General features: G+C 45.0%; 55 protein-coding genes (1 of these 55 only partly in view). 17 read left to right on the forward strand and 38 right to left on the reverse strand.

The genetic code is table 11. From position 1 onward, the window contains the following. Positions 1–1,152: 1,152 nt before the first annotated feature. From BTJ40_RS05030 to BTJ40_RS22150, 3 genes are all read right to left on the reverse strand, one after another. A complete protein-coding gene (locus BTJ40_RS05030; protein WP_108732060.1) occupies positions 1,153–1,566 on the reverse strand; it encodes a hypothetical protein in 414 nt (137 codons plus the stop codon). Positions 1,567–1,583: 17 nt separating this feature from the next. After that, positions 1,584–1,958, reverse strand: coding sequence for a hypothetical protein (locus BTJ40_RS05035; protein WP_108732061.1), 375 nt, complete (start codon positions 1,956–1,958; stop codon positions 1,584–1,586). A gap of 667 nt (positions 1,959–2,625) precedes the next feature. Beyond that, positions 2,626–2,802 (reverse strand): hypothetical protein, encoded by a 177-nt coding sequence (locus tag BTJ40_RS22150; RefSeq protein ID WP_157953894.1) that lies wholly within the window; start codon positions 2,800–2,802, stop codon positions 2,626–2,628. A gap of 325 nt (positions 2,803–3,127) precedes the next feature. Between BTJ40_RS22150 and BTJ40_RS22155 the strand changes: the two genes are divergently transcribed. Then, a complete protein-coding gene (locus tag BTJ40_RS22155; RefSeq protein ID WP_157953895.1) occupies positions 3,128–3,307 on the forward strand; it encodes a hypothetical protein in 180 nt (59 codons plus the stop codon). A 73-nt stretch (positions 3,308–3,380) separates the two neighbouring features. On the opposite strand, the gene BTJ40_RS05045 is transcribed toward BTJ40_RS22155, so the two are convergent. The 10 genes from BTJ40_RS05045 to BTJ40_RS05090 form a co-directional block, all read right to left on the reverse strand. Further along, the gene (locus BTJ40_RS05045) at positions 3,381–3,872 is read right to left on the reverse strand and encodes a hypothetical protein (RefSeq protein WP_108732063.1); all 492 of its coding nucleotides are present in this window, start codon (positions 3,870–3,872) and stop codon (positions 3,381–3,383) included. A gap of 957 nt (positions 3,873–4,829) precedes the next feature. Then, positions 4,830–5,066 carry a hypothetical protein gene (locus BTJ40_RS05050; protein ID WP_108732064.1) on the reverse strand — a complete coding sequence of 79 codons (237 nt, stop codon included), beginning with the start codon at positions 5,064–5,066 and terminating at the stop codon, positions 4,830–4,832. Beyond that, positions 5,063–5,572 carry a hypothetical protein gene (locus BTJ40_RS05055; RefSeq protein ID WP_108732065.1) on the reverse strand — a complete coding sequence of 170 codons (510 nt, stop codon included), beginning with the start codon at positions 5,570–5,572 and terminating at the stop codon, positions 5,063–5,065. Before BTJ40_RS05055 ends, BTJ40_RS05050 begins: the two co-directional genes overlap by 4 nt. Before the next feature lie 798 nt (positions 5,573–6,370). Further along, positions 6,371–6,757 (reverse strand): type II toxin-antitoxin system YafO family toxin, encoded by a 387-nt coding sequence (locus BTJ40_RS05060; RefSeq protein ID WP_108732066.1) that lies wholly within the window; start codon positions 6,755–6,757, stop codon positions 6,371–6,373. Positions 6,758–6,922: 165 nt separating this feature from the next. Next, positions 6,923–7,285, reverse strand: coding sequence for a hypothetical protein (locus BTJ40_RS05065; protein WP_108732067.1), 363 nt, complete (start codon positions 7,283–7,285; stop codon positions 6,923–6,925). An 858-nt stretch (positions 7,286–8,143) separates the two neighbouring features. Beyond that, entirely contained in the window at positions 8,144–10,000 is a 1,857-nt protein-coding gene (locus BTJ40_RS05070) for a DUF3732 domain-containing protein (protein ID WP_108732068.1), read from the reverse strand. Then, positions 9,997–10,440, reverse strand: a complete 444-nt coding sequence (locus BTJ40_RS05075) for a three component ABC system middle component (RefSeq protein ID WP_108732069.1) — start codon at positions 10,438–10,440, stop codon at positions 9,997–9,999. The genes BTJ40_RS05070 and BTJ40_RS05075 overlap by 4 nt, the downstream gene beginning before the upstream one ends. After that, positions 10,437–11,651 (reverse strand): ABC-three component system protein, encoded by a 1,215-nt coding sequence (locus BTJ40_RS05080; RefSeq protein WP_108732070.1) that lies wholly within the window; start codon positions 11,649–11,651, stop codon positions 10,437–10,439. Before BTJ40_RS05080 ends, BTJ40_RS05075 begins: the two co-directional genes overlap by 4 nt. Before the next feature lie 929 nt (positions 11,652–12,580). Further along, positions 12,581–14,347 carry a hypothetical protein gene (locus tag BTJ40_RS05085; RefSeq protein ID WP_108732071.1) on the reverse strand — a complete coding sequence of 589 codons (1,767 nt, stop codon included), beginning with the start codon at positions 14,345–14,347 and terminating at the stop codon, positions 12,581–12,583. 89 nt (positions 14,348–14,436) lie between these two features. Next, the gene (locus tag BTJ40_RS05090) at positions 14,437–14,838 is read right to left on the reverse strand and encodes a hypothetical protein (protein WP_202862859.1); all 402 of its coding nucleotides are present in this window, start codon (positions 14,836–14,838) and stop codon (positions 14,437–14,439) included. A 1,256-nt stretch (positions 14,839–16,094) separates the two neighbouring features. Here BTJ40_RS05090 and csrA point away from each other — a divergent pair. Next, a complete protein-coding gene (gene csrA, locus BTJ40_RS05100; protein ID WP_108732074.1) occupies positions 16,095–16,283 on the forward strand; it encodes a carbon storage regulator CsrA in 189 nt (62 codons plus the stop codon). 148 nt (positions 16,284–16,431) lie between these two features. Here csrA and BTJ40_RS22160 read toward each other — a convergent pair whose 3' ends face one another. The 5 genes from BTJ40_RS22160 to BTJ40_RS05125 form a co-directional block, all read right to left on the reverse strand. Further along, positions 16,432–16,683 carry a hypothetical protein gene (locus BTJ40_RS22160; protein ID WP_157953896.1) on the reverse strand — a complete coding sequence of 84 codons (252 nt, stop codon included), beginning with the start codon at positions 16,681–16,683 and terminating at the stop codon, positions 16,432–16,434. Positions 16,684–17,672: 989 nt separating this feature from the next. Further along, positions 17,673–20,447: a valine--tRNA ligase gene (locus tag BTJ40_RS05110; RefSeq protein ID WP_108735177.1), complete on the reverse strand. Its 2,775-nt coding sequence runs from the start codon at positions 20,445–20,447 to the stop codon at positions 17,673–17,675. Positions 20,448–20,608: 161 nt separating this feature from the next. Beyond that, positions 20,609–21,499 (reverse strand): hypothetical protein, encoded by an 891-nt coding sequence (locus BTJ40_RS05115; protein WP_108732076.1) that lies wholly within the window; start codon positions 21,497–21,499, stop codon positions 20,609–20,611. A 24-nt stretch (positions 21,500–21,523) separates the two neighbouring features. Next, complete coding sequence (locus BTJ40_RS05120) at positions 21,524–21,946, reverse strand: DNA polymerase III subunit chi (RefSeq protein WP_108732077.1); 423 nt, start codon at positions 21,944–21,946, stop codon at positions 21,524–21,526. Between the two features lie 129 nt (positions 21,947–22,075). Continuing rightward, entirely contained in the window at positions 22,076–23,542 is a 1,467-nt protein-coding gene (locus BTJ40_RS05125) for a leucyl aminopeptidase (RefSeq protein ID WP_108732078.1), read from the reverse strand. 189 nt (positions 23,543–23,731) lie between these two features. On the opposite strand from BTJ40_RS05125, the gene lptF reads away from it, so the two are divergent. Further along, positions 23,732–24,865, forward strand: coding sequence for an LPS export ABC transporter permease LptF (gene lptF / locus BTJ40_RS05130; RefSeq protein WP_108732079.1), 1,134 nt, complete (start codon positions 23,732–23,734; stop codon positions 24,863–24,865). Beyond that, positions 24,858–25,919 carry an LPS export ABC transporter permease LptG gene (gene lptG / locus BTJ40_RS05135; RefSeq protein WP_108732080.1) on the forward strand — a complete coding sequence of 354 codons (1,062 nt, stop codon included), beginning with the start codon at positions 24,858–24,860 and terminating at the stop codon, positions 25,917–25,919. Before lptF ends, lptG begins: the two co-directional genes overlap by 8 nt. 13 nt (positions 25,920–25,932) lie before the next feature. On the opposite strand, the gene BTJ40_RS05140 is transcribed toward lptG, so the two are convergent. The 3 genes from BTJ40_RS05140 to BTJ40_RS05150 form a co-directional block, all read right to left on the reverse strand. After that, entirely contained in the window at positions 25,933–26,424 is a 492-nt protein-coding gene (locus BTJ40_RS05140; protein ID WP_108732081.1) for an RDD family protein, read from the reverse strand. A gap of 99 nt (positions 26,425–26,523) precedes the next feature. Further along, entirely contained in the window at positions 26,524–27,012 is a 489-nt protein-coding gene (locus BTJ40_RS05145) for a hypothetical protein (RefSeq protein ID WP_108732082.1), read from the reverse strand. A 344-nt stretch (positions 27,013–27,356) separates the two neighbouring features. After that, complete coding sequence (locus BTJ40_RS05150) at positions 27,357–28,046, reverse strand: class I SAM-dependent methyltransferase (protein ID WP_108732083.1); 690 nt, start codon at positions 28,044–28,046, stop codon at positions 27,357–27,359. Positions 28,047–28,130: 84 nt separating this feature from the next. On the opposite strand from BTJ40_RS05150, the gene BTJ40_RS05155 reads away from it, so the two are divergent. The 4 genes from BTJ40_RS05155 to BTJ40_RS05170 all read left to right on the forward strand — a co-directional run bounded on the left by BTJ40_RS05155 (position 28,131) and on the right by BTJ40_RS05170 (position 31,526). Continuing rightward, positions 28,131–29,768, forward strand: coding sequence for a GMC family oxidoreductase (locus BTJ40_RS05155; protein ID WP_108732084.1), 1,638 nt, complete (start codon positions 28,131–28,133; stop codon positions 29,766–29,768). Next, positions 29,765–30,568: a putative RNA methyltransferase gene (locus BTJ40_RS05160; protein ID WP_108732085.1), complete on the forward strand. Its 804-nt coding sequence runs from the start codon at positions 29,765–29,767 to the stop codon at positions 30,566–30,568. The genes BTJ40_RS05155 and BTJ40_RS05160 overlap by 4 nt, the downstream gene beginning before the upstream one ends. Positions 30,569–30,646: 78 nt before the next feature. Continuing rightward, the gene (gene tadA, locus BTJ40_RS05165; RefSeq protein ID WP_108732086.1) at positions 30,647–31,102 is read left to right on the forward strand and encodes a tRNA adenosine(34) deaminase TadA; all 456 of its coding nucleotides are present in this window, start codon (positions 30,647–30,649) and stop codon (positions 31,100–31,102) included. After that, entirely contained in the window at positions 31,089–31,526 is a 438-nt protein-coding gene (locus tag BTJ40_RS05170) for an ion channel (RefSeq protein ID WP_192879377.1), read from the forward strand. Before tadA ends, BTJ40_RS05170 begins: the two co-directional genes overlap by 14 nt. 11 nt (positions 31,527–31,537) lie before the next feature. Here BTJ40_RS05170 and BTJ40_RS05175 read toward each other — a convergent pair whose 3' ends face one another. After that, positions 31,538–32,482 carry a glycosyltransferase family 25 protein gene (locus tag BTJ40_RS05175; RefSeq protein WP_108732087.1) on the reverse strand — a complete coding sequence of 315 codons (945 nt, stop codon included), beginning with the start codon at positions 32,480–32,482 and terminating at the stop codon, positions 31,538–31,540. Continuing rightward, entirely contained in the window at positions 32,483–32,635 is a 153-nt protein-coding gene (locus tag BTJ40_RS22165) for a hypothetical protein (RefSeq protein WP_157953897.1), read from the reverse strand. It abuts the gene before it with no gap. Positions 32,636–32,773: 138 nt separating this feature from the next. Between BTJ40_RS22165 and BTJ40_RS05180 the strand changes: the two genes are divergently transcribed. Then, complete coding sequence (locus BTJ40_RS05180) at positions 32,774–33,970, forward strand: multidrug effflux MFS transporter (protein ID WP_108732088.1); 1,197 nt, start codon at positions 32,774–32,776, stop codon at positions 33,968–33,970. Between the two features lie 137 nt (positions 33,971–34,107). Here the strand turns inward: BTJ40_RS05180 and BTJ40_RS05185 are convergent, their stop codons facing one another. Next, complete coding sequence (locus BTJ40_RS05185; protein WP_108732089.1) at positions 34,108–34,608, reverse strand: lactoylglutathione lyase family protein; 501 nt, start codon at positions 34,606–34,608, stop codon at positions 34,108–34,110. 91 nt (positions 34,609–34,699) lie between these two features. Between BTJ40_RS05185 and BTJ40_RS05190 the strand changes: the two genes are divergently transcribed. Next, positions 34,700–35,569, forward strand: coding sequence for a LysR family transcriptional regulator (locus BTJ40_RS05190; protein WP_108732090.1), 870 nt, complete (start codon positions 34,700–34,702; stop codon positions 35,567–35,569). Further along, positions 35,560–36,450 (forward strand): nucleoside deaminase, encoded by an 891-nt coding sequence (locus BTJ40_RS05195; protein WP_108732091.1) that lies wholly within the window; start codon positions 35,560–35,562, stop codon positions 36,448–36,450. The genes BTJ40_RS05190 and BTJ40_RS05195 overlap by 10 nt, the downstream gene beginning before the upstream one ends. 21 nt (positions 36,451–36,471) lie before the next feature. Here BTJ40_RS05195 and BTJ40_RS05200 read toward each other — a convergent pair whose 3' ends face one another. Next, a complete protein-coding gene (locus BTJ40_RS05200) occupies positions 36,472–37,377 on the reverse strand; it encodes a LysR family transcriptional regulator ArgP (RefSeq protein WP_108732092.1) in 906 nt (301 codons plus the stop codon). 130 nt (positions 37,378–37,507) lie between these two features. On the opposite strand from BTJ40_RS05200, the gene BTJ40_RS05205 reads away from it, so the two are divergent. After that, on the forward strand, positions 37,508–38,128 hold the full coding sequence (locus BTJ40_RS05205) for a LysE/ArgO family amino acid transporter (protein ID WP_108732093.1): 621 nt from the start codon (positions 37,508–37,510) through the stop codon (positions 38,126–38,128). A gap of 95 nt (positions 38,129–38,223) precedes the next feature. Here the strand turns inward: BTJ40_RS05205 and BTJ40_RS05210 are convergent, their stop codons facing one another. From BTJ40_RS05210 to BTJ40_RS05235, 6 genes are all read right to left on the reverse strand, one after another. Next, positions 38,224–39,330: an acyltransferase gene (locus BTJ40_RS05210; protein ID WP_108732094.1), complete on the reverse strand. Its 1,107-nt coding sequence runs from the start codon at positions 39,328–39,330 to the stop codon at positions 38,224–38,226. Between the two features lie 243 nt (positions 39,331–39,573). Further along, positions 39,574–39,981: a DUF4259 domain-containing protein gene (locus BTJ40_RS05215; protein ID WP_108732095.1), complete on the reverse strand. Its 408-nt coding sequence runs from the start codon at positions 39,979–39,981 to the stop codon at positions 39,574–39,576. Positions 39,982–40,275: 294 nt separating this feature from the next. Beyond that, entirely contained in the window at positions 40,276–40,644 is a 369-nt protein-coding gene (locus BTJ40_RS23040) for a serine hydrolase domain-containing protein (protein ID WP_202862896.1), read from the reverse strand. A 257-nt stretch (positions 40,645–40,901) separates the two neighbouring features. Continuing rightward, entirely contained in the window at positions 40,902–42,068 is a 1,167-nt protein-coding gene (locus tag BTJ40_RS05225; protein ID WP_108732096.1) for a patatin-like phospholipase family protein, read from the reverse strand. A 552-nt stretch (positions 42,069–42,620) separates the two neighbouring features. Beyond that, a complete protein-coding gene (locus BTJ40_RS05230) occupies positions 42,621–43,640 on the reverse strand; it encodes a cytochrome-c peroxidase (protein WP_108732097.1) in 1,020 nt (339 codons plus the stop codon). Positions 43,641–44,238: 598 nt separating this feature from the next. Beyond that, positions 44,239–45,201: a GlxA family transcriptional regulator gene (locus tag BTJ40_RS05235; RefSeq protein WP_108732098.1), complete on the reverse strand. Its 963-nt coding sequence runs from the start codon at positions 45,199–45,201 to the stop codon at positions 44,239–44,241. Positions 45,202–45,315: 114 nt separating this feature from the next. Here BTJ40_RS05235 and BTJ40_RS05240 point away from each other — a divergent pair, with 114 nt between their 5' ends. From BTJ40_RS05240 to BTJ40_RS05255, 3 genes are all read left to right on the forward strand, one after another. Then, positions 45,316–45,864 carry a cysteine hydrolase family protein gene (locus tag BTJ40_RS05240; RefSeq protein WP_108732099.1) on the forward strand — a complete coding sequence of 183 codons (549 nt, stop codon included), beginning with the start codon at positions 45,316–45,318 and terminating at the stop codon, positions 45,862–45,864. A 1,368-nt stretch (positions 45,865–47,232) separates the two neighbouring features. Continuing rightward, the gene (locus BTJ40_RS05250; protein ID WP_108732101.1) at positions 47,233–47,892 is read left to right on the forward strand and encodes a class I SAM-dependent methyltransferase; all 660 of its coding nucleotides are present in this window, start codon (positions 47,233–47,235) and stop codon (positions 47,890–47,892) included. 448 nt (positions 47,893–48,340) lie between these two features. Then, entirely contained in the window at positions 48,341–50,287 is a 1,947-nt protein-coding gene (locus BTJ40_RS05255; protein ID WP_108732102.1) for an aconitate hydratase, read from the forward strand. A 52-nt stretch (positions 50,288–50,339) separates the two neighbouring features. On the opposite strand, the gene BTJ40_RS05260 is transcribed toward BTJ40_RS05255, so the two are convergent. From BTJ40_RS05260 to BTJ40_RS05270, 3 genes are all read right to left on the reverse strand, one after another. Continuing rightward, complete coding sequence (locus BTJ40_RS05260; protein WP_108732103.1) at positions 50,340–51,356, reverse strand: patatin-like phospholipase family protein; 1,017 nt, start codon at positions 51,354–51,356, stop codon at positions 50,340–50,342. Positions 51,357–51,754: 398 nt separating this feature from the next. Then, positions 51,755–52,135 carry a hypothetical protein gene (locus BTJ40_RS05265; protein ID WP_108732104.1) on the reverse strand — a complete coding sequence of 127 codons (381 nt, stop codon included), beginning with the start codon at positions 52,133–52,135 and terminating at the stop codon, positions 51,755–51,757. 271 nt (positions 52,136–52,406) lie between these two features. Next, the gene (locus BTJ40_RS05270; RefSeq protein WP_238152142.1) at positions 52,407–52,898 is read right to left on the reverse strand and encodes an NYN domain-containing protein; all 492 of its coding nucleotides are present in this window, start codon (positions 52,896–52,898) and stop codon (positions 52,407–52,409) included. A 629-nt stretch (positions 52,899–53,527) separates the two neighbouring features. Here BTJ40_RS05270 and BTJ40_RS22170 point away from each other — a divergent pair. Beyond that, positions 53,528–53,755 carry a hypothetical protein gene (locus BTJ40_RS22170; RefSeq protein ID WP_157953898.1) on the forward strand — a complete coding sequence of 76 codons (228 nt, stop codon included), beginning with the start codon at positions 53,528–53,530 and terminating at the stop codon, positions 53,753–53,755. A gap of 43 nt (positions 53,756–53,798) precedes the next feature. Then, positions 53,799–54,056, forward strand: a complete 258-nt coding sequence (locus BTJ40_RS05280) for a hypothetical protein (RefSeq protein WP_108732106.1) — start codon at positions 53,799–53,801, stop codon at positions 54,054–54,056. A 353-nt stretch (positions 54,057–54,409) separates the two neighbouring features. On the opposite strand, the gene BTJ40_RS05285 is transcribed toward BTJ40_RS05280, so the two are convergent. The 4 genes from BTJ40_RS05285 to BTJ40_RS05295 all read right to left on the reverse strand — a co-directional run. Further along, on the reverse strand, positions 54,410–54,841 hold the full coding sequence (locus BTJ40_RS05285; RefSeq protein WP_108732107.1) for a GFA family protein: 432 nt from the start codon (positions 54,839–54,841) through the stop codon (positions 54,410–54,412). Between the two features lie 676 nt (positions 54,842–55,517). Then, positions 55,518–56,894: an amidohydrolase family protein gene (locus BTJ40_RS05290; RefSeq protein WP_157953899.1), complete on the reverse strand. Its 1,377-nt coding sequence runs from the start codon at positions 56,892–56,894 to the stop codon at positions 55,518–55,520. A 174-nt stretch (positions 56,895–57,068) separates the two neighbouring features. After that, the gene (locus tag BTJ40_RS22175; RefSeq protein ID WP_157953900.1) at positions 57,069–57,206 is read right to left on the reverse strand and encodes a hypothetical protein; all 138 of its coding nucleotides are present in this window, start codon (positions 57,204–57,206) and stop codon (positions 57,069–57,071) included. Positions 57,207–57,337: 131 nt separating this feature from the next. Further along, on the reverse strand, positions 57,338–57,671 hold the 3' portion of the coding sequence (locus tag BTJ40_RS05295; RefSeq protein WP_255422859.1) for a GFA family protein. Its footprint extends 50 nt past the window's final position; the window shows 334 of its 384 coding nt (coding positions 51–384); the start codon falls outside the window, past its right edge; its stop codon occupies positions 57,338–57,340.

Here is a 57,671-nt window from a genome sequence, read left to right on the forward strand (position 1 = left end):
GCTTGCTGCTGTGAAGCTGTCTGCGTGGCCGTTGACTCATAAGTAGGCCGAGCCCGCTAGCCACCATCGTAGGGTAGACAAAAATGGTGGGACACAGCAGAGCCTCGGTTAGTAATGGCTTAGAAGATTAAACAGAAGTCAGCCGACGGCATAGTAGCTAAATGCCAAGATTAATGCCTTGGACAGGGTGAAAGCCTGAACCCAAAATCCACGAATTAGAAGGTAGGGCTAGCATACAGATATGTTTCCAGTCGGATAAAGTTGGGGTGGCGCACTGCCATGACATTCAATTCGATGGAAGAACTGCTCGATACTATCACTGGGCAGAAATTCATTAGGGATAGGAAACTGTCCATTCCAGGTTCATACGATGGGTGGTGGAGGGATCGGTAGCTAGAAACTAACGGCTACCCGATTTATGTGTGTAACTTTTGATTAAATAACTGTTCATAGTCTAGCTCCATGTTTTCTATGAAATCCTCTGCTATTAGGGGAAAGCCTTCAGTGTGCTCTTCTCGATAAGATATTCGGAACAATCTATAGAGAAGGTCGTGCTGTTTGATGCTGACACGAACAGATTTGTATGGCCGCCTATAAACTATGTCGTCGTTAAGTTCCTTCGTACTAAGGATATTGTACTGATCCGATGTGATATCAACACAGTATCGGTCTACTTCTAACCAGTAGTGAGATATTGTCTCGTTCCCCGATCTATCCTTACAAACACCGCCAACTCCAATGATTTTAACTTTCGGCCAGAGCTTTAAAAAATGATAGGCCAGCAGCATTGATGAAAGCTTGCAGTTCATTACCGGAAAATCTGGAGTTACCAACTTTATTCGGGTCTTATCGCACGAATTTAGTAGGGATCTTAACCTTGATGCTTCTCGTTCTATTTCTCTGAAATTGGGCACTGAAGCTAATTCCTTGCTTAAACATAACGAAAGTGTTAAAAAACACCCATATTTTATATCGTACTTCTACGTAAAAAATAGTCCAGTCATCAGTGAAAACTTGACTAGAATTCACGTAAAACACAATTTATTTTAAAATTTGATCCTCTCTGATGAGGCAGAGATATACATTAATTTTTCTACAGCCTAAACTCCTCAAACAGCGGCAGTTTTGGAGCAGCGGTGCTGCTTTGATTTGTTAGGCACTGACCTTGGCATACAACTCCCCTAGAGTTACATCTTCTGACCAGAATTCAGAGATTTCCTCAATAGACTTCTCAAAGCACTCTGAAAGAGCTTCTACAAATGTTTCACATTCGAGATTGTCACCTAGTGGAACTTTACCATTGTACAGAGATTTATATATGTCAATTGTCTTATCATTTGGACTAAACTTTAATCGTGTTTTTGACGATAAAGCCATGCCCTCGACAAGGCATTCTAAGAATAGACGTATTTCATCATTGTTCTTATCTGGAAAGGCCAACTTCCACTTCTTTCCTTGGCACTTTCGGGCACGGAAAGCCTTCGGGCCTTTCGTGTACTTGAGGTAGGCCAGGAGCGAAACTGCAAAAATGATTGCACATATAATTAATATGCTCTCGATGTCCATGATCGCTTAACGCCGTGTTAACCGGTAGACGAAGGCTGTGAAGTTGAACACTTTGTTATATTTTTGGACTTTACGTATTCCTCGACATATTTTTTAACTTCTTCGTTACTGAGCTTGAAGCCTTGGCAGTGGTCATAGTTGCGTTCAACTGGTGAAACACGATTGGCAACTATGTGCTGGCAGCCGCCTCCCACATTTTTTCCGTGACCTTCTTTTTCGCACTGAGCCACTTCCTGCCAGTAATGAAAAGTATTTACCGAGCTAGTACAGGCTTCATAGGCATATTGGGAGTCTTTTACCATTTGGTTCCGCGCTTCACGATATTCCTTGGTCAATTCGCAGGCTTGGGCCAGCGGAGATAGAATAAGAAGCAAATACACTACTTTATTCATGATGAAATATAACACCTTTAGCAACGGCTGAAATGTAGCGGCGAAGTCGTGGAATGTAGGTCCAGCCCCTCAGCGGCGATGTTGCCTAAACTTGGTACGCCCAACATGGACGTGAGCTAAAGGGGTGAAAGTTCCCTGTAGGAGAATCACCGATTAATGTTTTCCATTAAATGCTAACTACTAGCGAATGGCAACTGCAACACTAGGACGTCTTGTGGGGAGGAGGCCGCTAGCCAAGGCGAACAGAAACATCCTATAAGGCTTAGCTTGGAGGCGAGGTGGCCAAGGACATCGAAGCCGGGTGATCTAATGGGTAGAGTCAATTACGCGGTTGTGTAGTGAAACTTCAGGTTCTTGTCTGGGAAGGCCTGTTTAGCTTACTGCTGTGAAGCTGTCTGCGTGGCTGCTGACTCAGAAGTAGCTCACTGCCATGATACTCAACTCAAATGAAGACCTGCTCGAGACTTTCGTTGGCTAGGGATTCATTACGGATAGGGAACTGCCTATTGCGGACCTGCACGATGGGTGGTGTGGGGGCCGGTAGCTAGAAACTACCGGCTATCCGATTTAGCGCTGGGGTGGGCCCTGCGGTTTTGATTTAATCGGTAAAGAATGCAGTTTTTGGGCGATCTTTCTTTTTGCTTCTTCTTTCGATTTAGCCTCTTTATCACTTTTTGTCGTTTGTTGGTTCATCATCATTCTCAATCTCTTCAGTTAGTGTCTCTGGTGATCCGACAACCGACGGTTCATCATTTATGTATGTTGGGTTATCTTGAAGAATCTTCTTAGCTCTCTTTCTAAGCTCTTCAGGAGTTAATGGTTTTTTTCTTTCGTTCTTGCTCATGAGATGGCCTTCACAAGATGGTGCTTGTGATTCTTTTCACTAGCAGCTTTGCTGTATGTATATCCGAATGACGAATAGTATTCGATCAATTTTTCATCAATTGGGTCAATTATGCGTAATTCATCAGCTCCAATAACATTTGCATACAGCTCGGCAACTGAGATGGTTATAGGAACAATCCGCCCTCTAAGAGGACTCGAAGACGGCCTAGATTCGATAAATTCTAGGCGAAGTCGTGTGCCTGCGTAGCTAGGTCTACCTAAGCTTAGGCCTGCAAGGGTATTTCCATACCAGGTGGCCAGTTCAAATCGCTTGGGGTTTCTATATGAATAATCCTGATAGCCGCTATCCCAAGGCCAATCAACTCGCCTATTGGGGTCTTCATCCCATAGCTTTGCCTGCATTAGGGCCTTTTGACAAATGTTGTTTCTATCGGTATGTTGAGGTGACGCGCACCATGACACTCGACTCAAATGAAGAGCTGCTCGACACTATCGCTGGGTAGAAACTCATTATGGATAGGCAAGCATCCATTGCGGACCCGCACGATGGGGGATGTGGGGGCTGGTAGCTAGAAACTACAGGCTATCCGATTTAGGCATTTCGCGCTCTTTTAGTTTTTTAGCTTTATCGATAATTTTTTTATATTCTTCAATGTCATTTCTATAATGATGGAAATGAATATCGCAAAAGCTTACATGGCGATAGCTCTTTGGCTCATCATCTTCGCCTTCTGGAAGGGTTATAAAATAGTATGTTCCTGGCGTGAAACCTACGTAACCAGTGCCGATACCAAGTAAATCTTTTAGATCTGGATTGTATTCTTCGTTACCCTTAAAGTTTTCAATTGTATCGTACTTAACCTTTAGTATTTTTACATGACCGGCCGATTCTGGATGTTCACGCTCCATCTTTTGTGTTTCTTTTTTATCTAAGGCTACTTCCGTGACATATATCATGAGTGCTCTACGAGATTCACGAAAGCTATTCTCTAGTGAATTATCTTTTTCACATTGAAAAGCAAATATCGGTCCGGAGAAAAACATGATAAATAAAATTAAGTACTTCATATTTCCGTTGCCTAACTTCAAATTAGTAGTGGCTGTAAGCCGTCGTGTTTGATTGCATTGTTAACTATTGATGCCAAGTTGTGGCACAACGAATAAAACAACTACAAGTATCATGCAGATTATTATTGTAAACGAAATTAAAGCTCGCCATATTGAAGACTTAGTTGATAGCTCACCTCCCGGTCTAAGAGCGTTTTGAACAAAAGTTGCTTTAATATGATTTTGTTGGATTTTTTGTCTGCTGATGCCACTTCGAATGATAAACCGAAAGATTGCAACTACCAGCGACACCATTGCTCCGACAAAAAGTAGGCCAATTAATAAAATTCCAATTCTTATCAATATATCCATAATATGTAATGACAGTTAACGCATTTATATCGGGCCGTGTTGCTAGAAAGCAGTGCTTCTAGTAGTCCGGCCCGAAGGGCGAACGCTGATAAACTTGGTACGCCCAGTATGAGTGTGGACTAATGGGTGAAATTCCCCCTGTAGGAAGATCATCATTTAATGGGTTCCATTAAATGCTAACTACTAGCGAATGGCAACTGCAACGCCGGGAGGTCTTGTGGGGAGGAAGTTGCCAGCAAAACTAAGGGCTGACGAACAGAGATATCCTATAAGGCTTTGTCTGGAGGCGAGGTGGCCAAGGACACTGAAGCCGGGTGGTCTAGCGGCTAGAGTCAATGATGCAGTTGTGCAGTGAGAGTTCACGTTCTTATCTCGGGAGACCTGTTTAGCTTGCTGCTGTGAAGCTGTCTGCGTGGCCGCTGACTCAGAAGTAGCTCACTGCCATGATACTCAACTCAAATGAAGACCTGCTCGAGACTTTCGTTGGGTAGGGATTCATTACGGATAGGGAGCCGCCCATTGCGGACCCGTACGATGGGTGTGTGGGGGCCGGTAGCTAGAAACTACCGGCTACCCGATTTAGGCGGGGAAAGTAAATACGAAGCACTACCTTTTTTTGATAGCGATAGATTGAATTTGTTTTAAATCCACAGATTGCTTCTCGGATTTCTGAAAGGTATACAGAAGTTTTTCATAAAACAGTAAATCTTCTTGAAGATCCATTCTTTCATCATCATCTATTTCTTCAGATTCAATATCTAGTTTCAAAAGACCAATATAGCCTTCCAAGGCTGAACGGATATATGATATTTCTTTATAAGATAATTCTCTTAACTCACTCATACCTTTCTCATCTGTGTGCCGATCTCACTCAGTTTATCAGTGAATTCTGATAATTTCATGCTGTATGCAGGCTGGAATGCATAGTGAAAATGCCCATGTGCGTCAGGCTCAACATCCTTGGCGATAAGAATTCCCTCTGGTATAACGACATTCTTTGGAACATAATACCAACAGTCATTTTTGCCCATTTTAAGTTTTGGGCTCATAGCATCAAATAAAGAGACACCACCTGATTTTTCTAATACATAAAGCTCATCGTTTTCTTTGAAGGTGATTATTTCATTCCTCTTCGAGGTTTCAATACCCGTTCTTTTATTAACACTCTTCATTGGGCGGCTATCTTCGTGATGCCTTAATCTAGTTATTCTTGTGGTATCATTTTTTCCCATTCGATAAATCATTCGTTTATCAAGTTGCTTTAGATAAACAACCGGTTTAGCTATCCGATGTTGCTCCCTAAATTTAGACATAGCTTCATGTCTAGTTAGTGTAGTTTCCAATATCACTATTTTTTCCTTGTTATATTGTTGATGACGTGATTGCCTAACGAGCCGGCGGCAAAGTCGTCAGGTTGTGCGCTTTGGTACGCCCAGTATGGGCGTGGACTAATGGGACGGAAGTACCCTGTAGGAAAATCGCCATTTAATGGATTCTATTAAATGCTAACTACTAGCGAATGGCAACTGCAACACCGTGAGGTCTTGTGGGGAGGGAGCTGCTAGCAAAACTACGATCTGACGAACAGGAATATTCTATAAGTCTCAGCCTGGAGGTGGGGTGGCCAAGGATGCCGTAACGGGTAGAGTCAATGATGCAGTCGTGTAGTGTAAGTTCACGTCCCTATTAGGGGAGATCTGTTTAGCTTGCTACTGTGTAGCTGTCAGCGTGGCCGTTGGCTCATAAGTAGGTGCAACCCGCTGTGAGGATAGACAAAAGTGGCGGAACACAGCAGCGCCTCGGTCAGTAATGGTCAAGGTGATTAAACAGAAGTCAGTCGACGGCATAGTAGCCAAATGCCAAGATTAATACCTTGGACAGGGTGAAGGCCTGAACCTAAACTCCACTAGTTAAAAGACAAGGCTAGCCTATCGGTATGTTTCCAGGCGGATAAAGTTGAAGTGGCGCACTGCCATGACACCCAACTCAAATGAAGAACTGCCCGACATTATCGTTGAGTAGAGATTCATTACGGATAGGGAGCCGCCTATTGCGGAGCCGCCCATTGCGGACCCGCCTATTGCGGACCCGCATGATGGGTGGTGTGGGGGGCGGTAGCTAGAAGCTACCGGCTACCGGATTTAGCATTAGACTTTAGATCTAAAACCCTCAGCAATTTCAGCCATATCCAGCATGAAATTGATATTTCTAGCCCTTTCATGCGCTCTATCTATAACTGCGATTAGCAGGTATGCATTCGGATTCATAAAACCGCGACAATATAAAAGATGTAGATTACTCAACCTTCGAAACTGGACAATATTTAAGCTCCATTTTTCATTGCCTTTCAGATGGATATGATGCATATCTGCTTTGAGTACAGCATCTGGACGATTGTATGAGGCATCTCGACCAAAGAGTAGCGGAGCATTTCCGGATTTTTTATACGTTCTGAACTCCGATACAAGACTAGCCAATTCCGACTCTGGCATCGTATCCCGTATTAGAGAAGAGGTAAAAACCTTTACTTCCATTCGGTAAATTCCTCAGTATTACTCTTTTCTTTCTTCCTTTTTTCCAAGGCCTTATCGGTATTTTTAGACGATATAATTAGCGATGATTCAGAGATGGGCTTTTGAGTTGTATGGTTACCGGAATATTTCACGTTAATTTGAGTATTCTTTTTCATACAATAGGCCTTAATTGGATACCACGATTTCTTTGAATATTTTCATGCCCTTGAAGATCGAATAACAACCGATATCATCCTCTGTGTATTTTTGAGATGGAAGTTTTGCTAACATTTCCTTAGCTGAGAAATTAAATTCAGCTAAAGTTGAGATAAGTGGTAATAGACCATTCTCAGGATCATCCGGTTTGAAATAATATTCAGTCGAACTGGATTCGCCTTCATATATATTGATTACCAAATAGGCATCATCTCCTTCGCCGAATATTTTAAAATTACAATCTATATCATCTAAAGAAACGTCCTTTTCATTTACGATGAAATCCATCCATTGATAGAGGCTATTTAGATTTTCATAACTAATAGATTTCATTAATTTTTCTCGATCTTTGCTACCGATTCAGATTGCGGCAAGCGTCAGCAAGTCCAGCCACGCAGTGGCGAACAACATTGACTTAGTACGCCCAATGGACGCGGACTAATGGGTGAAAGTCCCCAGTAGGAAAATCACACTTTAATGGGCGCCATTAAATGCTAACTACTAGCGAATGGCAACTGCAACACCGTGAGGTCTTGTGGGGAGGAAGCCGCTAGTAAAGCGATGAGCTGACGGACTGAAACAACCTATAAGGCTTAGCCTGGAGGTGAGGTGGCCAAGGATACCCAAGCAGGGTGATCTAACGGGTAGAGTCAATGATGCAGTTGTGTAGTGGAAGTTCACGTTCTTATCTGGGGAGACCTGTTTAGCTTGCTGCTGTGAAGCTGTCAGCGTGGTCGCTGACTCATAAGGCCCAACCGGCTAGCTATCATCGCGGGGATAGTGAAAAGTGCTGGGACATAGCAGCGCCTCGGTCAGTAATGACCAAGGTGATTAAACAGAAGTCAGGTGACGGCATAGTAGCCAAATGCCAAGATTAATGCCTTGGACATGGTGAAGGCCTGAACCCAAACTCCATGAGTTAAAAGACAGGCTAGCCTGCCGATATGTTTCCAGTTGGATAAAGTTGAGGTAGCGCAATGCCATGACATTCAACTTAAGTGAAGAGCTGCTCGACACTATCATTGGATAGATATTTATTATGGATAGGGAACCGGCCATTGCGGATCCGCACGATGGGTGATATGGGGCCCGGTAGCTAGAAACTACCGACTACCCGATTTATACGTGATATATCTCATCATTGCTATACCCAAATCCGGCCAAAAGCAGGCATTAATACTCCTCTTCTTATCATGGGTTTAAACTGTCAAAATACTCTTGGGGGACAAGAGCGTTTCCATCTCGGAACTCTTCGACCAAATGAATGTTGCCAAAGTCAGCAAAATAGTCCTTAGGAACATGCTCAAAAACAATCATTTGAAAGGACTTCTGCATGTGGTTTAAAATATTTCCTATAAAATCATCTAATAATTTAAATGCATCAATGACTTTTGATTTATCCGAGTGCAGCAATCTTTTTTTCGAAAGATTTTCTTCTTCACCATAATACGGTCTGCTAGGCTGATCAATTAGCAAAAACGAAGGAACATGTTTGCTATTTTTTGTTAGCATTAGTTCATGAAGCCCTAAGAACATAAAGAGGTGTTTAAACATATCATTCGAACTACTTCCGGCAGCTTCAATATACGTCGTTTTAGGCTTTCTAAAGTCGATTTTCTTGTCTTTATAATTAAAGACTGGCTGGTAGCTTCCGTAGTTCTCCAGTGATGGCTCAACTAGTTTCATGTATCCTTGAATAATTTCTTCCAAAACCTTAATACATAAATCCCTGTTCTCTGTGGTATCAGTAACCTGAATTGAACTTAGCTGATCTTCAATTTCTTTTGTTGATGTGATGTCATCACTATCATTATTGGAGGCATATAGATCTAGTTTAGTTTTAGTTTGACCTAGAAAAATGTACTTATCCCTATCATCGCTAAAGCTCTTTACTTGTTTAGGTAAGACTTTTGCCTCTTCTTCAAGTTCATTTATCAGTCGTTTGCATTCTGCGATTTCATCTGAGGTTTTTCCATCAATAGGTGTTCTTTTTTTATTTGCTTTCTTAATTCGATGGAAATCTTCATCTAAAGACCTAATCAAATCGTCAAATATAGATGTTTTTACTATATCGTCTTTTCCCTTCCAATATTCTAGTGGCCTCAAACTATCCTCGATGACGTTCAGGCTAGATTTGTACTCATTGTATGCTGACTGAAATCTCGTAAGGTTTCTAATTTTCCGTTCCAGAAAGCTTATCTCTGAAATTATTTCATCAAACCTACTCATTTTTCCGCTATAGGCTTGATTAATTCCAGTATCGATAAGCGACTTAAGGGATTCAACTGATTCTAATGTTTCGCTCTCTTCACTGATTAACCCGAACTCCCTAGCCTGAGAGGTTATGCTTTTAAGCTCATCATGGAATTCAGACTTTTTCTCAGAAACCTTCGTATTCTTTTTTTCTATTTTCGCTAACTTTGCTTGCAAGTTGAGCTTTTTCTCTCGCATAAGAATATTTTCGATTGTTTCAATCCCTACCGCAAGATCAAAGATTCTAGGAAGAGCCTCTCTATATCTATTGTCATTTTGCTTATCAAAAAATACTTCACTATGCTGAATAATGTCACCTGAAATACTGCAAAATAACATAAAATATCTTAGTGATATTTTACTATTAGCTTTTAATGACCTTCCGCCGAACGGAATTATTACGTCCTTATCAATATCAAACTCGGTTTCTAATATTTCCTTCAAGCTTCCTTCTGTCATATTTGAAGAAGGGAGGCCGGGAACTTCGCCAGTCGATGAAAAGTAGTATTCACTCGAGGTTTTGGCTCTATTGGGTGATTTTCTCGCGATAGTGTAATTCTTATCATTTATCTTGAAGTTTATTCCATACCAAGCTACATTCTCATTAATTTTACTCTCTGCAATTTTGTGCTTCGACGCGAAGAGACAGTAATCAATGATATGAAGGATGGCTGTTTTTCCAGTATTTGACTCCCCTGTTATAACATTTACCTTGTTTTCTTCGAATTTAAGCTCCCTCCTGTAGTTATTTTCATCGTTCATCCAAAGAATTATCTTTGTTATGGAATACTTCATATCTCAATCCTTAAGTTCAAGTATAGGCTTGATGCGTCTTCACTTAATATTTTTGATATATTATCAGAGGCCTTAGAAACTCTCTTTAATCGATCTCCGGCTGAGTTCGGGTGCTCAACCTTTTCCATTGATACCATGCAAGATTTATCTATAGATATCATGTCGACTTCAGAAAGAAATTGAATGGCATTTATAGAAGTGCTCAAGTTGTCGTAATAGCGTTTATTGAAGTTTGAAAAGCAGTGAAGCTTATCTATTATCAGCTTATCTAGACTTATTATTTGAGTTCTTCCATTGGCCAAATAGGACAACAGTTCTTTATGTGCGATGAAAGGCATTATCAGCAGCGCTTTCGTTAACTCAAGTTTTTGTGACTTCTCTACCACTATGGACATTGCCAATGAAGCAAAGGCTAAATTATTTAGAGTTTCCGTCCTCATTTATACTTCTCTTCCCAATTTTTAAGCCAGCCAATTGAGGGTTCATTTGACAGGCTGTACAAGCTTCCATGGCTCATATCTGATAGTAATTTTTGCCCTGATATTGATAGTTCTTTATCTCTCATCGCTTTTAAAAGCTTATAGGCTATATCAATATGTTCGTCAGGGTTGTCTTTTTTTCGATATGAAGACCGGTATTCCGTCTGCCACTGCCTAAAAATTTCATCTTTAAATACGTTGATTTCTTCAGAGGTTAACTGACCTTCTTCCACCCAATTGGATAAGTTGCTTTCCAGCATAAGTCTATAGCGAGTGTAATTTTGGATGAATTCTTGCTCGTTTAGATCAATGTCTTCTATATCTAATAGCTGCTTAATAAACGTTTGATCTTCAAGTCTATCAGGCAGGCCACCATCAAACTTTTGTATCTTTAATTCTAGGTTTTTTGCTATATCAAAGTATCTTCGAAACTTTCGAGCCCTTTCTTCAAAGGTATAAATTAGTTTTTTGCTCTTTGAGAAATTTATAAATAAATCTTGCCGAACAACAGAATCCAATTGACTGAATAGACTGTCTATAGACTTTGGGTTAACGTCTTTTTCCTCGAGAGCTGTTTTACATTTCTCAATTATTCGATCAACCTGTAGATCAGTTTTTATTCTATTTAAGAATTTTTTTAAAACTAGTTCATCAAGGCTTATCACCGAGTTAATATATTTCTTGGTTTCTTCTGATTTAGCTGACCCATGAAGTCCAATCAGGTACTTCTTTATACCCTCAAATTCCATATTTTCATCTTGATACTTGGAAAGAGCCGACAGGAAATCGTTGTTTGATGAAAATGATTTGTTGGTAGCTAAAACAAAGCTGGTCTTTTCCAGAAAATTATTTTGTTTAGCCGAGCTCTCTCTACCGTCATTTTTATCCTTAATAACAGCGCTCCAATTATGCAACGTTTTCCATAAATCAGGATCAAGCTCTGTTAAATTGGCCGTGGTTCCATCCGGTTTTTTTTTGATTGTGTGCTTGATTTGAATAAGAACAAGATGATCATTATCAAGCTGAGTATGTACATCATCCAACAATTCAAACCCAATTGATTCACCCTTCTTGAGAGTTAAGAGCTTGTACAAAAAATAGTAATATTGGTAATCAAATCCAGCAATTGTCCCTGCGGCAGATGTTTTCTCTATCTGAGGTTTTCCTGTCATACTAACCTCTTTCTTCCATTCTTTTTTATTGATACGTATATTATGTAAATGCTACTAGCTGATCTCTTATCGCAATATCCGCTTTGGGTCGCAAGCAGACTTGCTAGTCACACCATATAATGCCTTTAGCATACGCCCAATACCGAAACTTGGATTTTGTGCGAGTATTTTTCTGCGTAAATTTCAAGTGGAGTGTATTGGGTCGCTGTTCCTAAGCTTGGTACGCCCAACATGGGCGTGGCCTACTTGGATGAAAGTCCCCTGGCGGACGATCACCGTTCAATACATTCTATTAAATGCGAACTACTAGCGAATGGCAACTGCAACGCCGGGAAGTCTTGTGGGGAGGAAGTTGCCAGCAAAACTAAGGGCTGACGAACAGAGATATCCTATAAGGCTTTGTCTGGAGGGGAGGTGGCCAAGGACACTGAAGCCGGGTGGTCTAACGGGTAGAGTCAATGATGCAGTTGTGCAGTTAAAGTTCACGTTCTTCTCTGGGAAGATCTATTTAGCTTGCTACTGTGAAGCTGTCAGTGTGGTCGTTGACTTATAAATAGGTCCAGCCCGCTAGCGATCATCGCGGGGATAGGCAAAAGTGTTGGGACACAGCTGCGCCTTGGTCAGTAATGATCAAGGTGATTAAGCAGAAGTCAGCCGACGGCATAGTAGCCAAATGCCAAGATTAATACCTAGGGCAGGGTGAAGGCCGGAACTTTAATCCATGAGTTAAAAAGACTGGGCTAGCCTACCGATATGTATCCAGATGGATAAAGTTGAGGTGGCGCACTGCCATGACACTCAGCTCAAATGAAGAGCTATTCGAGACTATCGTTGGGTGCTACGGATAGAGAACTGCCTATTGTGGACCCCTATGATGGGTAGTGTGGGGGCCGGTAGCTAGAAACTACCGGCTACCCGATTTAGCAATATTACTCTGCGCAGTATATTATTGGCCTTGCGTTCATATCTTTGACTGCATGGGCGAAGGAAGAAATAATCCATAGCAGTTGGGTAATATTCCCTCTCACAGACTTCCCCTCCTTGATTTTGTTAAATTCCTCTGTAACGCTTGAGACAGAAAGGAATGAACAGCATAAGATGCAGCTACGGTTGAGTTTGTAATCCTTAAGCAAATTCGCCAAATACCCTTCAAAATCATCTATATTTCCCTTTCTTACCCTAGGTATTTTTGTCTGAACTCCCTTTCCTGACTTATAATCTTTCTTAATCGTTTTATCTAATTTCGACAGCATAGAATTTGTATCAAAATACATATTTCCAAGATTCTTTATTCCTTGACCTACAACATCATGCAAGTTGCTGGCTGATTTGCTGGGATCACCATGCTTTGAGTGAATAAAACATATATTTGAGTTATCTTTATTAAAAGTTATGTGGTCAGCCCACTCATCACCTAGATCGTCACAGAATATGTAATCATCTTCGATATGAATTTTTTCAACGGCATCAAACATCGAGTCCTCTGTAAAGTTCTCACTGTCTACTGTAAAACTGCCTTTTTCTGATTTGATTTTAGGGATCACTTCCATTGGTTGAAGAATCTCGAGGATATTGTCAATCTCGGAAATTCCAGAAGAATCCTCGAAACAAGCCCCCATAAAGTACATGTATTTCGGGTCATCAAAAGTAACACTATAGAGCCCATTTTTGACAATATATTTTTGTAGGGTTATTAGCTTTCCATTTTCAGACACTCGGAACTTAGTAAGGTGTTTTGAATATATGGTCAGGCTTTTCTTGTTGACTCTAATCCTAGAACCATCACCAACATCTATGACATTGTGATCTGAGTCTATCTCATATACTTTCTCTAAATAAGACTCTAGCTTGTTGTAGACACGATTAGAAATTCCGATGAGCTTTCCTTTCTTTGTTTTATATTTAATTTCGATAGCGTCCTTTTTCAGACGATAAAACAAAGAAGAACTTTCTATAAGGATGGCATTAGGTGAGCAATTCTCTAAGACTTGATTTAGTTCTACTTTACTTGCAAAAGCATCTAAGAAGTTTGTATTGCTAGGAGACTCTATTAGATTGATCTGCTCGGAAGCCCATGCAGCGATATTGTCGATTGATTCTCTAGTAGAGGATTCAACAACTCGACCAGTTCCAGATATGGATTTGGTCTTGGCTCCTTGCCGGAGCTTAAAATAATATGGAATTGACCTTCCTGCTGCGTGAGTAGAAAGTAAACCTTTTAAGTCAGCGGCCTCATACGATCTAGATCTCATTGCGCGTTCTGAAACCGTCATGTTTCTAAGTGCTAACCTTTGAAACTCTACATCATCGTCAGAAAATGAAGATGAAAATTCCTTACTACCGACAAGCGTAAATTTTTCATCCATCAGCTCAAAAATGTTGGCACAGCTCTTCTTTAGGACAGCTAAGTAATCGTCAATCTCTATGATCAATATGAATGCATAAATCTTATCTTTGATTTCGTCATCTAAGAAGTAAACTGGCCGACTAGAAGGAAATACTCTGACAGAATAGAGAAAACCAAAATTTTGCTCATCTATATGCCGCCCCTGCCTAAATTGATCGATTACAAACGCACTATCAGGATTTATGTTGTAAGAGGCAGCGTCGAGGATATTCTTGATCAACTCATCCTCTACGGGCACATTGGCCCTATAAAATTGAGCATTTTTGGTCAACTTGAGTCTTTCTGGCATTATCCTGCCTCCTTGCAAACGCCACCAGCACAGGCCAGAGCATTCTGTGCGTAGTTTCAGCCCCGAAAGGACGATCATGCCAAGTTTTGTTAACTTTTCAACCACTTTCCCAGCTTCGATTTTATTACCGCCACATCACTTTTTGTTCTAACAAGCCGTCTATTGCTTCGGTGCTCAAAATCTGTGTGCTTTAGGACAATAATATCGATACCGTTTTCAGGAAGAACCTCAATTCGACGCTGATCATACAGCTCACGCTGCACTCCTCTTGGTATGCCACTTGCAGTTTGCTTATTATCCCAAAATGCTACAGGTTCAGTATGTTGCCTCTCATGATATTCAATTACCAAATTTATCTCTGGGTAGTAGGCATCCACTGGTAATTTAGACCCAGTGTCTCCACGAAGAAAATCAAACCTATGCTGGCGTTTCGCACGCAGTTCTAAGGTGGAATCGCAAAGGTCAATGATGTAATTTTCATCTTTCGGCATGGAAGTTAAAGCCGCGAGCATGGACTAAAGGTCCCATGCCTTGCCTGGTTATGTGCCATTTATTTACCCTGCCTAAGCTTGCCAATTGCAACAACGATTAGCATTGGAAGAGCCGTAAAATATAGAATTAGAGCAAGAAACCAAAATTGTTTGTAGGGACCAAAAAAGAATCCCGCCAGCATTAGAGTGCATCCAATGAAAGGAATGAAAGATGTATTCCTTTTTTTCACGGTTGCCAATAAGTAGGCGTACCAATTAGTGATGCCAATAAGAAGCCCGATAGAGAAAAAAATAATGCTTAGAGTTGAGTTCATTAATTTTGACTATCCTAGTCAAGCACATAGCAGTATATTCAAAGAAGCTTTATTAAATCACCAGTCAATATATCCGAAGGGTAGAAAACACCTTTAGCCAAAAAACACAAATAAATCAGCATATTAGCCAACACTGGTGGAAAATTATTTTAGTGGATAAGTTGCGGCTGCATTGTATCTTGATATTTTGCTATTTTTGATCACAGACGTAAACCACCCAAAATCATGGGGTCAACATTCTTTTTACTGTGGATATGCGCGGTTACTCTTGATCTTCGAACTAAAGAGTGCAGGAAAGCAACAGAGTGTATATAAAATCAGCAAAATGATGCCGCTAAGGAGGATCTATTGTTTCTGGGTTCCAAAGCGAAAGGCAATGAAGAGTACCAGTCTTAACGTCCATTTTTGTACGTTACTGAAATTTTTCAATATGTGAGCAGCGAAAAATATAGGCACAAAAATAATCTTATTGGATTTTATTCAGTTTGTTTTAGTGTCAAAGCTGCGTAAAATCGGTGGATATTTATCGGTATTTGGGTCGTCATTAAACAGCCCTCTAAAGGCCGATGGCCAAATAGATTCGAGAGAATCAAGAATTTTCTAAAACGCATTCCCTCAAAGGAGAACGGTAGCGTGACGTAAGAGTAAGTAAAAGGCGCTGACCCAAGGTGCGCTAACACCTGGGGCCAGCTAACCAAATTGATAACTAGACTATCAAAATGGCTATATGGATCATACGCTAGAAACCCGCTCGTCTTCAATAAAGTGGAGTCCATTCAGTAGTTTGGGGCGTGTCCCTTGGCTCTGGAAGCGTTGCGTCTGCCTTTTCTACCTCTATGCCTACCGTTCTCGCGCTCCACCTGATACTTCCTTAATAGTTACTTTCAAACCCTTCCATTAAGGGAGGTCTACGTATGGTTTGAGTATTCATAGGAAGCAAATATGTTGATCTTAAAGCGCCGGACGGGTGAAAACTTACGGATTGGAGCGAACGTCTCAATTACGGTATTGGAAGTTAAGGGTAATCAGGTAAAGATAGGCATACGTGCTCCCAAATCTCTACCCGTTCACCGTGAGGAAATCTATAGACGTGTGCAAAAGGAGAGGGTACTGGGGGATGGCGTTGGTTGAGATTATAGAGCGCCGCGAAGTAGCGGCGCGCGTTGGTGTGTCCAGTTTGCTGGGCGATAGGGTTAACGTTCTAATAACTGGCAGCTCTGGAGCGTATCGTAAGCTGACCGGCGCGTGGCTTTCACGCGCGAAGTCCATTAGCTTGTTATCAACTACCATGTACCTCTCTTCTATTTTCAAGATCTTCACCACAAAATGGGCAGTATCTTATAAGGAGGTGATGAGAGCACATCTGTGAGCCAACTTCCCCTTCATAACCATCCTCAATATCAAATTCAGTTGCAGATTGCCACTGCGAAAGAACCCAACCCCATTCCACCCGATTAATTTTTTGATAGAAAATTTCAGCATCTTCGTACTGATTTTGTCTACAACGATGCTTTAATTTTTCTTTACTCATATGGATTTATAACGCCTTTGTAATGGGCAGCCTTGTGGCGAAGACACGCTTAAGGTCGGCCAGTCCGAAGGACGATCGTCGACAAACTTGTTATAAATCGTTGCTAAGTACAAGTGAATGAAAACGTTAACCGACAATCTATGTGTTTTAGCAATTGGTTCACAATATTTGGGGCTTCCCATATTTCAGTATCACTGCCAGTAGATATCGAAAGAAATATATCACACGACTCTGTGGCAATTTGGTATTTACTAAAGAAAGCCACTATTTCTGCCATGGTATCTTCATTCAAAGGAATACGTCCCACAAAGCAAGGATTCTTGAAATGTGCCCGATACTTTGACAGCTTAACCTCATGGACGAGATTGCCAGCTTGCTCCTCTGTTAACTCCAGAAACCGAAAGCTAACATAGTCTTTAAAATGATAATCTCGATGATTTGACATATTTTAGGTTTATAAATTTTATATAGTAATCATTCTGACTATTATTACCATGATTACTATCCTGGGATCAATCTTACGAAGAAGTGCGTAAAAATCTCGAGGAATTAATAAATCACATGCAAGTCTGAATTCTTGCTCCAGATGCGTAAATGATCACTTTGCCCACTATCCCCAACGGATAGACTTTCTCCAACTCACTGTCGTACCTAGAACTTCCAATCAATCAGGGTCTTTATAAAAAATAGCAGTCGAACCAATCGGAAATCATGTTGATTTCTTATCAGGGACCTAGAGGGTTGAAAAATGGTTTGGTACTTGAAGCGTTTTAGGTCGAAGACCACTTCGGTAAAGTTGATTTTGGAGATGACAAACCCATAAGCGATGCAGGTACATTGAGCACATACTCGGGTTCTGAAGTTGATAGACAATCGAAAGGCACTAGGGCAAGAAGAGGTAGTTTGATTTATATCAAAAAAATAAAAGGGGGCAGAGCCCCCTTTTTTAAATCAGATCCGCTCTTTTATGGAGCGGATTACCAGAACCATTAAAGGTTACTGATTTCCTCAAGCTGCTGCTGCAGGCGCTCGTGAGCACCTTTCATTTCGGCGAGCTTGTCCTTTTCCTTGGCAACAACGGCTTCGGGGGCTTTGTCTACAAACTTGGGATTGTTGAGTTTGCCTTCGACTCGTGCGAGTTCTTTGGAAAGTTTATCAATCTCTTTTTGTAGACGGGCGCTCTCGGCTTTAACGTCGATCAGGCCAGCCATGGGTACCAGCAATTCCATATCGCCTACCAGGGCGGTGGCGGAGGCTGGGGCCGCTTCTCCGCTTTCCAGCCAGGTAATTTCTTCGAGGCTCGCCAATTTGATCAGCAGGCTGCGGGCTTGCTCCAGCAGTTCTTGGTCACGGCTGGAACCGCCGCGCAGGATCAGTGGGATTTTCTTCGCTGGGGAAATATTCATTTCACCACGAATATTACGCACGCCTTCAATAACCTGCTTCAACCAGGCAACGGCCGCTTCCGCTTCTTCGTCGATCTTGCTGCTGTCGGCTTCCGGGTATTGCTGCAGCATAATGGTGTCACCGTTGGAACCGGCGAGGGTTTTTACACGCTGCCAGATTTCTTCGGTGATAAACGGCATCAGTGGGTGAGCCAGACGCAAGATGGTTTCCAGTACGCGGATCAGGGTGCGGCGGGTGCCTTTCTTCACTGCGTCGGACGCGTTGTCGTCCCACAGTACCGGCTTGGACAGTTCCAGGTACCAGCTGCAGTACTCGCTCCAGATAAAGTCGTACAGGGCCTGGGAGGCGAGGTCGAAGCGGTAGGTATCCATGGCTTCGCGCACGGTAATTTCGGTGCGCTGCAGTTGGGAAATAATCCAGCGGTCGGCGATGGTCAGTTCAAAATCCGTGCTGCCGTCCTGTCCACAATCGTGCTCTTCGCAGTTTTGCAGTACGTAGCGGGAGGCATTCCAGATCTTGTTACAGAAGTTGCGGAAGCCTTCGATACGGCCCACGTCAAACTTGATGTCGCGGCCGGTGGATGCCAGTGAGTAGTAGGTGTAGCGCAGGGCATCGGTACCAAAAGCTGAGAAACCTTCGGGGAAGTCCTTGCGGGTTTGCTTCTCGATCTTTTCGCGCAGGTGCGGTTGCATCAGACCAGAGGTGCGCTTCTCTACCAGGGTCTCCAGGTCGATACCGTCGATTAGGTCGATTGGATCGATTACGTTGCCCTTGGATTTGGACATCTTCTGGCCGTGGTTGTCGCGCACCAGGCCGTGTACGTACACGGTGTTAAACGGTACTTCCTTCTTGAAGTAGAGGGTCAGCATCATCATGCGCGCGACCCAGAAGAAAATAATATCGAAGCCGGTGACCAGTACGGAGCTGGGGTGGAAGGCTTTCAGTTCTTCGGTATCTTCTGGCCAGCCCAGGGTGCCGAAGGTCCACAGGCCGGAGGAGAACCAGGTGTCGAGTACGTCGTCGTCCTGGCGCAGGCTGATGTCGGCGCCCAGGTTGTGCTTCTCGCGCACTTCCTCTTCGCTGCGGCCAACATAGACATTGCCGTCGTTGTCGTACCAAGCGGGGATGCGGTGGCCCCACCACAGCTGGCGGGAAATACACCAGTCCTGGATATCGCGCATCCAGGAGAAGTACATGTTTTCGTAGTTTTTCGGTACGAACTCAACGCGGCCATCTTCAACGGCGGCGATGGCTTCATCGGCCAGGGGCTGGGTTTTTACGTACCATTGATCGGTGAGCCAGGGCTCAATCACGGCGCCGGAGCGGTCTCCGTGAGGTACCTTGAGGCTGTGGGGCTCTACTTTTTCCAGCAGGCCGAGGGCGTCCAGGTCATCGACAATTTGGGTGCGCGCGGCAAAGCGCTCCATGCCCCGGTATTTTTCCGGTACTGCGTCGTTCAGGTGGGCGTCGGCATCGAGGATGTTGATCATCTCGAGGTTGTGGCGCTGGCCCATCTCGTAGTCGTTGAAGTCGTGGGCAGGGGTGATTTTTACACAGCCGGTACCGAATTCACGATCGACGTATTCGTCGGCAATAATCGGGATTTCGCGATCCGCCAGGGGCAACTTGATGGTCTTGCCGATCAGGTGCTGGTAGCGCTCGTCTTCCGGGTGTACGGCTACGGCGGTATCGCCGAGCATGGTTTCCGGGCGGGTAGTGGCAACTACCAAGTGGCCGGAGCCGTCGGAGAGCGGGTAGCGGAAGTGCCACAGGTGGCCCTGCTTCTCTTCGTTTAGTACTTCCAGGTCTGAGATCGCGGTGTGGAATTTCGGGTCCCAGTTCACCAGGCGCTTGCCGCGATAAATCAGGCCGTCTTCATACAGTTTGATAAAGACTTCCTGCACCGCTTTGTAGAAGCCGTCGTCCATGGTGAAGCGTTCGCGGGACCAGTCGGGGCTGGCGCCCAGGCGGCGCAGCTGGCGGGTAATGGTGCCGCCGGACTCTTCCTTCCACTCCCAGACCTTCTCAATAAACTTGTCGCGGCCCAGGTCGTGGCGGGATACGCCTTCGGCGCCCAGCAGGCGCTCTACCACCATCTGGGTGGCGATACCGGCATGGTCGGTGCCCACTTGCCACAGGGTGTTGTCTCCCTGCATGCGGTGGTAGCGAATCAGGGCGTCCATGATGGACTCCTGGAAACCGTGGCCCATATGCAGGCTGCCGGTGACGTTCGGCGGCGGGATCATAATGCTGTAGGGCTTGGCCTCAGTATCCCCGGAAGGCTTGAAGTAGCCGTTCTCCTCCCAGGTTTTGTACCACTGCTGTTCGATGGCGTTGGGCTGGTATGTTTTGTCCATGCGGGCGGGAAACCTTGTGTTTAACTGACTGCGTGCACAGCGTTTTGGCTCAGGATAGTCTGGTGCTTGCTCGGGCTGCGCGGAAAAGGCGGCAATTATACCGCCGGGGTCTGGTGGGAAAAAGGCGGTATTTGAGCTTAGGGAGTTATTCAGAGGCTCCCTTAATCCCAAACACCGAGCTCGTCGACCACCTGTTCTATTCGGGCGCGCAGGCGTGGCTCCAATTTAGCGATCTGCTGGGCGACGAGTTGTTCGATCAATTCCTGGCGCTGGCGCTCTTTGGCGGAGGGCTCAGGGTCTGCGGCCGGATCTTCTTCGGCGGCTTGGGCCTCAGTGCTTGGAAGTTCAGCTTCTTTCTTCACTTCAGGGGCTGGTGCCACTGTTGTTGGAGCTTCTGCTTCCGGGGGCACAGGGGCTTCGGTTACTTGGGTATTTTCTTCAACTGGCAGGGGCCGTCCACCGGTGAGGCGGGAGCGAATATGATTTGGCAGGAACGGGTTTTCCGCTTGGGGCTCCGGCTGCGGTTCGGGCTCTCTCTCCGGTTGGGCCTCTGGGAAAACTTCAGCTTTGGTTTCCCGGGAATTCTGCTCTAACGGTGTTTCAACCGGTTTATCTTCAGCGGGCTTTTCTTCGATTTGCCCGGTTTCTGCGGAAGCTTGCGGTTCCTCATCCTCTACAGCCAGCTCTTGAAGCGGGCGCAAAAGAGCCAGGTCAGACTCCGCCAGCGACAGGGATTGCTGGGCCAGCATCTCTTCTTCAACCGGTGAAAATAAAATCGGCAGGTCGATATCTTCCAGTGAGGTATCGATATCTTCGAACTCACTGGTAGCTGGTGTCCCACTGGGTTTTGGTATGTCGGCAATAGTGGGAAGTGTGGGGGGCTCTGGGGTTACAGGATTACCCTGCTTGGCCACCTGGCTGAGCACGGGGATTTCTTCATTGTTCTCGTCGGTGACAAGCAAGTTGTGCAGTGAATTAAGTTCATCCAGAAATTCACTGGGCTGCTTGCGCTGCTGTCCGCGGTGCTTGTGTTTGTTTTTTTTGCCGGACATGACTCTCGGACGTAGTTAGAGGCTCTAATTGATCTTATGGGATTGTAACGGATATCCGCGATCGCGGAAGTGACCAAATCGCAATCGGGACCGTTTTAATGGTTCCGGTTGTTGGATAACAACTTCTGCCAAGCGTTCAAAGCGGCTAAACCACTTGGGTACTTTGGAGCAGAGGTTGATCAGTAAGCCGTGGTGATCTGCGGGGTCTTCGCCACTGTTAATTTCTATTTGCGCCTGTTGGTTTTCAGTTTGCGGGGCGTGGGGCAGAAAACTGTCCTCGCGAAATGTCCACAGCAGTTGATCCATCTGCTCCGCCCGTTGCGAGTCGTCCACCGCGATTAATACCCGCATACCCGCGCGGAAGGCTTTCTCAGCCAGGCGGCAGGCAAAAACATCGGCGTGTTCCGGTTGGTCGGAAGAGAGAATATAGAAATCAATGCGAGTCATTACAGATACTGGTCAAATAATCCCGGCCATATTGATACGCTGCCAAAAACAAAAGCGGCCCATTAATCAATGGACCGCCCGGCGCGCCGGGCACCGATGGTGCCGGCGGCTATTGTGCGCTTTGGCTACTTATTTGCCCAGTAGATATTCAACCAGTAGGGGAACCGGACGGCCGGTTGCGCCTTTCTGTGCGCCGGACTTCCAGGCACTACCGGCAATATCCATATGTGCCCACTTGTAGTCTTTGGCAAAACGCGCCAGGAAGCAGGCAGCGGTTACTGAACCGGCTTCGCGTCCACCGATATTTTGGATATCGGCAAAATTGGAATCCAGGGAGGACTGGTACTCGTCCCACAGCGGCATTTGCCATGCGCGGTCGCCAGTAGTTTCGCCAGCCTGGAGAAGGCTCTTGGCCAGTTCTTCGTTATTGGCGTAGAGACCGGTGGCGTGATGGCCCAGGGCAATAACACAGGCACCGGTGAGGGTGGCGATATCAATCACTGCGCTGGGCTTGAACTTGGCTGCGTAGGTGATCGTATCGCACAGAACCAGGCGGCCTTCGGCATCGGTGTTGAGGATTTCGATGGTTTTGCCGGACATGGAAGTCACAACATCACCGGGCTTGCTGGCGCGGCCGCTGGGCATATTTTCAGCAGCGGCAACCAGACCCACCACATTGATAGACGGCTGTAGTTCAACCAGGGCGTTCATCACACCGAAAACACTGGCGGCACCGCCCATATCGTATTTCATTTCATCCATGGCGAGGCCCGGCTTGATGCTGATGCCGCCGCTATCGAAGGTGATACCTTTACCGACCAACACCACTGGTTTTTCGCTGGCCTTGCCACCTTTGTAGTTCATGGCAATCAGCGCGGGAGGCTCGTCGCTGCCCTTGGAGACGCTGAGGAAAGCACCCATGCCCAGGGCTTTCATTTTCTTTTCGTCCAGCACGCTGGTGGTGAGCTTTGCATTCTTTTTGGCTAGTGCTTTAGCCTGGGCAACCAGGTAGTTGGGGGTGCAGACATTGCCTGGCAGGTCTCCCAGTTCCCGGGCGACATTGCTGCCCAGTGCTTGAGCCGCACCTACTTCCATACTGCCTTGGATGCCTTTCAGCTGTTTTTTCTCTGGGGCGTGAATGATGAACTTCGCCAGGGGCAGGGCCTTTGCATCGGTGCGGTTGTGAGTGTAGCGGTAGCTGGCCAGGCCAGCGGCCATGGCGATCTGCTGGGCTTTCCAGCGGTTGTCGGCGTCTTCAACTTCCACTTCACACAGGTAGCTCACGGCCTCTTTAAAGTTCTTTACTCCATTGGCACTGCTGGATGCCAGCTTGCGAAATGCTGCCTGGCTGATGGTGCCTTTGCCAGTGCGTACTACCAGGACACGCTCGCTGGGAGCGTCGATTAGATCGATCAGCTGGGTGCTGCCGGATTTGGCCCCCAAGTCCCCACGCTTGAGGATTTTTGCAATCATTCCCCCGGTTAATTTATCCAGGCTTTTTCCACTTTCGCTGAGGTTATTTTTGGCATCTGCTGAAATAATTGAACAGGCGCTGCGTTGTTTAGTGATATCTGCAACCTTGGCGGAGAACTGCATTTTTCGCTTTCCTTAAAATCTGACAATAGATTGCATGTCTCTAGGCCGAGACATAGCAAGAATTTTTAGTGATAATGCGTCGCACAAGTTTAACCCGCCTGTCTATGGATTGCTGTACCTAGAGGGAAACTTGCTCGTTTTTGATTCAGACAACATCACACCGCTGTCACCAAGGAATTTGTTCGCCCTGTGATTATTTTTCGCTATCTCTGCCGCGAGCTGCTGTTTGCCACGCTGGCGGTCAGCGCAGTTTTGCTGTTAATTGTGATGAGCGGCCGATTCGTGAAATACCTGGCGGAGGCTGCCGCTGGTGATATTTCGGCGAATATCCTGTTCTCCCTAATGGGATTCCGCTTACCGGGGTTCCTGGAGCTGGTTTTACCGCTGGGCCTGTTTGTTGGGATTCTCCTCGCCTATGGCCGTCTCTATATAGAAAGTGAGATGACCGTTCTGCACGCCTGTGGCTTTAGTGACTGGCGTTTGCTGGGCTATACCATGATTCCGGCACTGATGCTGGCGCTGGTGGTGGCGTCCATGAGTCTGTATTTTTCCCCGGCGGGTATGGCGCGTTCCACCAGCCTGCTAAATGCGGAAAAGGCCCGCAACGAGTTTGACCATCTGGTGCCAAAGAGATTTGTGTCCTCCCAGGGCGGTCGCGCGGTTTATTACGCCGATGCGCTGAGCGAGGACAAGTCCACCATGTTGGGGGTGTTCCTGGCTGAGTTGGGTGGTGCAGAAGAGGAAACTGAGGCAGACCAGCAGATTGTCATCCGTGCTCGTGAAGGTGTACAGGAGATAGATCCTGAGACAGGCCTGCGCTATTTGGTACTGCGCGACGGTTTTCGCTATGAGGGTGTTCCCGGTGAGCGGGAATACCGCCAGATGAAATTTGACAGTTACTCGGTGATTCTAGAGGTGCCTCGTGAGCGCAGCCGCCTGCAGGACCAGATGGAATCGGCTTCAACCCTGGATCTCCTTAAAGGCGATGACCCACAACAGAGAGCTTACCTCTACTGGCGTTTCAGTCTTCCTATATTGGTATTGGTGGTTGCTGTGTTAGCGGTGCCACTATCCCGCACCAACCCTCGCCAGGGGCGTTTTGCGAAGATGATCCCGGCTATTTTGCTGTATATCACCTACCTGGTAATCCTGCAGGGTGTCAGGGGGGCGATTGAGGACGGTAAGATTTCCAACCCGGCAATGATCTGGTTGGTACATCCGCCTTTCCTGTTGCTCGGTTTACTGTTGTTGGCAGGAAGAAACTGGCGCAAGGCGCCGCCCAAGCGTTTGCCCGAGGGTGTGAAGGAGTCACCAGGTGAGTAAGCTCGATCTATATATCGCCCGCACCGTGATAGTTGCTGTGGGTGGTGCACTGATGATTATTCTTGGCCTCACGGTGGTCTTTGCCCTGGTGGATCAGCTGGGGGAGTTGAAGAAGGATTACGGCTTTGTCGATGCCCTGAAGTATGTGGGTTGGACATTACCGGCGCGTATTTATGAGCAGTTGGGTTTTTCCGCCCTGGTTGGCTGCCTGGTGGGGCTGGGTTCACTGGCGGGTACCAGTGAGCTGACCGTTATGCGGGCTGCGGGGGTGTCAATTGGCCGTATCGCCTGGGCGGTGATGAAACCCATCATGCTGCTGATTTTACTGGGGTTGGCGCTGGCGGAATTTGTTATTCCAAAAACCAATGTGATCGCCGAGAGCGATAAAGCCCGGGCTCTGGGTGAGCTGGAGGCGAGCGGTTTGGAAAGCGGCCTGTGGCTGAAAGACAGCGGCGAGTTTGTTCACTTCAATGCGGCACTGCCGGATGGCGAACTCTACGGTGTTACCCGTTACCACTTTGGTGCAAACCGGGAGCTGGAACAGGTGGAGTTTGCTGAGCGCGGCCATTTTGATGGCGAGCGCTGGGAGCTGGAAAATAGCCGCACTACCACCTTTACCGGTGAGCATACCGAGAGTGAAACGGTACCCACGACAGAATGGAAGGCGGAGATTTCACCGGAGTTATTCGCCTTAGTGGTGCCACTGCCGGCGGATCTGTCGCCACGCAACTTGTGGGCCTACGGCAAATTCCTCGACCGCAAGGGTGAGGACTCCAGCCGTTACTGGCTGCAATTTTGGAAGAAGGTATTGCAGCCCCTTACCATTGCCAGCTTGGTGATGGTGGCGATCTCCTTTATTTTTGGTCCTCTGCGGGAGGTGACCACCGGGCTGCGTGTGTTTACCGGTCTGGTGGTTGGCCTGGTGTTCCAGTTTATCCAGGATATGCTGGGGCCATCTTCCCTGGTATTTGGTTTCCCGCCTTTCCTCGCCGTGTTGCTGCCGATATTATTTTGCTTTGGCGCTGGCTGGTATTTACTACAACGGGCCCGCTAGGGCCCACAGTCTTCTATTTGGACTTCTTTGGAAGTACGCGCACTTCGGATTCGGAGATAAGGTCATGCCAAGTGGCCTTATCGGATCTGGCCCAGGCAGAGAAGTAACCGAGTCCCAAACAGGCAATAGACAGCGGCGCTACAATGGCGCGAAGGATACACTGGCGCCAAGTGAGCTGGGCTCCGTTTGGGCTCGCCAGCAGCAGGCGCCAGGCGCGCATCCCCACAGTTTGACCAGCAGCCCTCCAGGACCAGAAATAATACCCTGCAATAACCGCTAGAGCGCCCAGCTGGAAGAATGGCCCGCTGACGCAGGGGTTATAGTCATTCACTTCGGGTTGGCAGTTGAGGCCGACCACCGTCGACGCGACCATAATCGCGATAAAGCCGTAAACTACCAATAGGCCCATCAGTATCAGCAGGTCGTAGAGCAGTGCCGCCAGGCGCTTGCCTACCCCGGCAACAGGAAGTTCAGAAAAGGATTTGGGGGTGTTCGAGCTACTCACGGTTATCTCCGCCGGTTTTAAGTGGCGGAGATTCTAACAAACCTGTAAGGGGGTAAGGAGAGGGAGCGCGCCTGACTTAAGGAGGCAGAGGTTCCCTGGCTAAAACTCCAGTTCAAAAGAGAACTTGAATTTGTCGTCGGACAGGGAGATGCCGTAGTCCACCGAGCTGCCAATCTTGCCCTCGTTGTTGGTGTAGCGAAGCAAGCCCGTGCGTGCGGCGCGGGAATTTTGCGCCTTATAGGTCTCGAGGCCCATTCGCAGGATTTTGGACAGCGCTTTGCCTCCGTTGAGGGGCTTAAATTTATCTGGGTTGGTGTGCATCTGCAGCCACTGGTAGTTCAGGCGCCGCTGTACATTGCTCATACTGTTGGTGCGGAGATACTCGGCGGCCTGGATCAGGGCTTCGTTATCCATCGCAAATGCGGTATCGGAAAAGAACAGGTTGCCGGATTCCATATTCAGGGTTTGATGGGAATCCGGGATAAACAAATCATCGGCAGAACAGACGCAGCACGCGGGCAGTAGAAACAGGCCAACGGTTTTTGGCACTAGTTGATTGGTGCTGAATCGGAAACTGCAGAGTAGCATTCTATTTACCCCTGGGTGTCAACTTGTCATTTCAGTGGCCGCATGCGGTCGTTGAATTTATTATGGGTCACCCGTAACAAAGCATTTTTTCGAATAAATTAGGCGGCTGTTGCAACTTCAATTACTGGACAGTCCAAAAAAGTCAGCTCTTTCCTTGGAGGCCGCATAAAACGGATACTTTTTCATTTTTGTCTAAGTGGTCGGGAGCGTGAGCAGGAGCCCGCCAATGTTTTTTTATTATTGTTTTGATATTTCGGTGCCAGAGCTGATGAAAAAATCGTCTTGAATTGCTCCTCTTTCTACCTGGCCGGGGTTCAGATGCCAGGAAATAGTGCCAAGATGCACTACTGCATTATTTTGGCGCAAATGATCAGTGAAGATGGGGGTGACAGGATATCGGCTTTGGGCTCGCTTATTCTTTCTATAGCAAAACCGTTGTCGTGAAATAATTGAATCCAGCTCTCCAGAGTGCGGAAATACCAGGGGGCTGCTTCGTCAAAATCCCCCTCAATACCTTCCCACGAACCCGGGCGCCATCCGTCCCGGTAGGGTTGATCACCACAGGCCTGATGGGGGTGGAGGGTTTGGATAATAAAATGCCCGCCGGGTAACAGCAGTTCACGGGCGTTGCTGAAAAGTTGCTCGACAGAATCCTTTCCGATCAGGGAAAAGTTACACACCATAAGTTGAAACTTTTGTTCCAGCTCTTCGGCACAAATTTCCTCGTATTGCAGATGTCGATAAGACTCATTGGCACCTGCACGGGCGCTGGCAATATCCACTAAATCTTTAACGCCATCGATACCACAGACCCGAATGCCTTGTTCAGCGAATTTTCTACTGAGCCAGCCTTCACCGCAGCCGATATCCAAAATGTTCTCAGGCTGGTGCGCAATGATGGTGCTGACAATTGCGGCATCAGTAACCAGTCGGCGGCTGGGAATGGCGGCATTGTCTACTACTTTAGTCCACTCATGAGCATTCTTATGCCAGCAGTTGAGTACTTGATCATCACTGAATTCGGAATTGGGCATGCTTGGGTGACCTCCAGCCTGTCATTATTCACGGCTTGAGTGTACCGTCAGCAGACCATCCAGCTAAAAAGGTGCTGAGGTCCCATGTCCACTCAAATGATTTTTGATTATGTGATCGTAGGTGCCGGCTCCGCCGGTTGTGTTTTGGCAAACCGGCTTAGTGCCGAAGAGCAGAATCGAGTTTGCCTCCTGGAAGCGGGTCCCAAAGATCGGAGCCCTCTAATCTCCATTCCTGTGGGTATTGGCGAGTTGTTACCGGGTACTCGCTATAACCTACACCACCATACCACGCCACAAAAGCACCTGAATGACAGGAAATTGTTTTGGCCGAGGGGCAGGACCCTGGGTGGTAGCAGTTCGATCAATGCCATGGTTTATATTCGCGGTAATAGCGACGATTATGATGGCTGGGAAGCAGCGGGTAATCCCGGTTGGGGCTGGCAGGGTTTATTGCCCTATTTCCTGATGTCGGAGGGCAATGAGCGGGGCACTGATGCACATCACAGTGGCTATGGCCCACTGTCGGTATCGGACCTGAAGTGGAAAACCCGTTCTGGTCATGCTTTTGTACGGGCTGCAGAGTCCCTTGGACACCGGCTAAATAATGACTTTAATGGCAGCCAGCAAAATGGGGTGGGATTTTACCAGGTGACACAGCGGCGCGGGCGCCGCTGCTCCGCAGCGACGGCCTATCTACACCCAATTGCCAGTCGCTCCAACTTGCGTGTGCGCACTAACAGTCAGGTAGCGCGAATTATTCTCAGAGGGGAAAAAGCGGCCGGCGTCGAACTGCTGGACGGAACTAGAATCCTGGCGAATAAAGAAGTGATTCTAAGTGCCGGTGCTATCCAGTCACCACAGTTATTGTTGCTGTCCGGTATTGGGGACCAGGACCAATTGCGTAACTTTGGATTGACGTCTCAGACTCATTTACCTGGTGTCGGCAAGAATCTGCAGGATCACCTGGATATTATCCAGGTGATGGAAGCCTCTGAACCGGTTAGTTTTTCTGAAGCGTTATGGCCAAAATTGCTTACCGCTCTGCGGCTGCCAGAACTGATCTTTTTAAATAAAGGGCCTTTGACTAATAATGTGGCTGAGGCAGGGGGCTTTGCCAGTTCCAGTTTGGCTGGGGGCAACCCGGATATTCAATTCCATATGACGGCGGTGCCGACCTTCCAGCATGGGCTTAATAAACGTACCTGTTATGGTTACTCCCTCCATGCCTGTGCCTTGAGGCCCAAGAGTCGCGGTGAGATCACCTTGGAATCCAGTGACCCACGCAAACTGCCGAGAATCGAGCCCAACTACCTGAGCGAGCCCGAGGATTTGCAGGTCATGGTGGAGGCGTTTGAAATGGCACAGGATATCCTCGCCCAGGAGGAACTGAGTCGCTACCAGAAAAAGTCCTTGCGCCCAGAGCAGAAGTTGAGTGATAGGGATTCAATCATCCACTATATTCGCCAGCATGCAGAAACCATCTACCATCCTGTAGGCACTTGCCGGATGGGGGATGATGAATTAGCTGTAGTGGATAACGAGTTAAAAGTACACGGAGTGGATGGACTGAGGGTTGTGGACGCCTCCATAATGCCCACCCTGATCAGTGGCAATACCAATGCGCCTGTGATCGCTATTGCGGAGAAGGCGGCAGATATGATTTTGCAGCGAACTCCGCGCTCGTTTGTAGAAGAGAATAGACACACTCAGGAAGTTGAATGATCTGGCAATGCCCACTCTGTGCTGCCCCCTTAACTTTAGGTAAAGATACTTGGCACTGTACCAATCGACATAGTTTTGATCGCGCGCGTGAGGGTTACGTCAATTTGTTGCCCGTTTATCGCAAGCGCCGCAAAGACCCCGGCGACTCCTCGGAGATGCTTCACGCGCGGCGGCGCTTTCTTCACGCCGGTTACTATCGCCCCCTGGTTGATAGTATTTCGGCGCTTTTGCCCTATAAGCCTGGCCGCCGTTTACTGGATATTGGTTGTGGAGAAGGGTATTACCTGCGGGAGCTTGAGTCTGCTGGCTGGCATGGTCACAGCCTTTCCGGTATCGATATCTCCAAATCCGGGGTACGTATGGCGGCCAAGCGCGATAGTGGCGCTCAGTTTGTAGTTGCCAGCACTGTGAATTTGCCCGTGGTCTCAGAGTCGGTGGATAACCTGCTGAAGATTTTTGCCCCGGCCCCAGATCATGAGATGGAGCGGGTGATAAAAACCGGTGGCCACCTGGTGGATGTATCGCCAGGCCCAGATCACTTGTGGACATTGAAGAAGTACCTATATAAAGAACCCCGTAAACATCTGGCACCCAAGGTGATCGAGAAATTGACGCCGGAAGTTGACATGCGCTGCTGTTTCCCTTTCGTACTGCAAGGAAAGCAAGCCATTTCAGATTTTCTCTCTATGACGCCTTTTGCCTGGAAGGGAAATCGTGAGGAACGACAGAAATTAGAAGAACGCGATAGCCTGGAGCTGGAGGCGGACTTTGTCATTCGTCGCTTTATAAAACATAACTGATACTCATTCATTGTTATTAGCACAGCTCTCGAATGAGGCGTTTGACAGAGATAAGGTAGAGGTAGAAAGAGAAGCTTTATGGCGACTCCCAGAGACTTTGGATTTATGCGGCGAGCACTGGAGCTTGCACAGCTCGCAGCTGAGCGCGGTGAAGTACCGGTGGGTGCAGTTTTGGTACAGGAAGGAAAAATCATCGGCGAGGGCAGCAACCGGCCAATTGGGAATTGTGACCCCAGTGCCCATGCAGAAATCGTCGCCCTGCGGCAAGCGGCAGATAAGCAACAGAATTATCGCCTGCCAAACACCACTTTATATGTCACGATTGAGCCCTGTACTATGTGCTTTGGCGCGCTGGTACATGCGCGGGTAGGGCGGTTGGTATACGGCGCCACCGAGCCCCGGGCCGGTGTTGTTGAGAGCCAGCTGGAATTGGCGCAGGCCAGTTTTTTCAATCATAAGATTACGGTGGAGTCGGGAGTCATGGCGGAAGAGGCAAGCAAATTAGTGCGCGAGTTCTTTCATGATCGACGCTGATCTGGCATTCGCTTTTGTGGTGAACTCAATCGTTGTCGCCACCGTCGTCCTGATTCACCACGAAGTGTTGAGTGCCCTTGCCCGCATCGGGCGCTGGATACCGATCAAGCATAACCTGGCGATTGTCCTGGGGGTGTTTGGTGCTCTGATCGCTCATGTGGCTGAAATATGGCTTTTTGCTTACTGCTACTACTTTATGGTGAATTCGCCCTATTTTGGCACTTTGGTGGGTAACTTTAATGGCAGCCTGCTCGACTGTGCCTATTTCTCATTCACCACATATACCTCACTGGGTTTTGGTGATATTGAGCCTCTGGGACATTTGCGTTTTACCGCTGGACTGGAAGCCCTCACGGGATTGGTGATGATTACCTGGACAGCGTCATTTATGTTTTTAAAAATGCAACGCTATTGGGAGAATTAATTACAGGCTCCTTAAGGTTTAATCCGCGCTGTACGCCCTATACGTTGCTTGGGCTTTTCTGCGGGGTAAAATTCTTTAGAGTGTTGCCACAAATATGCATGCCTTCCAATACTGCGCCAAAGCTTTCCAAATGGATGCAGCCAATAGAGCCATTGGGCGACTTTAGTCCGGTGGATATTGGATTTAACAATATTGGAGATGTGTTCATTCTCCCAGAGAAGGTGTGGCTCAACACCATATAATCTCAGATCAAATTGCCAGAAGTGATCGAATACTTTGTCGATGGGTTCGAAAATACGGTTGGCATAATTTAAGACTTTCTCCATACCCGCACGATTGATCAGGTATCCCTGGGCTCCGCACCACCCCCGTTCTGGTCGAACTAGTTGGTGAACACCATCGTTTAATACCTGAACGACTTTTCGCTTGCGTATCTTCAGACCCATCAGGCGAACCATCTCAATGTTTTCAGGTAGTTGTTCCAGCTCTGAGAGAATGCGACCGAATGAGGGCTCCAGCTGTACATCGTCTTCAAGAATACAGACTCTGTCTAAACCGGAGTGATATGCCCGACGAATGGCTCTCAAGTGGGCAAGGTAACATCCAATTTCCGAGCTTTTGAGCTCGCATAAATGGCGCCAGCGGGTGATGTTAGTCGCGATTTGCTCATCTGCCTCTAATTCAGGAATACCTGAGCGCCCATCGATTCCCTCAATCGTGTTGATATGCAGCCGTTGTATTTTTCCGGCACTAAGCAGGAGATCGACGCCCTCACTATTTGGTTGCAGCGTAATAACCCAACAAGGGGTGTTGGCGATGTAAGGCTGCCGACGGCGGCCGCGTGGAGCAATCGGACGCCTTGAGCTTAATGGAAGGCGCAGGCGCTGTCTTTTAGTTGTAGATAGCGTGTGCCGTTCAGGTCTGTTGCTGGTAGAGGCCACAGAGCGAGACAACAATTACTGACCCACCATAATTGCTAGAATGACAGGGCTGTCCCAACTTGAGGAATTGGCGGCAAGCCAGCGATCAATAGTGACCTGCAGGGTCTCGGTGGTTAAAACAGACACTTCATCAATAATACCGTTTACGAGCGGTATAGAAAGCGACATTGGCTTTTTGCTCCGCTGATCTTCTGGCCTTAAATAAAACTCTACTGAGCAAAGATAAGGTTTGACCTGTCAGTCCGAAACGCAGAGAGAAGCTAATTGGAGGCAGGGCTCCAGGGTAGGGCTAAATAGGGACTGTGGATGAACCCAGGCTTTATCAAAATGGCATTGGTACTGGGGCTCTTGAGCTCCGTCGGCCCTATGGCCATTGACATGTATCTTCCCGCACTACCGGACATAACGAAAGCCCTCGATACTTCAACACGGGTCGCGCAATATACTCTGATGGCCTACTTTGTTGCATTTGGGGCATGTCAGATTCTCTATGGTCCCACTTCAGATATGTTCGGCCGCAAGCCGCCGCTATATTTTGGCTTATCGCTTTTTACCATCGCTTCAATATGCTGTGCTTTAGCCCCAACTATTGAATGGTTGATAATTTTCCGGTTCTTTCAAGGAGTTGGTGCGGCTGCAGTGATGTCTATTCCCCGGGCTGTTATTCGGGACTTCTATACGGGGAAACAGGCAACCCGTCTTTTAACTACAGTAATGTTGGTATTTTCTATTTCACCTATGTTAGCTCCCTTGATAGGCAGCTTGCTATTGGTTCACTTTGGTTGGCGAAGTGTATTTATTGGTATTTCTATTGCAACATTTTTAAGCCTGCTATTAGCGATATCCACTCTTCCCGAAACTTTAAGTAAAAAAAATAGAGTTCCATTTAAACTGGATGCCTTGTTGGGGGCCTTTGCGGTACTACTGCGCGATCCTATTTATCTGGGATTGATAAGTATTGGAGGGTTTGGTTTTTCCAGTTTCTTTGCTTTTCTTGCATCGGCCTCATTCTTATATATGGAATACTATGGATTGCATCCCACTCAGTTCAGTTTGGCTTTTGCTTTAAATGCTATTAGCTTTTTCTTATCGAGCCAGTTTGCAGCTAATTTCGGTTCGCATTTTGGTCCGGTAAGGCTGGTTAAATGGGGAGTGGCTGGTTTTGCCCTAAGTTCAACTGTTATGTACCTGCTGGTTACAGCAGGCTTTGATCAGTTTGTATTATTGATGTTGATGTTGATGATATGCAATATGTTTTTGGGGCTTGTACTTCCCACTGTACTTATCTTATCTCTGGAGCAACACGGACCTATTGCAGGAACCGCGTCATCTCTGGGAGGGGCATTACAATTATCCATGGGTGCGGTATCGATTATTATAGTCAGCCTAATATTTGACGGCACTCCCGAGCCATTGGTCCGCGTTATCGCTGTTTGCAGCATTCTGGCATTAATGGTATCGATTTTTGTTCTGCGGCATGTCAAAAATATAGTGGCGGATTGAGGCCTGCCTGTAGAGCATTGCATAGCAATGTCGGTGTTTATATCGCGAAACCGGAAAGATTAGAAAAATCTGGCTCAGAGACTTCCCACATAAAATGCCGGTGGTCACCGGCATTTGAGAGGGCTTTGGAAAATTAATTAATAGGCACCTGCACTGTAGATTAATTCATAGCTGTGGCTGTAAAGTTCCAGAATATTACCGAATGGATCTTCCATATAAATCATACGGTATGGTTTTTCCCCAGGGTAATAATAGCGGGGTTCAGGCATACGCTTTTTGCCGCCTGCGGCTACAATTTTCTCTGCCAGTTCTTCCAGATTGGGATCTTGTACACAGAAGTGAAAGATTCCTGTTTTCCAATACTCGAAGTTGTCCTTAGGGTTTTCCTGATTGTTAAACTGGAACAATTCTATTCCGATCCGATCTCCAGTGGATAAGTGGGCAATGCGGAAGCTGCCCCAGTTAGGACCAAAAACATCGGTGCACATTTCACCGATGGCACTTTTGTCTTCATGGATTTCTGTGGGCTTCATAATCAGATACCAGCCCAATACCTCAGTGTAGAACTTAACAGCCTCCTCAAGATTTGGCACTGAAATACCTATATGGGAGAAGGTTCTCGGGTACACGCTACTCATTGCTATCTCCTTTGTTGAATGCCGGCTAAGTTACATCCATTGAGTTATTACGTATAATTATCATTTATTATATTTTTGAGTAATTTTCGTAATGATTAATCCAGTGTGGTTGCGGAGCTTTTGCACGCTAGCCGAAGAGGGACACTTCACCCGCACTGCGGACCGTTTACATATGACTCAGTCTGGTGTCAGCCAGCATATACGCAAGCTAGAGGAGCACTTGGGTGTCGCCCTGTTGGTCAGGAAGGGCAAGCACTTCACTCTCACTGATGCTGGCGACCGTCTCTACTGTGAAGGGCAGGGGATTGTGCAAAAGCTCTCTAATTTGGGACAAATTGTTGGTGAGGACCCGCCTCACCGTGGGGTTGTACGAGTGATGTGTCCCGGAAGTGTGGGGTTGAAGCTCTATCCAAAGCTTTTATCCTTGCAGAAGCTCCACAGGGGATTAGCAATAAGCTGCCGCTTTGCGCCAAACCTGGATGTGGAGAAAGCCATTGTAGAAAATGATGTTGATATAGGGTTAATGACAAGTCCTTCACAGGTGGAGGAAATTGACAGCAGGCCTATCGCTAGTGAAAAACTACTGCTAGTGACGCCCGCTGAAGTGGTATCCCCTGACTGGGAAAAGCTTTTGGCGTTGGGGTATATAGGTCATCCTGATGGTATACATCATGCGAGTCTATTATTGGGGGCAAACTTCCCACAATTTCGAAATCTAAATGTTTTCCAGCAAAAAGGGTTTTCCAACCAAATCAGCTTGATACTGGAGCCCGTTGGCATGGGTTTGGGATTTACTGTTTTACCGTCCTATGCGGTCAATGCATTTCGAAGACCGAAATTAATCAAGGCGCACAGCCTTGAGAAGCCCGTTAGTGAAACGCTTTTTTTGGCACTTAGGCGCACTCAGGTCGTATCCGCCAGAGTCCGCTTTATTATTGGTGAAATGGAGAAATGGCTCTAATTAGGCTCTTAAATATCAAAAAAATTAAGAGTTATAGTAAAAATAAAGTGTTGTTTTTTTTACTGCTATTTTTGTTAATGCCAAAATTTTCTATAGAGGCATTAGCGGAGAGTAAGAGCATTAGGGGGGAAAGTATTCGGGATGAGCAGGACAACTTACTGATGCTTTTCGCTTATTCCGTAGTTTTTCAGGATTGGGTAAACCCTACAGATCAAGATAAGAGAGGTCATAATATTGGCGCAGTCTTATTTGATGATAGTGTCAAGAGAGTAGCGGCTGTCCAGCTTAATTCAGTTTCAATTTGCAATGACAAAACCCAGCATGCTGAAGTCCGTTTAATGCAACAGTGCCTGGCTGAAAAATGTCTCGGGCAAAAAACTCAATATCTGACTCATGCCAATGTTGCGATTTATACCACATTAGAGCCCTGTATGATGTGTAGTGGCATGATGACTTTCCTTGGGGTTTTGCGAGTTGTCTACGGACAGACTGATCCCGATTATGGTCAAAGTATAGAACGACTAAAGCAGAGCTCTAATGAGAGCTGTGGCGGAGAAGATTCGCAGTGTATCGTGGATAAACCTGCGAATTATTATACTCGTCGTATAACTTCAGAACCTTCGAAGTTGTTAAAGAGAGAACAGCTGGACGGGGCTTACTTTGCCTATGAATTACAGCATGGCGACCATATCATTCGTTTCTTATTGACTGACGAAGCTAAACAAATTTATCAGCAAGCTTATCAGGACTTTAAAAATCTAAACGTTAGGCACAAGGAAAACAGGGCAATATACCGTCAAGCACTCTCAATCCTGAAGCAGCTGGAAAATGGTGAACTGCGGCTGGATTACTGTCCCTCTTGGCAGTTGCACCATCATTAAAATATAAATCCTGTGTTCAAGTTACGACTGTTGCAAAGCCTTTTGAGCTTGCTCCGTGAGGTTGATAGTAATCTGCTTGATCAACTTCGATTTTAAATTCCAAACATGCCAGTAAAGAGGAATCTCCAAACACTGGTCTTCTGCGAGTTTGACCAACTTTCCACTTTTTAGCAGGCTGGCTACCTGAATATCCGGCGCCATTCCCCAACCCAACCCCAAGGTTAAGAAGCTGAGGAAGCTCTTGGAAGAAGGTATTTCGTGGGACGGATACTGGCCGGTTTCCACACCCCAGAATTTTTTCAGGTAGCGGCTCTGTAGCCGATCCTTATAGTTGAACTCCACTGCCGGGGCATAGCGAAATTCATCAACATGAATGGGGTCTGAGAAAAACTTTTTCTTAAAAGACCTGGTACAAACCGGGTAGTAGGCCATATGACCAAGCAGTACTGATTGGCACCCCTGAAGATTACTGGTTGTGGAGCTGATACAGCCAATTACTTCCCCATTCTTCAACAACTCATGAGTGGCCTCCTGGTCGTCTACTTTCAGGTCCACCAAAAGCTGCTGGGATCGAATCAATGGTGTGATGGCGGAGAGGAACCAGGTATCCAAGCTATCTGAATTCAGTGCGATACGAACCTTGTTCTGGTTGCTATAGCGGGTCTTTCCCCCCTCAGGGTCGATATCAGTGAGAAGCTCCTGCTGTAACAAATGCATTTGCTGGTAGTACCCCAGTACTTTGAGGCCTGCTTCAGTGGGGCGTAAAGGATTGGAGCGGATCAGTAGCGCCTGGCCCACCTGGCTCTCCAGGGACTTGATTCGTTGGGAAATCGCAGACTGACTCACGTGGAGTAAGGCTGCGGCTTTGTCAAAACTGCGTTCCTCCACCACAAAGGCAAAGGCTTGGAGTTGCTTTAGGTCTAACATAAGAATTACTTATGAGGGATCAGTATAATTAAGTTTACTTATTCTAGTTTGCCTCTTAATCTCGCGCCACTATTCAGGCCCGCAGCCCTGCGGGCACTTCCAAATTAGAAAATGAAATACAGGAGGCATTGTGTTCTCAGGGTTGTTGCTGGCACCGCTCGCAAAAGGTTTTTTAACTACCATCAGTTTGATTATGGCGATTGGAGCGCAGAATGCGTTTCTGTTAACGCAGAGTATCCGTCGTCAATATCACTTTAGTATCGCAGCATTATGCGTACTGATGGATATTGCCTTAATTACTGGTGGTGTGTTCCTGGTTGCAAATCTCGCACAAGCGGGTGGCGATTGGATGATCTGGCTAACCTGGCTCGGTGCTGCTTTCCTTTTCTCCTACGGTGCCATGGCATTCCGTTCCGCCCTTACCAATAAAGGCTTGGGCGACCAAAAAGAGCGGATGAAATCCCGCCGTTCAGCCTTGATTACTGCGGTAGCTTTAACATTGCTGAACCCGCATGCCTATGTGGATACGGTTGTACTTATCGGCTCAGTAGGGGCCCAGTATGCAGGTAATGGGTCCTGGTTCTTTGTGCTGGGTGCATGTAGTGCCTCACTGTTGTGGTTCACTCTCCTCTCTGTGGGTGGCAGCATGATGCAGCCACTGTTTAAAAACCCCAGAACCTGGCAGGTACTTGATGTATTGGTGGGTATTATGATGTGGACTATTGCTGTCAGCTTACTGTGGGCACAGTAATCAATCGGTAGTAGTTATTAAAAACAGCTGTAGACTTATTGGTCTGCAGCTGTTTTCCAATTCCGGTTCCTTTCGAACTCCCAAAGTTCTACGCGCTAACTCTCTCTAATCATATTCCCTGATCTATTTAGTACGTTACTTCGATCGCTCAAATAGCGCCCAAGACGCATACAGGGCCTCTCCACCAACCAATAAACTGCTGCTGCCAGAGTAAAGCTAAGTAGGGTTACTACTAGAAGGACAGCTGACAGAGAAAAGCTTGCAAATCCTTCCCCCCAAGGTTGGGCTATCGCCCAGCTGCCGAGAAAGACAATGGTCAAATGAAATAAGTAAATGGAGTAGCTGATAGTGCCCAAAGCTGCTAAATGTCGCACAGGCTTCATTGGGAGTAATAGGAAAGCGAGAAAGATAACCAAAGCAATGAAGTGAGATGATGCAAAGCGAAAAGGAGTTTCGCTGATCGATCTACCTATCAGGTATAAGACTACAACGAGTAGCGGAATACAGAATGTGGAAAGTAGCCCCCAGAGCAAATAGCGGAAGCCGCACTTTGTTTCGTAGTAGTACCTGATCAGAGTACCGCAGAACATCACCGCAATAGCAAAGGGTAGGTAGGTGGTAGTCGCGGGCAGCTGGGATAAGGGGGTGGGCGCTAGCCCCAAAAGTTGTAGACAGACAAACGTCGATAGCGCTCCCCAGCACATCATGAGTAGGTAACTCGGGTTCCCTAAAAGCCGCAGACGAAACATCAGAGCGCAAAGACTATAGAAAATCAGTTCTGCGGTAAGGGTCCAATAGAGAGTCTGGACACTTTCAAAACCCATAAGAGCTTGCAGCATTGTGGTATTGGCCAGGACGGTACTTGCAGAGAATGTCCGGTCAGCTAATAACCATGCCAAGCCAATTGTTACAATCATGGATAGCCAATAAGCCGGGTACAAGCGGAAGAAGCGGCGAGTAGCAAAGCTTTTAAGAGGACGGTTTGATGCGAGAAGGCTATGGGGAATGACAAAGCCGGAAATCAGGAAAAAGCAAAGCACTCCTATCCGGCCAAAATCCAATTGACTGATAAACTCAGCCAACAGACTACCGTGCTGTTCGACATAGGGGTTGCGGATAAACACTTCACTACTGTGTTGCCAGACAACCAATGTTGCAGCCAGCCCCCGTAGTACATCGAGATTAATAAGGCGTTTGTTCATTGCTGGCGACCTATATCCTTGGTCAATTTCATTTTATCCTGCCCAGATTATGATAACTATGTCCTGGATGATGCCATACTTTCTAAGCCAGGTTTGGCTGTAAATTATTTACTCTTCGCTAAGAGAGTTAGTCGTTACTATTCCTTTTGCCCGTTGCTAGGGAACCTTGCATGTGGGAACTGGTGCTCCATCAACAGGATGAAGCACCATGCGTTTATTGAGGTTGACTAGTGTCGCCTTCTACTAGTCATTAATACGTACTAGTAAGTTGTCCATCTCAAAATGCCACTTTACATTTTCGCCATCTTCATCCCACAATTCTCTGAGTTCTGAATTTTCTCCAACAATTCGGGCTATGGTATCAACAGCTTTATTTGTAAGCTGCTTATCGGGGACAATATCTGAAGTTTCTACCCAGTTATCGATAGCTTCGGAATAAGCGCTTTTCTTACCCCAGTTTCCCTTTAACCTTGCAATAATCTCACATGCAACTAGTGCGGCACATGCATCATCATATTCCAAGTAGTCCTCTGACATTAAATCAATATCTATTGCCTGTTTAACTTTTTCAAGTCCCGGATTGTCCAGAAATTCACCTGACCAATCGCAAGCAGCATCATTTCCAAAAGCGTCCTCTGACCAAGCTCCCATAGCTAAACCCTTCTATATCTTATAAGTGACATTCTCACGGAGCTGTAATCCTATTGGTTTCTACTAAAAAGAATGCCGATTAATTCATATTGTTGACTCTTTACTGAGACACTGGTGGCAATTTATAGATTTCGAAATTTGGGATGTAATTTTCTGCAATATCATCTACGAACTGAATAGGTAATCTGCCAAGTAAGTTAGTGAGAACTACAATTGATACATTGTCCTTTGGATAGTGGATCATTGTGACAGCATTTCCACCACTAGTGCTAACCGCTCTATGCCTTTTCCTGTCTATAGCCTGCCAGCCTGTTGCGTATCCATTTTCATAATTATTAAAGTCTCTGGATTACCCCGCACTATGAGATCAGCTCTATACCCACTAAGTATTTCAGGAAGCCCCGAAGTATGGGTCATCAACTGTTGAATGCTGATTGATTTCCATTCCTCGGGTAGATCAGCAATATGTTTGCCTATCTCATCATCGAATGACAACTTCCCCTGTTCAGAAAGTTGTACCAGTGCCACACCCGTAAACGCTTTGGTCATGGAGTTTATAGGGAAGACAGTATTCTCTTTAACGGATACCTTATGTTGTATTTCAGCAAATCCATAATTTCTCTTCTTAACGATTTCCCCATTTTTATCACTGCTAGTTGCAATCCTGGAATATGGCGATCTTCCATGATCTGTTTTATTAGCCTGTTTGTAGAATCAGCATAGGTGGAGGTGGTAAAATATAGTAAGTAAAACGAAAGTATAAATTTTAGTAAATAATTTATTTTTTGCATACCAAGATTCTATTTATGCAGATTGTTTTCAATAACCTTATCTGTTAAATATTCTCTAGTAAATAGTTATGCTTACCCTGTTAAGTTAAAAAATCAATCTGCAATGTGAAAACACTTTTTGAGCAATTATTACCCATTTTTCTTGAGGTTGGTAACTACCTGGTTAATTTCCGTTTGGTTTTCACAGATAAGTCTGTCTGCTAGAACCTTCAAGCTGTCAATTGATTTGTAGTCAAATGGGTCAACATAAGGGTCGATAATTTCAACGTTCAAGTAGTTATAATTGATTTTCCCTTCAGAGCTGAGAGATTGTGCAATTTTCAGTGTGTATAATTGCTGGTCATCCATGGATCTTTGAACATTTGATATGAGATCCTGAATCCAGTTAATTTTCCCCCAGTTTTTCAAGCTCCGATAGTTGGTTTCCATTGTATTCAGAGGGGATGTACCGGCCCCAAGAATTAGTACATAATATTTTTTTCCAGGAAACTCCTCAATAATGTCATTCAATATAATACTGGTGGGGTTGTTTGCATATATGCCTGCATCGGCATAATAACGGTGATGAACATCCCGGCCAGTGGTCATAAAATCGACAGGAGGGAAAAGGGTTTCCGCACTAGCTGCAGCTGTGACTAGTTGGTACAGAGTATCTGTGGGTAGTTTTTTAACCTCTTCTCCGCGATTTTTAAAAAGATGTAGCTGACCTGTATGGATATTGAGAGAAGGTATGATCACGTAGTTTTTCAGGTCGGTGAAATTGGTTTCGTCGGTATAATGTTTCTCCATAGTGTCGCGTAATCGTTCGCCGCTAAAGCGAGGGGAGAAATATCCATTCCCAGTCAATAATTTGTGATACCAAGGTGTTGAGAATAAGTATTTACTTTCATTTTTATAGATATCAATAATTGCCTCGGTGTGTGACTGAGGGTTGGTGTTTTCAGGATGGTTGGTCTTAAAAGGTGCATGGGTCACATTTAGGCCGGAGGCAATGATAGCACCAGTAGATACCCCACTAAAAACATCAAACAACTCATCAATAGGCTTACCTGTGTGCTCTTCGATATGTTTAATGACATAGAGTGGTATCAATCCACGTATACCCCCTCCGTCTATAATCAGGATTCTAATAGTGTCTTTTTCTTTGAGGGATTCATTACTGTCGATAAACTCATCTGTAACCGGGTAAGCATTAAATTTAATGCTCTGGGTCAGGCGGTAATTGTATACATATACGAGCCCCACAAAAGCTACGATAAGTATTAAAAATGTGACTGCAACGTGCCTGATCTTCAAGGGGTGACCTGCGCTCTTTGATCCGTAATATAAAGAGTGCGAGAGGGCGAATTAGTTTTATTATTTTGAGTAATTAGGAGATGCTTTTCATTGTCTCACTCGCCATGGATTTCGGGTCTGAGCAAGCTCTTAGTGCCATAAATCTTCTTCATTTAGAAATATATCAATAATCGATTTACTCTCGGACACATTTGAAAAAAATTTACTTTTCTATCAAAACCTAAAAATACACATCATTAAACCTGAAATATCTATTTATAGAATATACAGATATTTAAAAAATATTCTTATGGTATCAGTTTTGCAGTAGTTCCTGATGACTGATCCCCATAACCTCAAAATAGTAGGAGGCAGGTGGCAACCGGATGACCAGTTCTCGGGCTTAAACCCAGCAGATATGGACACTATGTCATCTTATTAAAGGGTTATGAGTTCAGCCCTCGGCCAGTCCTGGAACAGGAACCGTCTAGTCCGGGATTGATAGCAATCGAACAATACTTTCGCAAAGAAGACGAACAAAGGAGCCCCACCCAGTCAAGGGTGGGGGCTACATCAGTTAGCTTGGTGCTCTAAAGCATTTAGAAAAGCAGCGATATCACTTACTTGCTGCTTGTTTAATTTTTGACCTAGCTGGTGCCAAGCCATATCGTAAATTGCTTGTTCAATGGTTTCTACGCTCCCATCGTGGAAGTAAGGCGCACTTCTACTAACGTCACGTAACATCGGAACCTTGAACACCATTTTATCGTTTTCACTACCTGTAACTTTATAGCGACCTAAATCTTCCTGGTGCGGATATTCATTGACTAACCCCATCTTCTGATACATGTTACCACCCAGGGTTTTACCATTATGGCAAGCCGAACAACCGGTGTTGATAAAGGTTTGCAGACCCTTTAACTCCTTTTTTGTCAGTGCATGATCGTCACCTTTCATAAAAGTATCAAAGCGATCATTTGTGATCAACGTGCGCTCAAATGCGGCAATCGCATGTGCAATGTTATTGTAAGAGATAGCATTGTCATGACCAAAAGCCTGCTTGAAACTCACTTGATATTTATCAATTTTTGAAATCTTTGTTTCAACAGCCCCTTCAGAGGGCATTCCCATTTCTACAGGGTTGAGAATTGGACCTTTTGCTTGTGCTTTCAGGTTTTCTGCTCGGCCATCCCAAAATTGAGCAATCTGGAATCCTGAATTCCAGACTGTTGGAGAGTTACGATCACCTTTAGTGCCGGGCAAAGCGCCAAGTGATGTCGCTTCATTGTCAACGCCCGAGCCATTGTAGTTCCCTACTTGATGGCAGCTGTTACAGGACTGGCTATCATTGACTGAAAGCCGTTTGTCCATGAACAGTGTTTTTCCAAGCTCAACCATAGCTGGGGTGTCATTCTCACTGCCTGGCATAGTTTCTGAGAGAGTGCCGAACATAATTTTTGATTGTTGACGTAATTGATTTATATCAACTTCGGCCGTTGCCGATACAGTTGTTGATAGCAAGCTTGCTGCCGCTATCAAGCTGCCAATGATTGGAAGCTTTAGATCTCTTTTCGAAAAAATTTTCTTAATCACTTTGGTATCTCTCCCATATCTCAAAAAACAATGACAACTAACCTATTTTGAATCAAAGTTAGGCGGCGCCACTATATAGGGAAGCTCGTTCAGCTGATACCATGATTTAACAAAAAAAGCTGCTGATTTTTGAATATCCAGAATTGTTCACAAAATATTTTTTCAAATATTATTCAGAACTTGGCCTATACATTGAGTGCACTGTATTTGACGAGATTGAAGTCTTGCTATTTACCTTTGAAAATTGCAGGGCAATTTCTGAGATGGGGAGGAAGTGTAGGGTTGAGGGGATACTTATTGGCATCTCCAAAGAGAAATGATTCGTATTTCTGCTAGTCGGTTGTTGGTGTAATATTTGCTCGAACGATAAATGACTCCTTAACTATCTGAATATGGTTAACTTTTTAGTTAGAGCTTTTAGGAAGCTTTTAATCTTATTGTTATATCTGTTTAACTTTTATATTGGCCTACGTACCCTAAATAGAGTCATTCCGCTATCTATCAAGCTACCGGGTTTAACAAGAATCTCTTCGATCAATCTCTTTAGTGAAATTGGTTACTTTCCCAATTAGTACCCCTAGTCCGCCTTTTCGGGGAATTACATTTTAGAGCCACCTGAGAATCTCTGTCGATACTCCCGAGGAGAAAGACCGGTCTGTTTGTGAAACATTTTCCGGAATGCACTGACATCCTCATATCCCACTTGCCAAGCGATCTGTTCGACTTGCAATGTGCCCGTTTCCAATAGTTCGCGAGCCTTTTGTAGACGTTGCTGTTGTAGATATTCGGCGGGTCTATAACCGGTAACCTTGTGAAACCTTCGTAGAAAAGTACGCTCGCCCAGATTGGCGAGTTGAGCCATCTCTGCAACAGAGATTGGTTGTTGATAATCCCGGTGAATTTGCTGCTGTACTTTTAAAATTGCTTTATCACCATGATCTACAGGAGGTAGAAAACTGCGGTAAAAACTTTGGTAACGGGTTCCTGTATCCACCAACAGGAAACGTCCCAACTCCATAACAATATGGGGAGGCATGTATCGTCCGACCAGATGTAACCCAAGGTCAATCCAAGACATTACACCTCCTGCGGTGACAACATCCGGGTCTGAAATCAGGATGGAATCGATATTCAGCTCTATATCCGGGAACTTCTGCTTAAAGGCATCGGCCAGTCGCCAGTGAGTGGTCGCCTGGCGTCCATCTAATAGCCCTGCGTCGGCCAACATAAAAGCCCCAGCACAAGCGGAACAGGTTAAGGCCCCCTCTTTGTGTCGCTTTAACAACCAGGTACTGACATCTGTCGGTGGCTCCATGTACTCCTGACCCCCCGGTACCGGCGGTACAATAACGATACTTGGGTCTTTAGCTGCCCCTTTTTTCTCGGATGTGACTTTTCCGTCATTAATTAGCCAGCGTGATACCTCAAATAGCGCCTTGGGTTCTGGGATTGACTCCTGACAGATGTGGTTTGCGGTTTGGAACAGGTCGATTAGACCATAAGTCGCCGACTGAGCCGCTCCGGGGATCATCAGTATTGCAATGTGGATTGTTTGGGTCACTAGCCCCTCTGTCAGTTTTTGCCTGTTTTATGTCGATTTTGCCACGCCTGTATCTTAGCCCATCTCCCTAACATGCGCTTGTACATTTCAAAGACACAAGTAAAGGACAATCTTATGAGCAAGACAGCGCTAATCGTCGTAGATATGCAAAACGACTACTTTGAAGGCGGAAAGTGGACTCTTGAAGGCATTGGTCAAGCGTCAAACCAAGCCGCAAAAGTGCTGGCCGAGTTTCGAAAAAAGCAGTGGTCAGTTATTCATGTTCACTATGAATTTCTCAGTGAGGATGCTCCATTCTTTATTGCCGGTAGTGAGGGTGCGAAAATTCACGAGAGCCTTTTGCCTGTTGAAGGTGAGCCGGTAGTACTTAAAAATGAAGTTAACAGTTTCAAAGGTACGGACCTTAAAGAGCGCCTTGAAGAGCTAGGAGTGAGTCAATTGATTATCGTTGGTGCGATGAGTCACATGTGTATCGATGCCATCACCCGGGCGGCAAGTGATTTCGGGTATAAAAATACCGTTATTCATGATGCCTGTGCCAGCCGGGATATGAGCTTTAACGGTGTCGATGTGCCCGCTGCACATATACATGCAGCTTATATGGCTGCACTGCAATTTGCTTATGCTGAGGTTATCAATGCTGACACATTTTTAACGCAATAATGAGTCTGCCTGTATCTTGGAATTAAATTAAATCAAGATATAATATTGCTGTACCTCTAGCGGTTAGGGCTTTAGTTTTATAAGATCTAAAGCCCACTTTTTAAGCTGCCGAAATAGTTATATTTTTTGATAAATACAATTGTATCTACAGTGTGCCTGTTTCACTTATTTGTTGAATCAAATTTTTGCTTCAACAGGCCAGGCTCACTGTTTTGTATATCTAAGTATTTTACTAATAAGTGATAATTTAACGTACGATAGTCTGGATTTAAAGTGGGAGCAGTAGGGTTATTCTCGTTGCTCAAGCAAACAAAAAGTAGCTTGCCATTCTGAAGTCCTTGGAATTTATCGAGATGAATTATTGGTGAAAAAACTGGGAGTATTAAGCTTATACACTCAATATCCACCTGACTCCGAACTCAAAAATGCCCATATTGACGGCCCAATAGGAAGTGATAAATGAGCATATGGTGACCCCAAGCGCCACCTTAATTTGACTAAATTTCCACTGCTCACGAAATCCCAGATACACTAATAGCCCTATGGAAATAAGCATCATTGGTTCATAAAAATATCTAATAGGTGCATCGAAGGGGAATAGGAATAAACCATAAATTAGTCTTCCCAAACCCGGAGGGAGTATCGCTACCAAGCTTAACATCATGCAAAGCATATGCTTTTTAGGGGATTTTCGATAAATAAATCCGGATATTAGTAGAAATACAAATAGTGGTAATAAGAAAAGATCGATCCAATATACAAGCTGGAAGATGCTTCCCTTTTCTAAAGTTGCTTCAATAGTATTGAAGAGCGCCCAAGATGAAGTGCCTATGAATAAGATGGCTACGATAAGAGAAAGCCAGCCCAAATATTTATGGATCGACGTATTTCCTTTAAGCATCAAATAGGATTGGCTACACATAAGTAAAATCCAAAGAAAGGAAACTATCCCATGAACATGATGCAATAAAGACAGGTCCTGATAAGCCATAAAATAACTTGGTGCAAATCCGAGAATAATGATTGCCGACAGGCTACAAAACCAGGAAAAATGGTACCTAGAGCTCAAATAGATATCCTCAAATACTTATACTTGAATCAGGTGGATTCTCTGCTTCATGTTACGGTATTAATGCTTGGACGCCATGCTACCTTTACTTTAAAAGTTATGCAATTGTGCTGCCTATTCGGGGGAGTGGCTGGTAATTTAAAGCTATTGATCCTGATAGTTAAACCGTTTCTGTATATATTAAGTTGCCCGTATGGGAGTCAGGGCCTTGGCTGGAATTTAAGATGAAAGTCAGTCATTATACCGATTATGTTTTCCCTGGCAGCCTTATTTCGATAGCCATTTAAAAGGGAGCAATTATGTCCAAGGATCCTAAATTTGTCGCCGAGCAGTTGAGGAAACCATCTGGTACCTCAGCTACAGAAACTGCGCAGCAAATGAATAAGGCAAATAAAGCAACGAATCTTGCTGCTTTAAAAGCACTCAATGTGGTAAGTGGTGATTGTGTTCTGGAAATTGGCCCTGGTAACGGTAAATTTGCAGTCAATGTTCTTCGCAAGGGATCTTATGTCCGCTATACCGGTATTGATTGGTCTAGCGATATGGTTGCAAATGCTAAAGACTTAAACTCGAAATACGTAGAGTCGGGGCAAATGGACTTTAGAGTTGGTAGCTCGGAAAGTCTACCGTTTTCTGATGGGAAGTTTGATAAGGTTATCGCGGTTCACACAATATATTTCTGGGAAGTCCTTCAAACTCATCTAACCGAAATATACAGAGTACTGGTACCTGACGGGAAGCTTTGTCTAGCCTTCGCTGATAAATCATTTATGCAGAATCTACCATTCACCCAGTTTGGATTTCGACTGTTTGATGAGGGTGATATTCGGGCCGAATTGTCCGATGCAGGGTTTAAAGTCATATCCTGTGGCAAGCATAGTGAGTATGGTGAAAACAACACGAAACAGCTCGTTGAAAAGAAGATAAATATTATTGTATGTGAGCCTGATAAAAGGTAATCAATAATTTATGGTTCTCCTTTACCATTGAATACTATGGTTAATCAGGGTTCTGGATAATTTTTCTAAAGTACTACGCATCCTAATACATTGATATCGTCGGGAATATTTAATTCCTCAGATAGCCAGACAGTGCTAAATCTTAAAGGTTAAAGCACCTTGAGTTTTATGTTATTCGTAAAGCAAGTATTACTGACAAACTTATCCATTGATTGCCATGTCGCAGAATATGACCAATTTCTTAAGGAGTGAATAGAGAAAGGGCTGATGAATTCCGAGCTGGTAGGGCTACTGCAGTTTTGATTGTCTGAAGGCCCAGAGTTTAGCTCTGACGCCTGCTTAGCCCTATAAATCCGGCAATACGTCAACAGACAAAGGTCGAGCTACAATGATCATGACCTAGCAGCGTCAAAGCTGGAGCTTCCCAGTTTACTCAAAGGTATCCCTTATGCCTATGAACCTCGCGCAAAAACTGATCCATAGCCACCTAGTAAGTGGCTCAATGGAGCCAGGCAGTCCAATAGAGATAAAGATCGACCACACACTGGCTCAGGATGGCACAGGGACACTTGTCATGTTGGAGTTGGAGGCGCTTGGTTTGTCACAAATCAAGACTGAGATCTCGGCACAATATGTAGACCACAATCTGTTACAGACGGATTTTAAAAACGCCGACGACCATATCTTCCTTCAAAGTGCTTGTCGTAAATTTGGAATCTGGTTCTCACGCCCTGGTAATGGGGTCAGTCATCCGGTGCAGATGTCTTGCTTTGATGTTCCCGGTAAGACATTGCTTGGTGCGGACAGCCATACCTGCGCGGCGGGTTCTATGGGGATGCTGGCTATTGGTGCGGGAGGACTACAGGTGGCTATGGCCATCGCTGGCGTTCCCTTCGCACTGAAAATGCCGAAAATACTTGGCGTGAAACTCGAAGGTGAACTGCCGCCATGGGTCAGCGCTAAGAACATTATTCTGGAAATGTTGCGCCGCCAATCCGTCAAGGGCTGTGTTAACAAGATTGTTGAGTATTACGGACCTGGTCTCGCTAAGTTGACCGCGATGGACCGCCATGTGATCGCCAATATGGGGCAGGAGATGGGCACTACTACCAGTGTTTTTCCTGCCGATGAAGCGGTGAGAGCTTTCCTGAAACAACAACATCGTGAAAGCGACTTTGTAGAAATGAAAGCTGATGAAGGCGCAAGTTATGATGAAGAAGATACGATCGATTTATCGAAACTTGAACCGTTAATCGCCTGCCCATCCAGTCCAGATAAGGTAGTCACGGTACGAGAAGTGGCAGGCCGTCCTATCTACCAGAGCTATATAGGCTCTTCTGCTAACCCGGGCCTGCGGGACTTTGCCATACCAGCACGGATGGTTTCCGGCCGCCATATAGCTGATGATGTCTCCTTTGATATCAACCCAACTTCACGCCAGTTACTGGAAGAGCTTAGTAGGAGCGGAGATCTAACAAAATTGCTTCAAGCAGGTGCTCGCTTGCATCAGACAGGGTGCGGCGGCTGTATCGGCATGGGACAAGCGCCAGCTACCGGCCGCATCAGCTTACGCACGGTACCACGTAACTTCCCCGGCCGCTCCGGCACCGCAGACGACGAAGTCTACTTATGTAGCCCTGAAGTGGCCACTGCCAGTGCGCTTAAAGGCGTAATTACTGATCCTCGTGACCTGGATATGGACTACCCGAGTTTTCATGAGCCGGAATATCTACCTGATATCCGACCGTTGCTCCAAGCACCCCAGGAAATCCCTGTAGCAGTAGAGTTGATTAAAGGACCAAATATAAAGCCCCTGCCAGACTTTGCAAAGTTGCCCAAAATTTTAACAGGTCCGTTATTACTGAAAGCAGGTGACAATGTTTCCACTGATGAAATACTACCTGCTGGAGCGGAGATATTACCTCTGCGTTCAAATATCCCTGCGATCAGTCGCTATACGTTTTCTCGAATCGATGAATCATTTTATGATCGGGCAATGAAGTTGAATGGAGACTGTTTCGTTGTTGGTGGCGAAAATTATGGACAAGGCTCCAGCCGTGAACACGCTGCAGTATCTTCGCGTTTTCTCGGAGTAAGATGCATAATTGCAAAAAGTATGGCCCGTATACACCGGCGAAATCTTATTAATTTTGGTGTACTGCCACTGCTCTTTGAAAATTTTGATGACTATGATCGGCTCGAACAGGGCGCAGACCTCGAAATCGACAACCCAATAGAACAGCTGAAATCCAGAAATTCAGTAGAATTACTGATAAAGTCATCGGGAGAGAGCATCAAGTTACGGTGTGATCTATCCAAGAATGAATTTGAGGTGCTAGAAGCAGGTGGTATGATTAATCAGGTGAAGAAAAAGTATCTCAATAATGGGCAGTAACAGGGCTTCTGAATCCGTAATTAGTTATTATTATATGGGCTCGTCTATACTGTTACTGGTATCTATGATTACCTTCGCTGTTAACTAATAAAGAAGCAATTTCTTCCAATTCTTTATCGAAATGCTCTGCATTTTTTTCTCCAGCTTTTTTCAGTTTTCTCAAATTTTCTGGTGTTGCGTTATCCATTGCGGAATCAGCTGTATATAGCTTTGGTTGAATCCGGTAATACTTTGAATCTTCTATGGTTGATGAGATTTGCTTTATATAGTAATGGACCATTTGTGCGCTGCCATTTACGGCGATATCAATGGCGGGCCTTGCCCAGTTGAATATGCCCCAATCTTTTACTTCCTTGTACTTATATCCCGAAAGTTGCCTACCCGTACCAAGAGATACAATTACCATGTCCTTAATTCCAGAGACTCCACTGAATTTAATGGCTTCGGAGTAAGCACATAGTGCAGGATCACTAGCTACCATGCCGCCGTCCACTAAGATATATTTATTGTTGGATGGTGGCAGTGAAAAGATGCGTGCTGGTTCAAAATAGGTTGGTACAGCGCTGCTGCCTCGTAGAAGGTCTCTTACAAGGAAATCTTCATTCTTTACTATGGCGCGATGTTGCCTAAAAATGATTTGTTCCCGCTTTTTGATGTCATAGGAAACAAAGCAACTAGGCTTTAGCAGGTCACTGAGTTTCGTTTTACCAAAGAATCTCTTTAAAACATTTTCAAGTTCTTTAGAGCAATATTTTTCCTCCCTTACTAGCTTTAATTTATCCAGAAACGGCCATGACCCAGAACCAAATACTCTCTCGCCTTCACCAAGGTAAAAATCGACTGCTTCCTGGGCTGAATACCTGGGCTTTCCTTTTTTATCGGGGCAGATATAGGCAGCGCCCATTATGGCGCCGGTACTTGTTCCGGCAACCAGGTCGAAATAATCGCCTATTCTGGCGTCAGGATTACCTGATTTCACCTTAAGCTTGTGTTCAAGGGATACCAGTATCTGGCCAGGCAAGATTCCCCGGATTCCTCCACCATCAATAGAAAGAATTCTGATAGCCATTGTCGATGCCCCTTGGCTCCGTTTATTGGGTGTGACTCTAGAAACATAGCATTTGGCTTCGGGAGCGATGATTTGTACGCTATACTAGAATGATAACGCTGATAAATATTAATAATATCAATAAGTTAATGGTATTTTTTGATGGGGCGAATGTATTGATGCTACGGCTGTTGTGTGAAGGGTTCTTTAGGGGAAAAGGGCTGGTATACAGGCCGAGCAGATGGGGGAAATAAGAAGCTTTTTACGCTTGATGCTTAAATTTAGAGGCTTTAAGTGGTTCCGCTCAATCGAATATAAAGATGGTTGTTTACTTAATTTTTTATTCGGGCTTCGGCAGGGATCTATAGCAACCCCTCTATACAAAATAAAGTTTCAGAGTAGTATATGCCGGAATTTGGCTACTGAGACTGTGATGGAATCTTATAAATAACATATTGACGTCCACGATACTCGATACCTTTTGATACATAAAGCCACCTTGATACGGCTGCTTTAACAGGTTTGTTCCATGCTTTGTCTGATGAGCCTTCGATTTCAACTTTGCTGGGCATGAGTCCTCTCCCTTCAGATCCCGATATCTCCACTAATTCAAATGAAACTACTATGCATGCTGGTAAATGCCTGCCATTACCCTGCGGGAGTGATGGTGCTGTCTTTATGGTTGGCTTGGCCTTAGATTCCGGTATATCAAGATCTAACTTAGGGCAAATATCTAAATTCTCACTTGCTTTAGTAAACATTGAAAATAGGATTAAACTTATAACTAGTAAGTTCTTCATATTGCTAATTCCTTGAATAGCGCTAGAGAATTGTTAGTCGATATTTAGCCAGTGGATAATGCTGGACCGTTGCCTATCAGGATAGATCTTTATTCTAAAATTACAAAAGTGAATAAATGGTTACTTTGTGAGAGACTTCTTCAATCAAACTGGTTGTCAATAATGTAATTAAAAATTAATCAGTTGCGTATTGTAATTCACCTCAATGTGGAGGAAGGAATGTAATAAACATCTATAGATGTATAAGAGGGCCAGTTGCTTATCTTAGACGTTATTGCAGTAACAGCCTATCTTCAATTGGGGTGAATTTACTCGCCGCATTAATTAATGCTCCAGCTGTCAATTCTGGAACACCATAAACTTCAACTTTCTTACCTCTATCTAATCTGAGCTTATGAGCAAGAATATCAAAGTCGCCATCTCCTGAAACTAAGACCACAGTATCTACCAGGCTTGAATATTCCATGGCATCAATAGTTATCCCCACATCCCAGTCGCCTTTGGCGGATCCGTCTGATCTTTGGGTAAAAGGCTTTAGTTTCACCTCGAAACCAATCGACCTTAAGATATTTTGGAATTCATACTGTTTTCTATCACCACGGTCGATTGCATAGGCCATGGCCTTTACTATTTCTCTTCCATCCGTGACTTCTCGCCAAAATTTATTGTAATCAAAGTTTCGTTTATAGATCTGCCTGCATGTGTAATAGACATTTTGCACGTCGACAAGTATGGCCACCTTTTCCATTTGGGAGTTTAACATTACTATAAACCTTAAATTGGCGATATGCTCTTATATTTCTTAAGTGGCATACTCTATTCTGTTATAGCAATATATTCAATAGATAATTATTAGCCAGTTCTTAAGTTGTTCATCCCTTGGTTGTGAAGCCAGGATGCTATATATAAGATTTTACTGTTAAAAATTGATATATTTAATGCCCGCTGCAGAGGATAAGATTTTACTTTTCAATTATTTCGGTGTGGTTTTTTTCAATATACAAAGATATATGTGTGAAATCTCGAATTACTTTTTTAACAAGATAAATACTCTGATTAGCACCAAGGGTAAGTTTTATATCGAGTGGGAGTGCGTTTTTCTTTCCAGTCTAGTAGATTCTGGTCAACGCAGTGGCTAAGTTTTGTTTTTATGCTACCTGGGAACCGGCTGGGGTTGGGCTTCTCCCAATATAGCGGAAGTCTATATCCGCAGCTAAAGAGAATTAGGAAACTTCCTACCAGTCAAAGTGCTTGATAACACTAGCAATTTTTGCACGCAGGAGGGCGATACCCTAGGCATGCACTCAGGATTGGCGCTGATTGTGACTTGACAGTTCCTAAGCTCCTTACCGTATACTGTATGCATGTACAGTTTATTAATTGGAGATAGATATGGGAGCCAGAAATATCACTATCGACGGGGAGCCGATTCGGATCTGCCGATACCGATCGGGTTATGGAAATCGGCCAATGTACGCTATTTGTATCATTAACTATACGAAGTACGTGCGCAGCTTTTCAGTGTCTGTGGATGTGAATATACGCAAGGAGTTAGATCTGATATTGACGCAGATGCGAGGCATTGAGCGCAGTATGGATTGGATGGGAGTACCAGCTTAAGAGTATAGAAATTAAGCTGATTTTACTGAAAAGGAGAAAGATTATGAGAAGAAAAATCAATCGATTTGCAATTTTTGCGGAACGGGTTCACTTAATGAATGGTGGTGCGAAGAGCTTTAGGGACTCCGCTCCCACAGAAGAAGCCGCAAAAGTACTGGCAGAAGAAATTGCTAAATCTGAGAAAGCGGTGTTTTATTCTTGGTTGCAAATTCTTGATATTATGACTGGTGACTATATAGAGTATTCAATTAAGAGAGGTGGGGTGTTGGAAGAAAGGGAGTGCCCAGAAAGTAAATACTGAAAGGCTAGTATTCTTGTCACAGTCAAATTGATTGAAAGGGGGAAAGGAATTCAGGTAGAGGGTGATTAACAGTTGCGAGAGTAGTGAGGAGAATTATTTCCCCGGAGGATTAATTTGCTTTTAAAAGAGTATCAAAATTTTGTTTGGTTTCACTTCAGCTTTCGTTTGAGCTGTCTTTAAAGCCGATATTATCGATAATATGTCAGTTCACTTTCTATTACGTTTGCAATTTAAATTGCCTTTTTTTGGTATCGTAGATATTCAACTGTTGATAAGAAGATTAATTTTTTAATCGTATGTTGCTGTTTTATTTTTAGATTTGGGTCTATATACATGTTCCACACAATAACAAACTATTTGTAGTCATTAACTAGCTGCCCGTTTGATGACCCTTTGAATTGAGGGTGTTTATCCTCAATTTCGTAAAAATCAGATTTTTCACTGGTGAAAATGTGCCCCATTGTTTTCAATCCAGTTGGGCCATCTAGTGATCCTGCAATAATTCCAGTTGCATCGAGATTAAACGGCTCCCAGAAAAGGCTTGATCCACATTGCCGGCAAAATCCTCTACGGGCTATCTCTGATGTTTTATACCACGCCAATCCATCATCTTTTGTTATCTTAATATTGACTTTGCGGGCCTTTGTGTGAGGGCCAAAATTTCCATGCAATTTTTGGCACATACTACAATGACAGTTAACTACATTCCGTAGTGGCCCTTTAACCTCATATTGCACAGCTCTACATAAGCAACCACCGGTAGCAATTGTATTCTCGCTATTCATATAATCAGCCTATAGGTACAGAAGCTTACTTAACTTGAGAGTTTAAATTAAGTAGGCTTTTTCATACGATAATTCGATTAACTTGCAAGTACAGATCTAATTATGTGATTTAAACATAACTATGGATAGTCTCGCCAGTTATTTATAGGTTCTTTATAATTGCATGTGTGGTACACCCAATTCTCGATATTGAGGATTTGCTTTGGCAGTAAAAAGAAGCTTAGACACAAATGAAGTATAATATGTGTGGCGTTTGAAGCTACTACTTTTGTGGGTGTCTGGAACTGTAGTTCTGCCAGACGCTATATCTCCGCCGCACAGATATGTTTTTCGCATGCGTCGGGGATGCAGCGATAAAAGGGGGCAGTGAGATTTGAGCAATGCTAACAGAGCCTATATCTCCTGATTCAAAAAAGATTAATGTACAAGCTATATCTAATAACAGAACGGTGACAAATGGTTTTGCTAAGAAGGGATGTTTAAGATCTTGTAGTGTTAACATAATACATTGAAGATCAATGGCATCACAGCTTTTACGAATTGGTAAATTATATGGGGAATACAAAAGATAAGATATTTTTATTCAACCTAAGCTGACCTGTGTATTTATACCCAGAAAAAAACATCAGCACTCAAAATTCACAACTTAGATGAGTGCTGATGTTATGAGGTTATTTTATATACTGTGGTCTTGCTTCTTTTCTGAAGATTCACAACTAGAACCGATTGGGGGAGTGGCATGACTCCTCTCGATAATTTTTTCTCTCTCTACAGCGATACCTGCAAGATAGATTTTTTCTGGGTTTGTAATTGCTTGTATGTTCTCAATAGGATTTTTATTTAGCAGGATGAAGTCAGCACGTTTTCCCTGTGAAATTGACCCAATATCCTCACTTACATTTAGGGTTTGAGCCGCAACTTTTGTCATGGAGAGTAAAATTTGCTGATTGGAAAGACCGGCTTTGTGCAGGGCTAATACTTCGCTGATTAAACCCAGTCCGTGTGGTGAATAGGGGTTGCCAGAGTCAGAGCCTGCGCCAATTTTAATCCCGGCTTTAGCAAGCTTGACCACATTATTATATGCTATGGATTTTTTCTGCCACGCTAGTTTTCTACTGGCCGTTGGTGCTTGGACCTGGTTAAAGAGGCAGGCCTTCATTTTTGGATGGATAGGAGCCAAGTCTAATTGACTGATAGATTGATGATCATGTTCGTCACCCTGATTATGAAGTACCGACAGAGTGGGTATATAGGTAACCTTGTTTTGTTGCATGAGGTCTATAAATTCATTGTCCACCGGTTCAAAATTAATACCGTGCGCTAAAGCAGTAGCCCCGGCCCTGATTGCTCGTTTTCCATCTTCCAGGGTTGAGACATGAACAAAAAATGGCAAGCCGGCGCTTTGGGAGCGTTTTCCAATCTCTTTGAGTACATCATCTGAGAGCGGGATGGCAGTACCACCCATCGTCTCTATGATGGCTTTGGTTAACTTTGGTTGATAACTTAAATGTGCATCCCAGCTCGCGCTGATTTGGTCGATACTATCAATTTCATGAACTTTCACCCCGAATTGGGTACTGTGGCCTTTAGGGTTGGTGAAGGCGGGGCCGGAAGCAAATACTATAGGGGCTGAATCGTCCAACTGGAGTATAGATTGCATCATCTCGCCCGACATCAGAAGATCTGTGACAGCGGTAACGCCATAATAGAGCTGATTGTTTAAATTGGTTTCTAGCGGTAGATACTGATAGTTCTTATAAGTTGACCCTGATGCATTTAAATGCACATGTAAATCGATTAAGCCGGGTATTGCATAGCTACCCTGTGCATTGTGGGTATTCTCGGCAGATAGGGCTGTTTTGGTCATTGGGGTGATTCTGGCTATGCGGTCATCTTGAATGTATATACGGCTGTTCTCACTGAAACCTTTCGCATCGCTGGTTAATATTTGTACATTGTCGATTCTCAAATCGTAGTCGTTCTTTTTGGTTTCGAGGGCGAAGCTATTACTTGAGGCTAATATTAAACAGGAGGTTATGGCTGTAACTTTCATAAGAGTTTCTCTTCCTATTGAGTTTCGACCTAGCTTATAGCGATAGTAATCTCGGTGTTTAAAAAAGTGACGAATCGACATATTCGTAGACGAACGAACAGTTTAAGCCTGTGAGTGGTATGGTATTGAGCTGAGTTGTGAGGGCTGCTCCTGGCTTGTAAAGGCTAGCCTTGGCTATGGAGGACAGTTCAGAGTGGTTTCTTTGTCGATATAAAGGACGGCACGCTTGTAATTGCTTGTTGCGGTATACGTTGCGACACCCTGAGAAATCTGCCAACTGGCTTTTGCCTGGTCAATTGAGACGATGTCCATAGCCTTTGCCCGGCCTGATATCTTTACCATCTTTAAATACTCAAGCAAGGACAGTGGCCACTCATGAGATTTGCCTGTTGTGTGGAATAGGCATTGGTTGTTCCCTATCTCTCTGTTTAAAAAATAATGAATTACTTGTAGTCGTTGACTAGCTGCCCATTTGATGACTCCTTGAATTGAGGGTGTTTGTCATCAATTTCGTAAAAATCAGATTTTTTGCCAGTGAAGATATGCCCCATAGTTTTCAATCCGGTTGGGCCATCCAGTGAACCCGCAATAATTCCAGTTGCGTCGAGATTGAATGGCTCCCAGAAGAGGCTTGATCCACATTGTTGGCAGAAGCCTCTGCGGGCTATCTCTGATGTTTTATACCACGCCAGCCCGTCATCTTTTGTTACCTTAAGGTTGACCTTGCGGGCCTTTGTGTGGGGGCCGAAACTTCCATGTAGTTTTTGACACATACTA

It is taken from the genome of Microbulbifer sp. A4B17 (assembly GCF_003076275.1).
Taxonomy (GTDB): Bacteria; Pseudomonadota; Gammaproteobacteria; order Pseudomonadales; family Cellvibrionaceae; genus Microbulbifer.

Excerpts from the sequence above, each read along its gene's own strand:
- BTJ40_RS05030 (WP_108732060.1), bottom strand. The coding sequence starts at position 1,566 with ATGGACATCGAGAGCATATTAATTATATGTGCAATCATTTTTGCAGTT.
- BTJ40_RS05215 (WP_108732095.1), bottom strand. The coding sequence starts at position 39,981 with ATGGGAGCTTGGTCAGAGGACGCTTTTGGAAATGATGCTGCTTGCGAT.
- BTJ40_RS05090 (WP_202862859.1), bottom strand. The coding sequence starts at position 14,838 with ATGCCGAAAGATGAAAATTACATCATTGACCTTTGCGATTCCACCTTA.
- BTJ40_RS05170 (WP_192879377.1), top strand. The coding sequence starts at position 31,089 with ATGATCGACGCTGATCTGGCATTCGCTTTTGTGGTGAACTCAATCGTT.
- BTJ40_RS05210 (WP_108732094.1), bottom strand. The coding sequence starts at position 39,330 with ATGAACAAACGCCTTATTAATCTCGATGTACTACGGGGGCTGGCTGCA.
- BTJ40_RS05145 (WP_108732082.1), bottom strand. The coding sequence starts at position 27,012 with ATGCTACTCTGCAGTTTCCGATTCAGCACCAATCAACTAGTGCCAAAA.
- BTJ40_RS22155 (WP_157953895.1), top strand. The coding sequence starts at position 3,128 with ATGAATAATCCTGATAGCCGCTATCCCAAGGCCAATCAACTCGCCTAT.
- BTJ40_RS05075 (WP_108732069.1), bottom strand. The coding sequence starts at position 10,440 with ATGAGGACGGAAACTCTAAATAATTTAGCCTTTGCTTCATTGGCAATG.
- BTJ40_RS05190 (WP_108732090.1), top strand. The coding sequence starts at position 34,700 with ATGATTAATCCAGTGTGGTTGCGGAGCTTTTGCACGCTAGCCGAAGAG.
- BTJ40_RS05280 (WP_108732106.1), top strand. The coding sequence starts at position 53,799 with ATGAGAAGAAAAATCAATCGATTTGCAATTTTTGCGGAACGGGTTCAC.
- BTJ40_RS22160 (WP_157953896.1), bottom strand. The coding sequence starts at position 16,683 with ATGAGTAAAGAAAAATTAAAGCATCGTTGTAGACAAAATCAGTACGAA.
- BTJ40_RS05080 (WP_108732070.1), bottom strand. The coding sequence starts at position 11,651 with ATGACAGGAAAACCTCAGATAGAGAAAACATCTGCCGCAGGGACAATT.
- BTJ40_RS22175 (WP_157953900.1), bottom strand. The coding sequence starts at position 57,206 with ATGGACATCGTCTCAATTGACCAGGCAAAAGCCAGTTGGCAGATTTCT.
- BTJ40_RS05155 (WP_108732084.1), top strand. The coding sequence starts at position 28,131 with ATGTCCACTCAAATGATTTTTGATTATGTGATCGTAGGTGCCGGCTCC.
- BTJ40_RS05290 (WP_157953899.1), bottom strand. The coding sequence starts at position 56,894 with ATGAAAGTTACAGCCATAACCTCCTGTTTAATATTAGCCTCAAGTAAT.
- BTJ40_RS05270 (WP_238152142.1), bottom strand. The coding sequence starts at position 52,898 with ATGTTAAACTCCCAAATGGAAAAGGTGGCCATACTTGTCGACGTGCAA.
- BTJ40_RS22150 (WP_157953894.1), bottom strand. The coding sequence starts at position 2,802 with ATGAGCAAGAACGAAAGAAAAAAACCATTAACTCCTGAAGAGCTTAGA.
- BTJ40_RS05060 (WP_108732066.1), bottom strand. The coding sequence starts at position 6,757 with ATGGAAGTAAAGGTTTTTACCTCTTCTCTAATACGGGATACGATGCCA.
- BTJ40_RS05035 (WP_108732061.1), bottom strand. The coding sequence starts at position 1,958 with ATGAATAAAGTAGTGTATTTGCTTCTTATTCTATCTCCGCTGGCCCAA.
- BTJ40_RS05200 (WP_108732092.1), bottom strand. The coding sequence starts at position 37,377 with ATGTTAGACCTAAAGCAACTCCAAGCCTTTGCCTTTGTGGTGGAGGAA.
- BTJ40_RS05065 (WP_108732067.1), bottom strand. The coding sequence starts at position 7,285 with ATGAAATCTATTAGTTATGAAAATCTAAATAGCCTCTATCAATGGATG.
- BTJ40_RS05255 (WP_108732102.1), top strand. The coding sequence starts at position 48,341 with ATGCCTATGAACCTCGCGCAAAAACTGATCCATAGCCACCTAGTAAGT.
- csrA (WP_108732074.1), top strand. The coding sequence starts at position 16,095 with ATGTTGATCTTAAAGCGCCGGACGGGTGAAAACTTACGGATTGGAGCG.
- BTJ40_RS05195 (WP_108732091.1), top strand. The coding sequence starts at position 35,560 with ATGGCTCTAATTAGGCTCTTAAATATCAAAAAAATTAAGAGTTATAGT.
- BTJ40_RS05180 (WP_108732088.1), top strand. The coding sequence starts at position 32,774 with ATGAACCCAGGCTTTATCAAAATGGCATTGGTACTGGGGCTCTTGAGC.
- BTJ40_RS05265 (WP_108732104.1), bottom strand. The coding sequence starts at position 52,135 with ATGAAGAACTTACTAGTTATAAGTTTAATCCTATTTTCAATGTTTACT.
- BTJ40_RS05250 (WP_108732101.1), top strand. The coding sequence starts at position 47,233 with ATGTCCAAGGATCCTAAATTTGTCGCCGAGCAGTTGAGGAAACCATCT.
- BTJ40_RS05110 (WP_108735177.1), bottom strand. The coding sequence starts at position 20,447 with ATGGACAAAACATACCAGCCCAACGCCATCGAACAGCAGTGGTACAAA.
- BTJ40_RS05050 (WP_108732064.1), bottom strand. The coding sequence starts at position 5,066 with ATGAGTGAGTTAAGAGAATTATCTTATAAAGAAATATCATATATCCGT.
- BTJ40_RS05285 (WP_108732107.1), bottom strand. The coding sequence starts at position 54,841 with ATGAATAGCGAGAATACAATTGCTACCGGTGGTTGCTTATGTAGAGCT.
- BTJ40_RS05240 (WP_108732099.1), top strand. The coding sequence starts at position 45,316 with ATGAGCAAGACAGCGCTAATCGTCGTAGATATGCAAAACGACTACTTT.
- BTJ40_RS05070 (WP_108732068.1), bottom strand. The coding sequence starts at position 10,000 with ATGAAGTATTCCATAACAAAGATAATTCTTTGGATGAACGATGAAAAT.
- BTJ40_RS22170 (WP_157953898.1), top strand. The coding sequence starts at position 53,528 with ATGGGAGCCAGAAATATCACTATCGACGGGGAGCCGATTCGGATCTGC.
- BTJ40_RS05120 (WP_108732077.1), bottom strand. The coding sequence starts at position 21,946 with ATGACTCGCATTGATTTCTATATTCTCTCTTCCGACCAACCGGAACAC.
- BTJ40_RS05185 (WP_108732089.1), bottom strand. The coding sequence starts at position 34,608 with ATGAGTAGCGTGTACCCGAGAACCTTCTCCCATATAGGTATTTCAGTG.
- BTJ40_RS05115 (WP_108732076.1), bottom strand. The coding sequence starts at position 21,499 with ATGTCCGGCAAAAAAAACAAACACAAGCACCGCGGACAGCAGCGCAAG.
- tadA (WP_108732086.1), top strand. The coding sequence starts at position 30,647 with ATGGCGACTCCCAGAGACTTTGGATTTATGCGGCGAGCACTGGAGCTT.
- BTJ40_RS05045 (WP_108732063.1), bottom strand. The coding sequence starts at position 3,872 with ATGAAGTACTTAATTTTATTTATCATGTTTTTCTCCGGACCGATATTT.
- BTJ40_RS05125 (WP_108732078.1), bottom strand. The coding sequence starts at position 23,542 with ATGCAGTTCTCCGCCAAGGTTGCAGATATCACTAAACAACGCAGCGCC.
- BTJ40_RS22165 (WP_157953897.1), bottom strand. The coding sequence starts at position 32,635 with ATGTCGCTTTCTATACCGCTCGTAAACGGTATTATTGATGAAGTGTCT.
- BTJ40_RS05160 (WP_108732085.1), top strand. The coding sequence starts at position 29,765 with ATGATCTGGCAATGCCCACTCTGTGCTGCCCCCTTAACTTTAGGTAAA.
- BTJ40_RS05260 (WP_108732103.1), bottom strand. The coding sequence starts at position 51,356 with ATGGCTATCAGAATTCTTTCTATTGATGGTGGAGGAATCCGGGGAATC.
- BTJ40_RS05085 (WP_108732071.1), bottom strand. The coding sequence starts at position 14,347 with ATGCCAGAAAGACTCAAGTTGACCAAAAATGCTCAATTTTATAGGGCC.
- BTJ40_RS05150 (WP_108732083.1), bottom strand. The coding sequence starts at position 28,046 with ATGCCCAATTCCGAATTCAGTGATGATCAAGTACTCAACTGCTGGCAT.